Genomic DNA, 57,671 nt, shown 5'->3' with positions numbered 1-57,671 from the left:
CGGATGAAGAATGTCGGAGTGTTATTTCCTACCAAGTCCCAGTTTCCTTCTTTGGTGTAAAATTTAATAGCAAAACCTCTCACATCGCGTTCAGCATCTGCTGCACCTGCTTCACCTGCTACTGTTGAAAAGCGTAAAAATAATGGAGTAACTTCGCCTTTTTGAAAAATTTTAGCTTTGGTATAAGCACTTAAGTCTGCTGTAATTTTTATTTCGCCATAAGCTCCACTTCCCTTAGCATGAACGGTTCTTTCTGGAATTCTTTCTCTATTTTGATGAGCAAGTTTTTCAAGTAAAAGATAATCTTGCATAAGTAAAGGTCCTTTTGCGCCTGCGCTTAATGAATTTTGGTTATCGGCTATAATGTTTCCAAAATCGTTAGTCAATTTTTTCATTGTTTTCTCCTAAATAATAAAATTTATTAATTAGTAAATTATATCTATTAAAAATTAAAATTAACTGAATAATTGCATTTTATTGATAATAAATTTCAAAATAAATTTAGTTTTTTTATATTATAATAATAATTATCAAAATATATTTTAAAAATCACAAAGGAGAATTTATGTCAGTTTTGGTTATTGGTGCAGATGAAATCACTCCTATTAGAGCTGTTTTACATGATTTAGGTGCTAAAAAAATAGAACACTGGGATGCGCGTAATGAAAATAGAGTTAATCGCAAGCCGATTCCTTGTGATACAGAATGTATAGTAATGTTAACAAGCTTTTTAAATCATAATACTATGAAAAAAATCAAAAATGAAGCTAAAAAGCGCAAAATTCCATTAGTTTGTGCAAAAAGAAGTGTAAGTTGTGTGTATTGTGAATATTGTAAAATTTTTAATCTTAATAAAGAATTTTCTTGCTATAAAGGTTAAAGATGTTATTTGGATTTGATGATAAGCGAGAATTTATACCGCAAATTTATCGCTATTTAAACAATCAAGAACTTATGTTGACTTTTTTAACTCAATATAATGCGAGTGTTGATAGCGCTCTAAAAATTCCTCTTTTATATGCAAAAAATACCAAGAGTTTAAAAATGATATTTGGAAATTTTTTACATGATATAATGCATGTTTCATTTGGTAAGATTCAAAATATAAATATCAAGTTTAATACATACGCTTTCTATTTTCAAAAAAGAAAAAGCTTGATTTTTAATACTAAAATATCTAAGAATATCGATCTTTTAAGACTTTTAAGAATTTATCTTTATGGTATTTGTTTTGATGCGCAAATTTTATTTAGCTCTTATGTTTATGATAAGGTTTCTTTTCAAAATAATGGAAAAAATATAGATCAAGATGGTAATCTTATTATAATAGATAAGAAATTTGCAATTTTACCACTTTGCAAAGAGATTAATACGCATAATTTAAAAATTGAAAATGAAATTCATGGATTATTGAATTTAATAAAAGAAAACAATTTTGAAAAATTTTATATTGTTTGTCCACGTAACAAAAATTTCACACATTTTATTGAAATAAAACATTTTTTGTGTGATTTAAACAAAACTATGTTAAAATTAGTTCCGTATAAAATATCAAATCAAATTATAAGGAGAAAATAATGTCAGTAGCAGTAATCTATGGTAGTGCTATGGGAAATACAGAAGGAGCGGCTAATACAATTGCTTCAAAACTTGGAATTAGCGATGTTTTTAATATCTCAGATATTGATGCGGCTAAAATGAATTCTTACGATAAATTAATTTGTGGAACTTCAACTTGGGGAAGTGGTGATTTACAAGATGATTGGGATGGTTTTGATTTTTCAGGGCTTAGTCTTGGTGGAAAAACTGTAGCTGTATTTGGTATGGGTGATAGTGAAAGTTATTCTGACACTTTTTGTGGCGGCATGGGTAAATTAGCTCAAAATTTAAAAGATGCAGGTGCAAATTTGGTAGGAGAAGTTTCAACTGATGGTTATACATTTGAAGCAAGCGATGCGGTTGTAGATGGTAAATTTGTTGGACTTGCTCTTGACAATGATAATCAAGAAGATCAAACTGAATCAAGAATTGATGCTTGGATAGAACAAATCAAACCTTATTTTGCTTAATAATTCTTAAAATCAAGAGTTTTTATACTCTTGATTGTCTTTTCTTAAAAATAAAAAAAACTCACTATTTGATTTATAATTTTATTTTCTAAAGATAATTGACAGCGTTCTTTATTTCCAAGATAATCTGTTCTAGCAAGAAGACTTGTTTTTTGAGAATTGTGATTTTTAGAGTTGATTTGTAAATTAACTTGCATAGTATAGTAGTTTTCTACCATCCATTCTCCATCACTTTCCAAAGGATCAAAATCATAAAAAAATCTTGCTGAAGTTGTGATTTTTTGGGCATAAGAATGCTTTTTCATATCTATAAGATTGATTAAAATTTCATAATCTGCATTCTCTTTTACTTCTTTTAAGCCTAAATTTTTAAGTTTTAAAGCCAAATCTCTATCCAAAGTAGTTCGAAGTTGACTAGGATTTTGAAAGGAAATTTTAAAACTTTGTTGTTTTTGTGATCTGATAAAAATGCCTTCATTACTTGTTTGAATAAAGCTTTGCATGAAAGTTGCATTGGTGCAAGCACTCATAAAGAGTACTATAAAAAAGCTTACAATTAAAGTAATTTTAGACATTAGATTTATTTAATAATAGTTGGAGTAGCACTAAGACCTAATGAGCGATATTTTTCATATAAAGAAAAAACTTCTTTTAATTCTGCATCGCTTACTTTTGGATAATTTTTGATATTTGCATCATAGTATTTGTTTAAAATTGCGATTTTTTCTTTATCATTTTTTGCTTTTTTTGCTTCCTTGTAGATTAGAGCGGATTTTTCAAAAGCAGATTTTCCATGTACTGGAGTTAAAATATAATTAACTTGATAGTTTTTAAGTTCATCATCAATTTGAGCTAAATGTTCTCTACAATAAGGGCATTCAGGATCTGAAAAAACATAAATTGCAGGTTTATTTTTATCTCCCAAAGCTATTACCATGGTTTCTTTTTGTGCTACAGCTTTAGCATTTTTTGTAAAATTTTCTCTTGCTTCTTGAAATTTTTTCATTTCATATTCTTGAGCATAAGAAATTCCCGTTTTCAAGTCGATAAGATCAGGGGTAATAAGACTATCTTTTGTAAAAAGAATGTTTTCTTGTTTTTGTCCATTTAATTCAACGCTTACAATAACACTTTCAAAACCCGTATTACCAACCTTTTGACGATTTGATACACTAACGGTAGCATTTGGAAATTGTGCTTTAATGCTTTTTGAATAAAAATCACTAATTTCTGAATTACTTGCAGCAAACAAAGATGCTGAACAGGCAAGAATTAAACTTAATTTTTTCATAGTTTATAAATCCTTTAAATAAATTATGTTTAATTCTATAATGATTTTCTAAATGTTTGTTAAAAATCTTTTTTCAGCTTCTTTGCTTACTTGAGGAAATTTGTCTAAGTATTCTAAATAAGCAATAGCATATTTTCTTGAAAGATTAAAATATTCTTTCATACTTTGCACATCAAGACTTTGATTTTTTAATAAATTTAAACATTCTTGCATAAGTTTTTCAAGAGCTTGTTTTTCTATAAAAAGATTATGTGAAAGTCTTACAACCAAGCCTTTTTGGGTAAGTTTTTTGAGTATATTATCTCCGCTTTTTCTATCAAGTTCTAAAAAATCATAAAGATTATAAGGAGCTTCGGGTTTAATGCCTTGTTTTTTTAAAATTTCATATAATTGATTATTATTTTTTTCTTGAAGTTTTTCAAAATCTATGCCTTTTTTAAAATAAATTCCATTTTGAAAATCCAATAAATTTGACATTTCTTTAAGTCCGAGTTCGCAAAAATTTTCACTTGCCCAAGTAATCCTTAAAGTTAAAGAATATGCTGAAAGCATGGCATAAGGATTTTTTTCAAGTATGAATTTGATGAAATTTTTAATTTCTTCTAGACTTTGTAAATGATATACATTAAGATTTTTTTCATCGACAAATACTTGATTTAATTCTTTTGCTAATTTCAATGCTTTTTGATGGGAAAGTTTAAATCTTTGATAGCTTGAAAGCAAACCAAAGCCGTATTTGTGTGCGTCTTTTAAGAAAGAAAAAGCCGCTTTAAAATCTTTATTTTTCAAAAACATTAAAAATTTATTTTTTTGTTCTTTTTTTAAAGGTTCGCTTAAAGGATTTAAAACCTTACCACCGCCTATAACACGATTGTTTTGTAATAAAATAAAAGCCTCATCAAAACTTAAAAATACATTTTTATCAAAACTAAAATGCACAAAAAATTCATCATTTTCTAGTTTTTTTAATATATTTATTTTGCATTCTATTTGTCTTGAACCCACGCAAAAAATCATTTTGCTATTTTGTAAATTTTTTGCTTTAACTAAAGCATCGCATTCTTTAAAGGCTTTAAAATAACCTTTTTTACTTAGTAAATAACCTTTTTTCAACTCTTTATAATCACAATTTAAACTTAAAGCCACACGGTTACAAGCTTTGATTTGCTCTAAATTAGTATCGTGGTTTTGTATATTTTTAACAATGAGTTCTTTTTGAGTGTCTAAGCAGATGATTTTTTCATTTAAAGTGATACTTCCTTCATTAAGACTGCCTGTAACGACAGTTCCTATGCCTTTTAGAGAAAAAACTCTATCGATATAATAATGAAAAATCAGTTCTTCATCGTTTTCTTTGTTTTCTATGGTATAAAGATAATTTTTTAATTCTTCTATGCCCTGATTATTTTTTATACTGGTGTGAAATACTTTTAAAATGGGATAATCTAAATTTTTTAACTCTTCTAAAATTTCTACACTTTTTTGCTCTATATTTTCACAAAGATCGCATTTGCTAAGCACTAAAATGATATTTTTAATATCAAGAATTTTTAAAATTTCTAAATGTTCTAAACTTTGTTCTTTTAAACCTTCGTTAATATCTACGACAAATAAACAAACACTAAAGCCAAAAGCTCCACTTACCATAGTTTTAACCAAATCTTTATGTCCTGGAACATCGATAAAAGAAATGTTTTTATCTTTTAATTTAAGATTTGAAAAACTTAAATTAATGGTGATTTGTCTTTCTTGTTCTTCTTTTAAACTATCGCCTTCAAAACCATTTAAAGCTTTAATGAGTGAAGTTTTTCCATGATCAATATGTCCTGCAGTTCCTATAATAACAGATTTCATAAGTTTTCCATTTGATTGATTGTAAGAATAAGTTTTTGAAGTTCATTTTCTCGTATAGTTCTAAAATCAAGAACAAATTCATCATTTTCAATGCGTCCTATAATATTTTCTTTTCTAAATCGAGTTTGTAGTTTTAAAGCATCTCCTTGAAAAGTTAGTATATAAGTATCTAAACTTTTATCAGGCATAGAACCTCCTCCTACTAAACTTTTGCTTTTTTTAAGCTGGGTTTGAAAAATTAATTCTTTTTGCACTCTTAAAGCTTTTTTCTCTATAAAGGATAAGTCATCATTTAAAAGTTTTAAGGTAATAATTTTTTCATAATCTTTTTGTAAATAAGCTTTTAAGCTTTCGTTTAAAAAAGATAGGGTTAATTTATCCACTCTTAGCATTCTTAAAAGTTGATTTTGTTTAAGTTTTTCTATGAGTTCTTTTTTTCCAAGTATAATGCCCGCTTGTACGCTGCCAAAAAGTTTATCTCCGCTAAAACTTAAAATATCACATTCTTGCACGAGTTTTCTGATTTTAGGTTCATTCTTAATCAGCTTTTCATTTAAATTTTCACACCAGCCAGAACCTAGATCATAATAACTCAAAAGCTCTTTTTCTTTTGCTAGTTCATGTAGATCTTTTATATTTACTTCACTGTGAAAACCCATAAGAGCGAAATTAGACTTGTGGGTTTTTAAAATTAGAGCGGTATTTTCATTGATAGCTTGTTTATAGTCTTTTAAGTGTGTTTTATTACTAGTTCCAACTTCGCAAAGCTTTACACCTGCAGCTTTTATCACTTCAGGCACACGAAAACTTCCGCCAATTTCTACAAGTTCTCCTCTTGAGCTTATGACTTCTTTATCATAACAAAGAGAATTAAGCACTAAAAAAACTGCCGCAGCGTTGTTATTGACCACTAAAGCATCTTCACATTCAAAAAGCATTTTAAGTTTTTCTAGTACCAAAGCATAGCGAGAGCCTCTTTTTCCATTTTCTAAATCAAACTCTACATTAGAATAATTACAAATGATATCTTTACACGCTTCATAAAGTTCTTCATGGATTACACTTCTACCAAGGTTTGTGTGTATAACCACTCCGCTTGCATTAATCACACTTTGTAAATCTTTGCGGTAAAAAGTTTTGATTTCTTTTTTGATTTCTAAAAGTAGTTTATCTTTAGAAATTTCATCTTGGAAAAAATTTTCTTTTAGTTTTGCGACAACTTTTTTACAAAAAAATGCTTTGATATAAAAAGGATAGGATTTTAAACTCTCATCTTCAATAAGAGTGTTAATTTGTGGAAAAGTTCTAAATTTGTTCATCTTAAGCCTTAAGAAAATATTTGGTTATTTTAACATAGAATTTATAAAATGATGTTTTAAAGAGATTAAGGAAGACAATGCAAGATTTTGTTTATATAAAAAATGATGTTTTAATCCCTTTGCCTGATGCTATTGAAATTTTAGATCAGGCAAATGATAAAGAAGCATTAATTTGCAATGATAAAAATCAAAAAGCACAAATTTATGCCCCTGAGATTAATTTTTATCTTAAAAATTCTCAAGATGAAATTTTAGAGCAAAGTAAAAATGTTTTAACGCTTTATGAAGCAAGAGCTAGCGTTTATGATTTGGGGCTTGATTTAGAACAAAGCAAAGAAGTGCAAAATCGTTTGATTGTCGCAGATGGTGACGCTCAAACTGTAGAGTTTTTAAAAGAACATGAATTTAAGGTTATTGCTTTAAGCAGTGCAGAAATTTTAGCTGTTTTTGGAAGTGTAGGGGAGCTTTGTGCTGTGGTTAAAAATCAAGGCGAAGAAGTGGAAATAGATTTTGATTTTTTACTTTTTAAAGCTGAGGATTTAAGCGTTGTGCGTAAAGATTTTACAAGACAAAGTGGATGTTATAATCTTTTAAATTTTGAAAATCTTGAAGTATTGTTTGAGTTTTTGCAAAGCAAAAGTCCAAAATATCATTATAAAACTTATATTAGCTATAATGCTAGTGTGTGTCAATACCACGAAAGACGCAGTGAGCATTGTGCAAAATGTGCTGAAATTTGTCCTACTGTGGCGATTTTAAAAGATGATGAAAACAAACATTTGGAATTTTCTCAAGTGGATTGTTTGGGTTGTGGAGGATGTATTAGCGTGTGTCCTAGCGGATCGCTTGATTATGCTCCTATGCCAAGAGAAAGTTTCTTTACCCTTTGTGAGTTTTATAAAGATAAAAAAATTTTAATCATTCCTAAAAAAATGTCTTTAGAAAATTTAAATCTTGCTTTACCAAAAGATGTTTTACCCTTTATGATAGAGGGTGAAAAATGGCTTTCTTCTATGCATTTTTTAACGCTTTTGCAAAATAGTGGAGCAAATTTGGTTTTTTATACGGATTTTGTATCTCGTGGTAGCAACGAGGCTATTGTACTTTTAAATACTTTTTTTGAGAGAAAATTTCAAAAAAAAGCTATTTTTGTTGCTAAAGATGAAAAAGAATTGCAAAATGTTTTAAAAGAGCAAGAATTCATACAAGATTTAAAATATGATTTTCATAATAACACCTTAACTACAAGAGAAAATTTTGCCAAAAGAATGCAGGAAATGATAAAAAATGAAGATTTTGGCAGTATGGAAAGTGGCGAATGGTTGCGTTATGGTAAGGTAGAAATCAATCCTAACACCTGTACGCTTTGTCTTTCTTGTGTGGGTGCCTGTAATGTAGGAGCTTTAATCGCTGATAAACAAGAAAATGCTTTGAAATTTAATGCTTCTCTTTGTACGACTTGTGGGTATTGTGAGTTAAGTTGTGCTGAAAAAGATACTTTAAAATTATTTCGTAGTGGAATGGAGTTTAGAGCTTCTTATTTTGAATATCAAACCATGGCAAAAGATGAGCTTTTTGCCTGTATAGAATGTGGTAAAGAATTTGCGACCAAAAAAGCCGTAGAAAAAATAGCCAATTTAATGAAACCTAAATTTGGTAATGATGAGAATAAAATCAAAACACTTTATTGCTGTGCAGATTGCAAGGCAAAAGTGATGATAAAAGCAATGGGTTTTGCGGGGCAAAATTAGATTTAGATCTTAATTTTGCCTTCTAATTCTTCTTTATTTGTAAGTTTGCTATCAAATTTAACAACAAGATTTTTAGAGTTTTTATAAATATCTACAACCCCTAAATTTTCACTAAAAGTACTGAAATTTAAAGGCGTTTCTAAAGGTAGATAAAGGTTTTTAAAATCAGCTGGATTTTTTAAGAAGAATAATGCTACAAGCCAAATTAGAGCTAAAATTACTAAAATAATAGCTAAAAGATTTAAGGCATCTAGATGCAAAAATATCCCCCCGATAATACCACCTGTAAAACTTCCGCCATATCCAAAAGCATTAAACAATCCTAATGCTGCGCCTTTTTCATGAACTTTACAAAATTTTGATGCACAACTTTGCATAATAGGTTCGTGTAAATTAAAACCTATAAAAAAAATCACAACTGCTGTAATAAAAAAATCCATAGAATTACTAAAAGCAAAGAAAAGATAAGAAAGTATGAAAAAAACAATTCCTAAGAGTAAAATTTGTTTAGCTAAACCTCTTTTTTCGCCTAAACTTCCAGCAAAGCCCATAGCGATAAAACCTGCTACCATAGAAGCGCTATAAACAATCCAAAGTTTATCAGAAGCAAAGCCTAAATGTTTTACTAGGATGATAGGAATACTTAAAAATGCTATACTCATAAGCATTTTTTGCATGAAATTAGTAAGATTCATAAGGGCTAAATTTTTTTGTTTAATAAGATGAAAAAAAGGAGTTTTTTCATTTTCATGAGTGATTTTATTTTCTTTAGGTACAACGGTATAAAGTAAAATTATACATAAAAGAGACAAAGCCGCACTAAGATCAAAAAGGCTAGATAAACCCCATTTTGCACTCATTAAAGGAGAAATTACCATAGAAGCTGCAAAACTAAGTCCTATAAAAGAACCCATTACCGCCATGGCTTTACCACGATTTTCTTCTGTGATAAAATCACTTATCATTGCCGTAGCTACTGCTCCAATAGCTCCTGCACCTTGGAGCATTCTCCCTAAAAGCATGGTGTAAATATTTTCTGCAAAAGAGCAGATTAAAGAGCCTATTATAAAAATAATCAGTCCAATGAGCATGGTTTTTTTACGACCAATTTTATCACTTAAAATCCCAAAAGGCATTTGTAAAATCATTTGGGTTAAGGCGTAAACACCAACTAAAAGTCCCACTAAAAATTCATTAGCACCTTCAAGTTTTAAAGCATAAAGGCTTAAAACTGGCAAAACTATAAAAAGCCCAAAAAATCTTGTTCCAACTATGAAAGATAAGGGTAAGACATTATTTAGCATTATCAATTTCCTATTAAATTTGAAATTTAAATTAGGATAATTTTACTATGAAATGGATTAAGCATTGATTAACATCGTTTTACCATTTTGTATTTAAAAGCTACGCACAAGGATAAATTTTATAAAATCATATTTTTGTTTTTGATATTATTTTGGAGCTTTTGTTATGAAGATTATCCTAGCTACGAGCAATAAACATAAAGTTTTAGAACTTAAAGAAATTTTAAAAGATTTTGAAATTTATGCTTTTGATGAAGTTTTAATGCCTTTTGAGATTGAAGAAAATGGAAAAACTTTTAAAGAAAACGCCTTGATTAAAGCAAGAGCGGTTTTTAATGCTTTGGATGAAAAGCAAAAAAAAGATTTTATCGCTTTAAGTGATGATAGTGGCATTTGTGTAGATGTTTTAGAAGGAAATCCAGGAATTTATTCTGCTCGATTTAGCGGTAAGGGCGATGATAAAAGTAACCGTGATAAACTTGTCAATGAAATGATAAAAAAAGGTTTTAAACAAAGTAAGGCATATTATGTTGCTGCTATTGCTATGGTAGGTTTGATGGGGGAATTTAGTACGCATGGAACCATGCATGGAAAAGTAATAGATACAGAAAAAGGTGAAAATGGTTTTGGTTATGATAGCCTTTTTATTCCAAAGGGTTTTGATAAAACCTTAGCCCAGCTTAGCGTGGATGAGAAGAATAATATCTCTCATCGTTTTAAAGCTTTAGAGCTTGCAAAAATCATTTTAAAGATTTTAAATAAAGGATAAAAATGAAAAATTTTTTAAAATATATAGCTATTATTGTTTTAATATATGCTCTTTATGTTGGTTTGGAAACTTGGTTTTCTTAGAATAAATAGTGATTAAAAAGCTTGGCAACAAGAACAAACTTCCACTTAAAAGCAAAATCATTACAAAAACGGTTAAAATTCCAAAATAAATTGTTGGAATAAAATTGCTACTCATCATAACACTAAAACCTAAAACTATGCTAATGGTAGTATAATAAAGTGCCGAACCTATACTAAGGTGAGAAATCATAATGGCTTCTTCTAGGCTTTTGTTTTTAATTTCTTCTCTAAAACGATAAATATAATGTATAGCATCATCAACGCCTATGCCTATAGCAATAGCAGCTATAGTAATACTCATCATATCCAAAGGAATACCTAAAAGCCCCATAAGAGCAAAAACCACACTTAAAGGAATAACATTTACCAATATAGCCGCAACTGAAAATTTTAAATCTCTAAAAACAATGATAAAAAGTATAAAAATAGCTAAAATTACAAATATAAGAGTATCAAATTGCGATGAAAAAAGACTTTGGAGCATATTATTATAAAGCACCATTATGCCTGTGATTTGAACTTCTACTCCATCATTTTTTACAAGCTCGTTGAGCTGTTTTTTAAGATCTATTAAAAACTCATTACGTCTTAAATTCGGATCAGAATCAACAATACGCATGCTAAATCTTAACTCGTTATTTTCTATACTTACAAAAGGTGAAAGCAAGTCTTGTTTAAATTTGGCAGGCAAATTTTCATTTAAAAACGCAAGGGCAAAATCATCCAACTCTTTTCCATCGTTAATATTTTTCCCTAGGGTTAAAAGACTATTAAGACTTAAAACCGAACCTACAAATTCTTTGTTTTCTAAAAATTCATGAACTTTTTTTGCAATGCGTGTTTTTTTAGAGTCAAACCAATAAGTTTCTTGTGTGGCTAAATTTTCAAATTCACTTTCAAAACTATCAAGAGTATCGCTTGCATTTTGATCGTTTTTATTATTTGGAAAACGAATGATCACTTCTAAAGGTAAGGTTCCACCTAGATTTTTATCAATAACCAAAAGTCCTTTTTTGATTTCACTACCATCTTTGAAATAATTGACAAAAGAATTTTCAACTCTGAGTTTTGAAATGCCTATTAAAGCTAAGATTATAGCAAGAACTGAAATTTCATAAATCATGCGACGCTTTTTAGGATCAAGAGCGGTTTTGGCGCAAAAGGCTAAAAGATTAAATTTAAACTCTTTTTTATGATAATTTTTTGGTTTTAAAAGAACTAAGATACTTGCTAAAAACAAATAACTAAAGATAAGAGCTAAACCTATACCTATACTCATCATAATGCCAAGTTTTATGATAGGTTCGATATTTGATAGGATTAAAGAAAAAAATCCTATCATCGTTGTAACAATGGCATAAAGGCTAGGATTTGCTTTCGCTAGTAAGGTTTCAAGCACTATGCGCTCAACTTTAGCTTTGGGATGATTTTGGGTGCTTTCGATAAAATGCGTGATCAAATGAACAACTACACTTAAGGTGATAATTAAAACCAAAGCAACGTAATTTGATGAAATAACCGTGATTTGAAAATTTAAAAGCGCAAAAACTCCACTAGCCGCACTTAAGCTTATAAAACAAATAAAAAGAGGTAAAAAAACAAAGCGCCATGAGCGGAAAAAATAATAAAGTGCAAGTCCTAGTAAAAATACAAGAGAAACACCATAAAGCACAAGATCAGATTTTATATAAGCTATCATATCATCAGCGATCATGCTTACGCCACCAAGGTAGAGCGTATCTTTATTTTTTTCATAATTTCGAACTATGCTTTTAATAGTATCTAGACTTTGTTTCGTGATAACTTTTTGCTTGTCTTGATGTTCTTTTATGGCAAGACGAATTTGATCTTTTTCTTTTTCATCGGTAGCAAGATCGCGTTTTTCTATAAGATTATTATAAACTGTATCAGGCTTTAAGTAAATAATAAGCCCTGTTACTTTTCCATCTTTTGAGATGATATTATTTTTATAAAAGGGACTATTTAAAATTTCATTTTGGGCTTTTGTGCGGTTTATATCTTGGCTTTCTATATTTGGGATATTTTTTAAAAGTTCTTTTAAATCCGTATTTTGCGAACTTTGAAGCAAAGGGGCATTGATGATACTAAAAACGCGTTCTACTAAAGGGGCTTTTTCTAATTCTTCATGAAGTTTTTTTAATTTGGCTAAATTTTCATTTGAAAAAGGTTTTTCATCATAGGGTTTGAAGGCTAAAAGTAAAAAATTATCACTTTTATAATGTTTTGAAATTTCTCTAAAAGTTTTTAAATCTGCATCATCTTCTAAAAGTAAACTTTCAGCACTTGCATCTACGCTAAGCTTAAAAGCAAAAAAGCTTAAAAACAGGCATATAAACAAGGTTCCAAAAAAAGTACTTTTTGGACGAGAAATAAAAAACTTTAAAAGCTTTGCAAACATTATTCTATGACAATACTCTCAAGTTTTTGAAGTAGGGCATCAAAGCCTTGGTTGGCTAAAATATCTCCAAATTGTGATCTATAAGTTTGTACTATACTCACACCTAAAACATCTACATCATAAACAAGCCAGTTGTTATTATCATTGTAAAATTTGAAAATGATATTTTTTTCTTCCCCATCTACTACCATAGAAGTGGTTAAAAAATAGCGTTTTTCATTTTTTAACTCACCATTTTTGACCTTTAAAACCTGATCTTTATAAAGACTGAGTTTATCGGTAAAACTTTTTTTAAGACTTGCTTCAAAGGCTGTGGTAAATTTTTCTTGTTCTTTTGGGGTTAATTTAGAATAATTTTTCGAAAGACTGAGTTTTGCCATGAGTTTATAATCTATTATGCTATCAAAAAGTTTAAAAATTCCATCAGCAGCTTGTTTTTTGTCTTCTTTGCTATCTTGTAAAAGTTTTAAGCTTGCATCAATGTTTTTTTGCATAGTACTAGAAATTTCATCTAGCTGTAAGGCAAAAGCATTAAAAAATAAAGCCAAGATTAAAAATATTTTTTTCATTATTTTCCTTTATTTGCTAAGTTCATTGCGTCTTTGCTCGTAAGCATCACGCAAGAATGGATATAAATTAGGCGTGTTGTGATAAATTTCATCAATTTCATCAAGTCTAAAACTAAGTTCATTACCAAATCCATAAGCACTTATAGCTATACTTGCCCAAGTAGGATCAATGTAAGCAGTAAAACTTGCATACCAAGTTGCAGGTAAAGCAAGAGTATCTCTAAGATTACTAGGGCCGAGTATAGGCAAGACAATATGAAAACCGCTTCCTACACCCCAGTGAGCCAAAACGGTTCCTAAGTCCGCGGGATGTTTTTTAAGACCCATTTTTGATGCCACATCCATAAGTCCACCAAAGCCCATAATGGTATTGGCGGTAAATCTTTTAAATTCTTCTCCCGCTTCTTCAAATTTAAACTGTAAAATATTGCCTACAAAACGCAAAGGAGCAAGTAAATTATCAAAGAAATTTCTTACCCCTAATCTTATAAATTCAGGAGTGATAGTGTTATAGCCTTTAAGAACGGGACGCAAACCATAATCATACAAAGCCACATTAAAACTTGTCATAGCTTTGTTATATCCTGAAAGTGGATCGTTTACTTGATAGTTTTGGTATTCTTGTTCGAAATCATCTAAATTTTGTTCTTTAGCAAAAGCAAAAATAGCAAAAAAAATTAAAATAAAAGATATAAATTTTATTCTCAAGCAAAAACTCCTAAAAATTATATAAAGTAAAATTATAGCAAATTTTTAATCAAGGTTTATATCCCAGTAAAAATCCACCCATTCAGTAGCTTCTTTTACTTTAAAATCAGGCTCTAAAAGAGCGGTTTTTTTGTAAAAAATGGTTGTAATTTTAAGTTCTATATGAGGAAATTTTTCAAGCAAAACTTTTTTTATTTCTGCTAAACTTTCTCCACTATCTACTATATCATCAATGAGTAGAATTTTTTTGTGCTTGCTTAAATCAGGAATGTTAAAAATTTCAATAGTATCAAGTTTTTTTGTATCATCGTAATGAATTGAGTTTAAAGCAAAAAGTTGACGCGTTTTTAAAGCCACTGCTAAAGAGTGTCCTAAACTCATCCCCCCTCTTGCTATAGCTAAAAGTGCATCAGGGTTAAAATCTTTTTTAATTTCTTTAGCAAGAATTTTTACATCTTCTTTAAATTCTTCATAGGAGTAAAATATCATTATATATCCTTATTTATTGTAGTGCCATAAGTAAAAAATTACCCAAAGATAATAAACTTAAAACTATAATGCCAAGATTGATTTTATCCCATTCGCGTTTAAAAATTCGTACAAGTAAATAAGAAAGAAAACCAAAAGCAAAACCTGTGGTGATGGAGTAAGTAAAAGGCATCATGATAATAGTAAAAAAGCTTGCTACAGCTATAGCACTATCTTTAAAATCTATATTTTTAACTTCCATAAACATTAAAATTCCAACCATTACAAGTACGGGGTATATTGCGTTTGCAGGAATGGCTTTAAAAAGTGGCAGTAAAAAAAGTGTAAAAGCAAAACAAATAGCTACAACTAAAGCTGTAAGCCCAGTTCTTCCTCCGCTTTCAACCCCTGTAGTGCTTTCAACAAAGGCTGTAACTGTAGAAGTGCCTGTCATAGCTCCTAAGGCTGATCCTGTTGCATCTGCCATTAAGGTTTTGCTTAGTTTTTTTTCTCCATTTTTAGGATCATCAAAAATCTTTCCTCTTTCACCCACACCTGTGATAGTTCCTATGCTATCAAAAAGTTGAGTGATAAAAAAAGTAAGAATTATAGGTATCATAGTAATATTTAAGGCGCTTTTGATATCAAGTTGTAAAAAGATGGCTCCTAAACCATTTTCCATGCTAAAATTTGGCCAAGAAAAGATTTGCACAGGAAAACTTGCATTGTCTAAATGGAAAATCCAAGCAATAATAGAGCTTGCTAATACCCCCAAAATAAAAGCTCCGCGAAGTTTTATAGCCCAAAAAAAGATGATTAAAGCTAGAGTGAAAATTCCAAAAAGCACATGAGGGCTTTTGAAATTTCCTATGCTGACTAAGGTATCTTTATTATGCATTATCACACCCATTTGACTTAAGCCTAAAAATGCAATAAAACAACCTATGCCCGCACAAATTGCAAGGCGTAAATCTTTTGGGATATTGCGGATTACCCAAAGGCGAAAATGCGTAAAAGAAAGTATGAGAAAAATAATACTTGAAATAAAAACAGCTCCTAAGGCACTTTGCCAAGCTATGTTTTGACCTAAACAAACCGCAAAGGTAAAATAAGCATTTAAACCCATTCCTACACTCATAGCTACAGGAGTATTGGCAAAAAAAGCATTAAAAGCACTTGCAACTATGGTAATTAAAGCTGTTGCGGTGATTAAAGCTTCTATAGGCATTCCTGTATTTCCTACTATGCTAGAATTTACGGGGATAATGTAAACCATAGCTAAAAAAGTAGTAAGTCCTGCTATAACTTCGGTTTTAAAACTCGTATTGTTTTCTTTGAGTTTAAAAAAGCTCATTTTTTCTCCTTAGTAGGTTTTTAGCTCATTGTATAAACTATCGCGTTCTACAGGAATAAGATTTGAAGTTTTTATCATATCGATAAAAGTTTTTAAACTTGTGCCTTTGGCGGACTTTGCACCACCTGCGCTTTGTATACTTTCTTTTTCTATAGTGCCGTCTAAATCATTAGCTCCAAATTCTTGTGCTACCATGGCTAAATTTAAAGTCATTGTTGCCCAGTAAGCTTTGATATTTTTGATATTATCAAGCACTAAACGAGAAATGGCAATGGTTTTTAAAATTTCTTCACTATCCATGATTTTATCAGTTTGTATAAAGCTATTATCCCTTTGCCAAACTAGAGGGATAAAAGCATTAAATCCACCAGTTTGATCTTGAAGATCACGCAGTCTTAACATATGATCGATCCTGTGATGTCTTTCTTCTATATGTCCAAAAAGCATGGTAGCATTACTTTGCTTGCTTTTTTCATGCCAAAGTTTATGAATTTTAAGCCAATTTTCACTGCTAACTTTTCCATGACAAATTTTCTTACGCACTTCTTCATCAAAAATTTCAGCTCCACCGCCTGGAATGGAATCAACGCCGTATTCAAGCATTTTTTCTATCACTTCTTCATAACTCATTTTAAAACGACGATGTAAAAAATCAATTTCAGCAGCAGTCATAGCTTTTACATGAAGATTAGGATATTTTTCTTTTATCATTTTAAAAATTTCTAAATACCACTGCCAAGTTGTATCTTTGTTGTGAGCTGAAACGATATGCACTTCTTTGGTTTCTCGTTTTACAGTTTCATCGACGATTTTCATGATTTCTTCATGAGTCATCAAATAAGGATTAGGATTTTTTCGGTGCGCTGAAAAGGCGCAAAATTTACAGGTATCTGCACAGATATTAGTTGGGTTGATATGGCGATTGATATTAAAATAGACTTTTTTTCCATGAAGTTTAGTGCGTTTTTTGTGAGCGTATTTGCCTAAGGTAAAAAGATCTAGATCCCAAAGTGCATTGGCTTCTTCTTGGTTTAATCTTTCTTCATTTTCTAGTTTGGTGATTAAATTTTTCATTTTAATTTTACTCTTTTGCTGTTTTTAAATAAAGCATTATAATTTTTGCTTACTGAAAAAGAGTTTATAGAAAAAGCCAAAATAAAAGATATTTTTGTTAAGATTATTATTAAGATATTAAAATTTTAAAGAGAGTAGAAATTTTGTTAAATAAAGAATTAGAAATTTTTAAAAAAAATCTTAGTTCCTATACCCAAAGTTGTAGAAAATTTTTTCTTAAGCAAGGGGCGTTTAGCTTATATCATTCTAAAAATATGGATAATTTCATAAAAAAAGCTTATGATATAGTTCTTAAAGATTATTTTGATGATTTTTCACCTCCAAGTGATAATATCCCTTTTTGTGTTTTAGCAAGCAAAGCATATGCAAATAATAGTCTTTGTTTTAATGAAAGTATTTCTTTGATTTTTGTTTATAAAGATATTAAGGCTTTTCATTTAAAACCTATGATTAAGGCTTTTATCGAAATTTTAAATGATGCGCATTTGCAAATTGATTCGGTTATCTTAGAATTTAATGGACTTTATAATGCTAGCAATGAGCTTAAGACTTCTATAATACAAACTCGTTTCATATGTGGTTCTAGGATTTTATTTAAAGGGATTAAGATAAAATTTGAGAGTATTATAAAAGAAAATAAAAATGATTTTGCCAAGCTTTTACTAGAAAATTTTAAAGAATTTGACATTCCATTTATAAAGCAAGAATTTAATATCTTAAAAGATTTTGGCGGATTAAATCATTTAAGATCCTTAGAGAGTTTGCTTGTTCTTTTTAAGACTTCTCCAAAAAATTTTGCTTTAAATTTTATAGATGAAAAAAATTTAAGCGAGTTGCGTTTAGCTGGAGATTTTTTACTTTCTTTAAAATCAGCGATGAATTTATTAAGTGCTAAAGATGAGGATGAATTTTTACTTATTAATGTTCATGATTTGAGTGAGTTAATGTATAAAAAAGCTAAAAAACATTTTGGAGCAAATGAGTTGTTGGTTCAAAAGGCTTTGCAAAGTATGCATACTATAGGTTTTTATACGCACTTTTTAGCAAAGCAAATTCAAGATGGATTAAATCATACTCTTAAACAAGAATATAAATTTAAAACTCTTGTGGAAATTTTAGAATACTTATTAAAACTTGAAGATAAACATGTTATTTTCGATCTTAACTTGGTTTTTGCCCTAAGAAGATTAAAATACGGTAAAAAAGATATAGAAAAAGCTTTAATACTTTTTGAGAAAATTTTTTATAAAAGGCATAGTTTTTGTGTTTTAAAACTTTTGCTTGATAGTGGAATTTTAAAAGATTTATGCAAGCCTTTTTGGACAGTTCGTTTTTTAAGCGATGAAGAAGGAAATTATAGTTTTGATGAGCAAGTTTTTCTTATGTTAAGTGAATTTGAAAAATACGAAGATGAGCTTGAGATACTCCAAAAACTTAAAACCGATGAAAAAATGATTTTAAAGCTTGTGATACTTTTAAGCGCTATAGAAAGTGAAAATGAAATTTCTTTAGCAGGCATATATAGAGCGTATTGCTCTAAATTTGATTTAAAGAATGAAATTTTAGAATGGGGTCTTAAGATATTTAAAAACAATAATGCCTTAAAAGATCTTGTAGAAAAAGAAGATATATACAATCCTATTGTTGTAAGTAGCTTGGTTTCTAAGCTAGAAAATTTAGAAAATTTAGAGCTTTTATACACTTTAACTTGGCTAAAGGCTAAGGCTTTAAATTATAATGCTTTTTATTTTAGAGTTCTTGATAAACTTTTAGAAAATGCAAAACAAGGTTTTGAAGATGAAAATCTACTTGAAGAAAGCGCAAGAAGAGTAAAAAAAGAATTAACACTTAAAAGAAGTAAGATTTTTTTAGAGCAAGATGAAATTTTGCAAGATAAAATCATACATATCAAATCAAATCTTTTTATTATAAAAAATACTTTTGAAGATATTGTTATGATTTCTAAATTAGCCAAAGAAAATGATTTTAAATTTTGGTTTAGTAATGAAACAAATCTTAGTTTGCAAATTGTTGCACCACTTCATTTTAATATTGCCATTATTTTAAGTTCTTTAACAAATTTAAATCTTATTTTCATGAATTTTTTTGAACTTTTTGATGATAAAATTTATTTAAGATTTGAATATGATAATATTATCAGCGATGAGCAAAAACTAAAACTTTGCGAGCTTTTAAATTCAAATCTTTCTGGTTTTAATTTGAAAAAAATTAAAAAGCCAATCATTAAAAAAGATGAGTTAAAATTAGACTTAAACTATTCTAAAATGTATGCCAAATTAGGTCTTAATACCAAAGATCAGCAGGGTTTAATGGCGTATTTGATGAATGTTTTTAATGAACTTGAACTTGTTTTATGTGCAGCAAAAATTCAAACCATAAGACAAAGGACGCGTAATATTTTTATTTTTCAAAAGAATGAAAAATTAGAACATAGCGAGCAAAAGTTAGTTAATTTATTAATAAGTGAGTAACAAAATGTGTGGAATCGTAGGCTATATAGGAAATAATGAAAAAAAACAAATTATACTAAATGGACTTAAAGAATTAGAATATCGTGGTTATGATAGTGCGGGTATGGCAGTGATGCAAGAAGGAGAGCTTAGTTTTTTTAAAGCTGTAGGAAAGCTTGAAAATTTGGCGAATAAATGCACGGATTTTGAAAGTCAAGGTTATGGTTTTGCTATAGGTCATACAAGATGGGCAACTCATGGTAAGCCTACTGAAATCAACGCACATCCTCATTTAGGACAGTATTCTTGTGTGATTCACAATGGTATTATAGAAAATTATAAAGAAATCAAAGACAAACTTGAAAAAGAAGGCGTGAGTTTTTTAAGTCAAACCGATACAGAAGTTATTGTCCAGCTTTTTGAATTTTATGCAAGAAATTTGGGAGTTTTTGAAGCTTGGCAAAAAACCATCAAAGAACTTCGCGGTGCTTTTGCTACTTTGTTAGTAACAAAAAAAGATCCCAAACATGTGTATTTTGCAAAAAATGCTGCTCCTTTGATTATCGGTAAAAATGCAAATAAAGAATGGTATTTTTCTTCAGGTGATGCGCCTTTGATAGGAAGTTGTGATGAGGTAATGTATCTTGAAGATTTAAGCTTGGGATACGCGAGTAAAGATGAGCTTGTTGTTTATGAAAATGATGTTTTAAAATCACTTTGTTTTTCTAAGCTTTCAGGCGATAAGGCTTATGCAAAAAAAGATGGCTTTCGCTTTTTTATGGAAAAAGAAATTTATGAACAAAGTCGCGTGATGAGTGAAGTTTTAATGGGGCGTATTCAAGGCGATGAAGTCGTTTTTGATGAGTTAAACAATGAAGATTTAAGTCAAGTAGATGAAATCACGCTTTGTGCTTGTGGAACAAGCTATCATGCTGCAATGGCAAGTGCTTATTTGTTTGAAAGAATTGCTAAAGTTAAAGCTAAAGTAGAAATTGCAAGTGAATTTCGATACCGTGAAGCAATTATAAAAAAAGATTCTTTATTTATTGTTATTTCTCAAAGTGGAGAAACAGCAGACACTTTAGAGGCTTTAAAGATTGCAAAAGAGCAGGGTGCTAAGACTTTTGCAATTTGTAATGTGGATAATTCTAATATAGTGCGTTTAGCACATTTAAGTCTTTTAACTCGTGCAGGTATAGAAAAAGGAGTTGCTTCAACTAAAGCTTTTGCGACTCAAGTTTTAACCCTTTGGATGCTTGCTATTTTTATGGCCCAAAAAAGAAATTTAAATGTTTCTGCTGAAATTAAAGCGCTTTTACATACTCCAAATTGTGTAAATGTAAAACAAGCTTTACATGAAAAAATTCATCGTTTATCCAAGCGTTATTTAGATGGACATGGCTTTTTCTTTATAGGCAGAGATGTGTTTTATCCTTTGGCCTTAGAAGGAGCTTTGAAACTTAAAGAATTATCTTATCTTCATGCTGAGGGTTATCCTGCAGGAGAGATGAAACATGGCCCTATTGCTTTGGCTGATTCTAAGCTTTATACTATAGCTTTAATGCCAAAGCACATGCTTTATGAAAAAACAAAATCAAATGTTGAAGAGCTTATTGCTAGGGATTCTACAGTGCTTAGCATTTCATCTTTAGAATTTGATTTAAGCGATGATTTTATAAAAACCAATGAGCAAGATCATTATATGTGTGAATTTTTTGAAATGATGGTCATTACTCAACTTTTGGCGATGGAAATTTCCATAAGACTTGGCAATGATGTGGATATGCCAAGAAATTTGGCTAAAAGCGTAACAGTCGAATAATCCGTGCAGTTTAAATAAACTGCACATAACTTCAAAATACTACAATAAATATAAATAAATTTTAAATTATAAGCTAACTTTATGCTTATTTTTGTTTAAATAATTCTAATAATATTTCTAGAAAGGAAACACTATGGAATACAGAGTTGAACACGATACTATGGGTGAAGTTAAGGTCCCAAATGATAAATATTGGGGAGCTCAAACTGAAAGAAGTTTTGAAAATTTCAAAATTGGTTGTGAGAAAATGCCAAAGGTTTTAATCTATGCTTTTGCAAATCTTAAAAAATCTTTAGCTTTAGTCAATAACAAACTTGGCAAACTTGATGATGCTAAGAAAAATGCTATAGTTCAAGCTTGCGATGAGATTATCGCAGGTAAATTTGATGATAATTTTCCACTTGCGATTTGGCAAACAGGTTCAGGCACGCAAAGCAATATGAATATGAATGAAGTTATTGCAAATCGTGCTACTGAAATCATGGGCGGGGATTTTCGCAAAGAAAAGCTTGTGCATCCAAATGATCATGTTAATATGAGTCAAAGTTCAAATGATACTTTTCCAACAGCTATGAGTATAGTTGCAGTTGAGCAAGTAGAGAAAAAGCTTATCCCTGCACTTGATGAGCTTATTGCAACTTTTGAAAAAAAAGTAAAAGAATTTGATGGCATTATTAAGATAGGTCGCACGCATTTACAAGATGCTACTCCACTTACTCTAGCACAAGAATTTAGTGGATATCTTTCTATGCTTTTACATTCAAAAGAGCAAATCATCGCTTCTTTACCAACTTTAAGAGAACTTGCCATAGGAGGAACCGCAGTAGGAACAGGGCTTAATGCACATCCAGAATTAAGCCAAAAAGTAAGTGAAGAGCTAACTCAACTTATAGGTACAAAATTTGTTTCAAGTCCAAATAAATTTCATGCTTTAACAAGTCATGATGCGATTAATTTTACTCATGGAGCGATGAAAGGTTTGGCTGCAAATTTAATGAAAATTGCAAATGATATTAGATGGCTAGCTTCAGGTCCAAGATGCGGTCTTGGTGAGCTTATCATCCCTGAAAATGAGCCAGGAAGTTCGATTATGCCAGGTAAGGTAAATCCTACCCAGTGCGAAGCTGTTACTATGGTTGCTGTACAAGTGATGGGAAATGATGCAGCTATCGGATTTGCAGCAAGTCAAGGAAATTTTGAACTTAATGTGTTTAAGCCTGTGATTATTTATAATTTCTTGCAAAGTCTTGATTTGTTGGCTGATTCTATGCATTCATTCAATATCCATTGTGCTGTAGGTATAGAACCAAATCGTGCAAAAATCGATCATAATCTTCATAATTCTTTAATGCTAGTTACCGCTCTAAATCCACACATAGGTTATGAAAACGCTGCTAAAGTAGCCAAAAATGCCCATAAAAAAGGTATTTCTTTAAAAGAAAGCGCAATGGAGCTTGGTTTGGTTAGCGAAGAAGATTTCAATAAATTTGTTGATCCTACTAAAATGATAGGCCCAAAAGCCTAGAACATCAAACTTGCCTTTTTTAAGGCAAGTTAAATTAAATTCTTATCTTTTAAAATCACATACATTCTTAAAGTTGATACAAAAAAGGTTAAAATCGCAGGACCTAATATAATACCCCAAAAACCAAAGGTAGAAATTCCTGCTATCATAGCCAAGAAAATTAAAAGTTCATTGATTTTAGTAGGGGTTTTTACAAGTTTTTTGTTGATCCATTTGATGATTAAAGGTTTGATTAAAGTATCTGCTATAAAAGAAATTACAATTACAGAATAAATAAAAATAACAAGAGCTGAGTTAAGATTGTTTGAGGCAAATTCATAAAGACTTACAGGCATATAAATTAAAGCACCTCCTATAGCAGGTATGAGAGAACTTACAGCAAAAATTACTCCCATTAAAATTCCATCATAACCATAAAATATTGTGATTAAACCAAAAAGTGCACCTTGAAATATTGCTACAATTACCATAGAGTAAAGCACAACAGCCATAACATTACCCACTTCGCTTAAAACATCATCGAGTTCTTTTTTATCAATAGGAATGATGGATTTAAGATAGATAACAAGTTCTGTTCCATATAGATTTGCAAAGAAATAAAACACACAAATTAAAACCATATCTATAAGAAATTTAGCTCCTGATTTTGTAAAACTTGAAGCATAACTTAGAATTTGTTTAGAAATACTATTTAAATCTATAGAAGCTAAAAATTCTTTAATTTTAGGTTCTAAAAAATTAAAGCTTTCAGGCAAGGTGAATTGATAGTTTTTGACATAATCAAGTGTTTGTGTAACTAAATTAATATCAAAATTCTTTAAAGCTTTGGCAAGTTCTATCATAGCATAAACAAAAGGTGCAAAGAAAAGCAAAACCATACAAGCTGTTGTAAGAATGGAAGCTAAAAATTTATGTCCTTTAGTAAGATTTAAAAATTTTGCATTGATGTTTGAGGTAGCTACCGCCATTAAACTAGCTATGATAATTACAAGTAAAAAACCTTTAAAAAGGTAAAGTAAAAGAAATAAAATAACTAAAATAAAGCTTATAAGAAAGAATTTTCCATTTTGCAAAATTTACTCCTCAAATAAAGTTTTTTCATAGTTTAATTTTAAAGCACTATAGCTTTTCGTGCTTGCTATACGCCCTTTTGCAGTGCGTTCTATATAGCCATTAGCTAGTAAATAAGGCTCGATTACATCTTCTATGGTATTTTCATCTTCACTTAAAGCCGCAGCAATGCTTGCAAGTCCGATAGGTTTTTGTTTGGCGGCGGTTAAAAGTTCAAGATATCTTAAATCCATCGCATCAAAACCAAGCTCATTAACTCCTAAAGAATTTAAGGCCTCATTAGCTCTTTTTTCTGTGATAATCTCTTCATCATTAACATCGGCAAAATCTCTAACTCTTTTTAAAAGCCTTAGAGCTATTCTAGGAGTTGAACGACTTCTTTTAGCGATCTCAAGTGCGGCTTTTTCTTCGCAAGTTTTATTAAGTTTTAAAGCTGCTTTTTGCAAGATTAGGGCAAGTTCGCTATCTTTGTAAAATTCTAATCTAAATTGCATACCAAAACGATCACGTAAAGGATTGCTAAGCATACCTGCACGCGTTGTAGCCCCTATAAGAGTAAATTTTGGTAAATCGATTTTTATGGTTTGAGCAGCTGGACCACTACCTATGATAATATCAAGGCGGTAATCCTCCATTGCAGGGTAAAGCACTTCTTCGATAGCAGGACTTAAGCGATGAATTTCATCGATAAAAAGTATATCTCCTTCGCTAAGATTGGTTAAAATAGCGGCTAAATCTCCGCTTTTTTCTATCATAGGAGCGGCGGTTGTTTTGATATTTGCACCCATTTCATAGGAGATGATATTAGCTAGTGTTGTTTTTCCAAGTCCTGCAGGACCACTAAAAAGTATATGATCTAAACATTCATTGCGTTTTTTGGCTGCAGCTATAAAGATATTTAAATTTTTTTTAATGCTTTCTTGACCTATATAACCATCAAAATTTGAAGGACGCAACGAAGTTTCGTAAGTTTCATCAAAGGAGTATTTTTCTATTTCTACTATTCTATCCATATCTTTGCTTATATTTTGGAAAAATTAAAATAAGATTTTAGCTAAAATTTGCTAGAATTTACATTAAACTTTAATGATTATGGTTTAAAAATGGGAATTTTAACAAAATTAGAATTAGATTATGAAATTGACGATATAGAAAAATTTTTACAATTTTTTAGAACCATGTGCGATAGGTTTGAACCTTTAATCATCAAGCTTGGAAGCGATAGCGTGCGTTATAAAGAAGCCATAAAAGAGCTTGAAACTTTAGCACACAATACCGCTTGGGCAGCAAGACGCTTAAATCTTGAAGAAGTGACTGATTTTTGTGTATTTTGTGAAGAGATGATGGCGCAAGCAAATCGCTTTAATGGGCCTGCTAGTGATGAATTTACGGATTGGATGCTTTTGATGAGTGATCAGTTTGAAAAATATTGTCGTTCATATGAAAATGATGATTCTGTTTTAGCGGTTTTTAATCCTTTAATTGTTAATGTTCCAAATATTATTTCTAAATAAGGGAGCGACTTGGCTTCGACAGGAGTAAGTCTGCTTAGATGGCATGTCGCTTTGGGCAAAGCGTAAAAAGCCCAAATAAAATTAAACGCAAACAACGTTAAATTCGCTCCTGCTTACGCTAAAGCTGCGTAAGTTCAGTTGAGCCTGAAATTTAAGTCATACTATCTAGCTTAATTTTCGGTCATCTTTGATAGTGTAGCCTTGCGTTTGACAAGCGTTGAGGTGAAATAAAGTCTTAGCCTTGCTTTTGAGTTTTGGAAGATGAGCGAAGTAGGGTGAAGTAGTCATCTTTGCTAAACATGTAGAGGTCTTTGTGGGATTATTTTTGGACAGGGGTTCGATTCCCCTCGCTTCCACCATCACGCTAATTTTAAGTAAATCATAAGTTTATTTCAAATTTTTAGAATTTTTTATATGAAGTTAAGAATGATTTATTACCCTTAAAATTTTGATATATTGGGTTTTATAATTTTTCATTAAAAATTTATAGTTTTATTTTTAAGCTTATTTTTAGGGGGGGGGTATAATTATTCCTTCAGTTTAAATTTATTGAAGGAGAAACTTATGAAGAAAAATGCTTCGAGCAAGATATTGCTAAGCTTAGGTGTAGCAACTTTGCTTTATTCGAGTGCTTTTGCACAAGAAATCAATCTTACAGGGTCTTCAGATATAGGAAAATATTTTGAAGAAAATGGTAACGATATCAATCTTAAAAATCCTGATCAGTACAAAGGGCAAGATTTGAATATCAAAATGGGTGTTTGGGATTTACCAAACGATGATTATGATAGCGCTGATTATCGATTGAACATTGATATCGGTAAAAACAATACTTTAAGCTTTACACACAATAATGGCCAAAATCCTGCTTATGTAACAAATCTAAACGCTACTGCTAAAGAGGTTAAAACAACAGATATAGTTTTACAAGCTTTTGCACCTTCGGTGATTAATGGAAATTTAACTATGACTAGCTCAGGAGCTGGAACCATTACCGAGGATGAAAAAAAAGGTTCAGGTATAATTCTTTATAATGGAGCAGTTGAAGGAAAAAGTGCTAATGGTAGCTTAACTATAAATGGAAATTTTACTGCCGATAAAACCCTTTTTGCTACTTATGGAAATTTTGTTAAGGTAAATGGAACTGCAAATCTTACAAATTCAAATTTTGGACTTATCAAACGCTCTTATACAGACTTAGAAGCAAATAATGTAGTAATGGTTCAAGCTAAAGATTTCAATGAAGATATTTTAAAAGCAAAGAACAACGCAGGTGCATTACTTGTAAAATTTTTAAATGATTATGTTTCAACTGATCTTCATGGCAAAGATGTTGCAGAAACAGGAGCTGTTATAGATATTAGCGATGAAGAGAAATATGGCGATGGAGAAAAAGGCTTTGTAGATTATAAACTTAGCGTTCAAAACTGCGGTGGCAATAAATGCTTAGTGATCAATGGAGGTGCTACTGCAGCGGCTAAAAATTTAACTAATCAAATCACAGTAGATATAGATGCTATAGATAAATTGCTTAAAAATGAATTTGATCCTAGTCAAGAAGAAGAATGGACAAAAGTTAAAGAAGCCCTTGAAAAACAAAAAGAAGAGCTTAAAAAACTTCAACAAGAAGCTATGCAAAACGGCGGTAAAATCGATGATGAAAAATACGTTGATTTAGTAAATAAAAACTTAAATTTAAATCTTAGTGCTAATGATAAAGCTTCTATCCTAGCTCTTCGTTCTATCACAGAACAATTAGGAAGTATAGGGGCAGATTTAGCAAGTAGAGAAGGTGTAAAACTAGCTTTAGATATCAAAAAAGACACAGACAATACAGGTAAATCTGTATCTAATCTAAATTCAGCTTCTAGTGCAGTGAATACCACTATGAATATTTCTAATGATGTTTCTATAGGTTCTCGTGTAGCAATGCTAAACAATCCTTTTGGAACTTATGCTTCTAAAATGAATGGTCTTAAATTTGCTGCTTTAGATAGTGATATGAGACCAAGCTATGTAAATGAATATACCAATAGTGTTTGGGCTAATGCTTTTGGTGGTGCTAACATTATCGATGGAGATAGTGGTGCAATGTATGGTGCTACTATAGGTGTAGATAAACAAGCTAATGATGATGTTTTATGGGGTGCTTATTTTACTTATGCAAACGCTAAAATCAAAGACAATAATTTAGAACAAAAAAGTGATAACTTCCAATTAGGTATGTATTCTACTATCAATGTAGCTCCACAATGGGAACTTAATCTTAAAGCTTATGCTCAAGTTTCTCCAACTAAACAAGACAATGTTCAAATAGATGGTGCATATAACTCAGATTATACAAGTAAATTCTTAGGACTTAGTGCTAATGCAGGTCGTGTGTTTGACTTTAGTGATAATACTTTATTTATTAAACCTTTTGCGGGAGTAAATTATTATTTCAGTTATACTCCATCTCATACAGAAAATGGTGCTATTGCTAAAGATATTGATTCTATGAAAAACAATTCTGTAAGTATTGAAGTGGGTGCTGAATTTAGAAAATATATGAATGAAAACTCTTATATTTTTGTAACTCCAAAAATAGAACAATTTGTTATCAATAGTGGTGATGATTACACAGCTAACCTAGCTGTAAATAATGCTTTCTTTACTAGTGTAGAAGCTAACAACAAGAAAAAAACATACGGACAAATTATCGTAGGGGGTAATGTAGATTTTACAAATCAACTCAGTATGAATCTTGGCTTTGGTGCTAAACAAATACTAGCAGGTAAAGTAGATAATAAAAATGAAACTTACTTAAGTGGTCAAGTAGGACTTAAGTATAAATTTTAATCTTAAAAATCATTTCTAAATCTTTTTATAGTTTAGAAATGATTGTTTATTTCTATGGGAAATCTCCTAGGGCTTTATCTTAAAGCCCTTTTTTATAACAAACAAGTAAATAAGTCTTTAGAGTAAAAAACTCTAAAAACTTTTAGTTTTCTTTGAAAAGTTTGGAAGCTAAGTGCGTTGCACGACTTTGATCTGTATCTTTTTTAAGTGTTTTATAAATTTTACTTACATATTCTTCTAAGGTTTGTTGAGAATCTATGATTTTTTCAGAAGAAGGAATTTTTTCATATTCTCCATTATTTTTAAGCTCATAAGCTAAAACATTATCGCTAAGTTGCAAGCGTAAAAATTGAGCTAATTTAGCTTTACTTCTTTCATCATATATAGGAGTCATAAGTTCTAAGCGACGCTCTAAATTTCTTGGCATCCAATCTGCACTCGATATAAAATAATTTGGCTCACTATGTTTAAAATAAAATACTCTAGCATGTTCTAAGTATTTTCCTATGATGCTTCTAACGCGTATGTTTTTGCTGTATTCTTCATCAGGTTTTAAGCAACAAATTCCGCGTATGATAAGATCAATTTGCACTCCTTCCATACTTGCTTCATAAAGCGCTTGTATGATATCACTATCCACAAGAGAATTCATTTTAGCTACAATCACACCTTCATTTTTCTTGCTTGTTTCAATGCGTATCATTTCTAAAACTTTTTCTTTGATTTGATTTGGGCTCATTGAAAGAGTTTGAAGGCGACGATTTTTACTAAAGCCCGATAAGATGTGAAAAAAGCTTGTCGTATCTCTTGCAAATTCTGCTTTGCTTGTAAAATAACTCACATCAGTATAGATTTTAGCACTGCTTGCATTATAATTTCCTGTGCTTAAATGCATATAAAATTTAAGTTTATCTCCTTGTTTGCGTATGACTTGAGAAACCTTAGCGTGGACTTTAAAACCTGTAATGCCATAAATAACATGAGCTCCGGCATTTTCTAAAGCTTTCGCCCAATGAAGATTATTTTCTTCATCAAAGCGTGCTTTTAATTCTACCATCACAGTTACTTGTTTTCCATCACTTGCAGCATCAATTAAAGCTTGAACTATATTGGAATTTTTTTCCACTCTATAAAGTGTCATTCTTATGGAAATTACTTCAGGATCTTTGCTTGCTTCTTTGATAAATTTATAAACTGGATCAAAACTTTCAAAAGGTTGTATGATGAGTATATCTTCTTTTTCTACAGCATCAAAAATAGATAAATTCTCATCAAAAGGTGGTAAAGTTTTAGGCGTGTAAAGTGGGCTTAAAAGATGCGTAAAGGTTTTATTTCCTGCGATTTGCCAAAGGCTAGGGAGATTGAGTAAAATAGAATATTCATAAACATCTTTATGAAAAATTTTCATGTGAGTATTAAGGAATTCTACGATTTGCTCATCTGCATCTTTTTGAATTTGCAATCTTACAAAAGCTCCTTTTCTGCGAAGTTTTAAGCCTTGTTCTAAAATCATCATAAAATCATCAGCTTCTTCCTCTTCTATTACCATATCTGCATTTCTAGTCACTCTAAATGCTGCTGAAGCTAAGAGTTTATAGCCTGGAAAAATTTCTTCTGCGTGTTGATGGACTATACTTTCTATAGGAACATAAATATTTGCACTTACTTCATAAAAACGAGGTAAAACTCTTGGAATTCTAATCATTCCAAATTTTACAAGTTCAGGATGCGCTTTATCGCAAATTTTAACCGCTAGTGAAAAAGATAAGTTGTTTAAATGCGGAAAAGGGTGAGTAGCATCAACAGCTATTGGAACAATAACAGGAAAAATATTGGAGAAAAAATACTCATCACATTTTTGTTTTAAATTTTCATCTAAATTCTCATAATGTTTTATGAAAAGATTTTCTTTTTCTAATTCACTTGTGATTTCATTAAAATAACGCTCCAAAAGTTCTTTTTCTTGGTGTAAGTATTTGCGTATGGCTTTTAATTGTTGTAACGGGGTCATTTCATCGCTACTGCTTGCATTAACTCCAGCTGAAAAAAGTTGTTTTAAGCCTGCGACGCGTATCATATAAAATTCATCTAAATTAGTGCAATATATAGCTATAAATTTTAATTTTTCTAACAAGGGTAAATTTTTAGAACATTGGTCTAAAACACGAGAATTAAAGCGAAGCCAAGAAAGTTCGCGATTGATAAACATATCAGGACTTGTTTGCATTAATTTTTCCTTTTTTAGTTGTATTTTATCATTTATTTTGAAATTATTGAATAAAAGTTTTAAATTTTTTAGGTTAATTAAGAGTAAATATATCTTTAAAATTATATTAAATTCATCTATGTTAAAATCACAAAATTTATTTCTGGAAAATTCTGTGACATTGTTGTTTCATTGAAGATTTTAAGAAATGATAATTTTAAGGAGGAAAATTTTGAAGAAAACTTCGAATCTTTTTACTATTTTTCTTGTTTTGCTTTTTGTTTTCTTTGCGGTTGGGTTTTATACTTTTTATAACGCTAAGGGCACATCTTATTTAAGCAATGCAAGTGAATCTTGTAATAACTGCCATATTATGAATGAAGTTTATAACGAATACATGGCAGGACCACACTCTCAAAAAGTCAAAGGCGAACCAAGAGCAACTTGTGTGGATTGTCATTTGCCACATAATTTTGTAGCTAAGTGGATAGCTAAAGCGCAAAGTGGTTTAGGACATGCTTATGCTTTTACTTTTAAACTTGATGAGTTGCCTACAAATTTGAGTGCGACTGAAAAAAGCAGAAAAATGGTGCAAGAAAACTGCATACGCTGTCATGCAGATTTTGCTCAAACAGCTATCAATGCTACAACAAATCCACATGCAGACAAGTCATTAAATTGTGCTTCTTGTCATAAAGATGTTGGACATAAACACGGAATTTAATAAGGAGAAGATGAATGAAAAAAAATATTTTACGCTTGGGTATTGTTGTTTTGGTTTTACTTATAGCGGGAGTTTTATGGCTAAATAATGATATCAATCAAAAAAAAGAAGATGAAGCAAATAAAAATGCCATTGCAGCAAATGCTGATTTTTCTTTGCTTAGTGATGATGATCCAAATTTTGAAAAATGGGGTAAGGTTTTTCCAGAGCAGCTAAAAATGTATTTAACAGTTGAAAAAGAAGAGCCTCAAGCTACTGAATTTGGTGGTAATTTAGCTTATTCAAAATTAATTCGCTTTCCTCAATTAACCATACTTTGGGCAGGATATCCTTTTAGTCTTGATTTCAATGAAGAAAGAGGGCATTTTTGGGTTCAAGTAGATCAAATGAAAACAGCAAGAAACAACAAAGATTTTCTTAATGCTCACGGCCTTGCTGCTTTTAAAGGCCAGCCCGCAGCTTGTATGAATTGTCATAGTGGATGGACTCCATGGCTTATAAAAAATGTTGCTAAAGGGGATTTTACTGCTTTTAACTCTACAAATTATTGGACCATGATTAAAAATATCCCAGCCGTTGATGGTATAGTGGAAAATTCACCTGAACATGCAGGTCCACATGGTGGTAAAAGAATGGGTGTAACTTGTGCAGATTGTCACAATCCAAATGATATGAGTTTAAGACTTACTCGTCCAGCAGCTATTAATGCTTTAGTTTCTAGAGGATATGAAAAAGATCCAGTGCAAGGCGTAAAAGCTACAAGAGAAGAAATGAGAACTTTAGTTTGCTCTCAATGCCATGTTGAATACTATTTTAAACCAACTGGGGAAAAAGTAAAGGTAATGGGTGAAACTATTGTAGATGATAGTTCTAAAAAATGGTGGAATGGAACTCAGAAAAATTATGATGAGTATGAGTTTTGGAGAGATGGTAATAAAGCTAAAGAGATTGAAACCGATGGTATAGTTTTAACTTTTCCTTGGAGTGAGTGGAAAAAAGGACAACCATTTAGAATTGAAATGTTAGATGATTATTATGATAAAGTTCGTGGAGTATTTGGAGCTGATTTTACTCATAAATTAACAGGAGCGCAAATTATTAAAATTCAACATCCAGAAAGCGAACTTTATAGTGGCGGTGTGCATGCTGCAAATGGGGTAAGTTGCGTGGATTGTCATATGCCTTATGTTAGAGAAGGAGCTAAAAAGGTTACTCAACACAATATCACCTCTCCTTTAAGAGATATTAACTCTGCTTGCAAGTCTTGTCATAAACAAAGTGAAGATTATTTAAAAGCTCAAGTGCTTGACATACAAAATAGCGTTGCACATGATCAAAGAACGGCAGAGTACGCAATTGTTAGTTTGATTATGGATACTAAAAAACTACGTGATGAATTAGGTAATATGGAAAAATTCCAAAGCGATGGAAAAGCTGATGTGAAAAAAATTAGCGAAGAGTTAAAAGAAGTTTTAGAACTTCATCGTAAAGCTCAAATGAGAGCAGATTTTGTTAACGCTGAAAATTCAACTGGTTTCCATAATCCTCGTGAAGCTTCAAGAATGTTATTGCAAGCTGTTGATATGGCAAGAATGGGACAAACTAAACTTGTAGAAATCGCCGCAGCAAATGGAATTAAAGATTTTAAAACTTCAAATTTAGGTTTTGAAGATATTCAAAAATTTAATCCAGGAGAGCTTTATTATAAAGTAGATGTTAATAATCATAAAGCTGGAGAGCGTTATTATGCGGATGAAAAAGATGTTAATGGCAATCCTCCAAAAGAACTTTTAGAGCATGATAAAGAGCTTGCTCCTTATAATTATCAAGTGATTGATAAAAAATAATTCTTAAGCCCTATAATCATAGGGCTTTTTCTTTTTTTATTTTAAAAAATATAAACTTTTTATTTAAAATTCACTTTTGCTTCACTTTGTTTTGTCAAAATATCACAAATTTTGATAATCAAAAAGGAGTTAAAATGATCAATAAAAATAAATTGTTTAGACAGGTTCATATTTATCTTAGTTTGTTCTTCTTGCCTTGTGCTTTGCTTTTTGCTTTAACGGGTATAGCGTATATTTTTGGTATTAATCAAGATGTGGGCTTAAAAGTTGAGCAGTATCAATTGTCAAAAGTTATAGAAAGTGGTAAAGAAAGAGAAGCTTTAATAGAGTATTTAAAAACAAATGGTTTAAAAGTGCCATCTAATACAGATATCATTAAAAGCAAAGATAAAGGTATAACAATAGGTGGAACTCATTATAGTGCTAATATAACTCAAAATTCTACTAATGAATACAATATTACCTTAAAAACAAGATCTTTACTTGGAGATATGATTATGCTTCATAAAGATAAGGGTGCTTGGTATTTTTCTGTGCTTAGCGTAGGCTTTGGTATTACTTTATTTATGCTTTATATTTCAGGGCTTATGATTACTTTGTTTGCAAATAAAAAAGATAGAAGTAAACAATTTGCAGTTCTTGGAGTAGGGGTTGTTGTAACTTTGCTTTTGGCTTATCTTAGCCTTTGATTTTTCCTAGCTTTTTAAGCTAGGTATTATTTATTTTTTTGTATAATCACACTTTACTTTATTGGACAGATGGGTGAGCGGCTGAAACCACACCCCTGCTAAGGGTGCAGATCTTAACGGGTCTCGAGGGTTCAAATCCCTCTCTGTCCGCCACTAAAACTTTCTTGAAAATCCCAAGTATTTATATATCAATATTATATATTTGAAAAAAAGAATAATCTAGAACTATAACGCCCAAATTTTCATATAAAATATTAAAATTTATATAAAAATCTTTTATAAATTTTCAATCTACCTAAAAGGCTAAATTGATTTTTATAGGAACGAACGCTGTTCCACTATCCACTAGAGTTTGCACTGCATTGTGGAATACTTTTCTTGCTATGCCTATTGCTCCATTAACATCAGCATTCAATATTTTATTTGTGCTTGATTTAAATAAACCTCTTTTTATTCTTTTACCTAAATACTTTTCTTGATGTTTCATTTTTTCATTAGCTAAATGGTCGCATTTACTCGTATAGTTTTCTTCTGTTAAAACGAAATTAATACCATATGTTTCACATTTATAAGCTAATTTAGAAATAAAGTTTTCATAAGGTATTGAAGTAAAAGATTGATTATTTTTAGCACCTAAATTAATTTCTTTTTTCCATTCTTTATTTTTACCAATAATTAATGTTTCAATAGAATGTTTAACACAATACTTAACTAAAAAATTACTTGCTTTATGCAAAAAATCATTTAATTTGTTTTCACGAAAGTTTAATAATTTTAGTAGTTGCTTTGTGATAAATCTATTATTACTCTTTTTTGCTATTGCTTGTAAATATGCTTTTTTCTTATTGTAATATTGATTTATACTTTTAATACCTTTGCCATTGATAATTAAAGGCTGTTTGCTTTGAGTATCTATTGTAGTTACAAAGTTATTTAAACCTAAATCACAAGATAAAAAGCTGTTTTTTACATAATTAATAGCTAGTTGATTAGTTTCATACACTATTTCAACTATAAAACAAGTTGCTTTGGGAATAATCCTAACTTGTTTTAGACTTGAAATATTAGTATCTATTTTAGTAATGATAGATTTTATATTTACACTTTTAGGAAATACGATTTTATTAAAGTTTTTATATTGTTTTATTTTTGCTTGTTGGTTTGTAAATATAGCTATATGATGACCTTTTTCTCCTTTTCTTTTGTATTTAGGTAGTTTGGGATTACTTGTAAATTTGTTCTTATCTTTTTGATAAGACTTTAAACATTTAAAAAAGCTTTTCCAATCTTTATATAATAATTTAATTGTTTGTTGGGCTGTTTGACTAGGTAATTCTTTATAATCAAATTGTTTTTCACTAGCTAATTTTTTACTTAAATCATACTCTTTTATTTGTGGTTTTTTAGTTATAAAATCTTGTCTAAGCAAGTAATTAACATAGTTATATAAGTTTTTAGTCTTATTTGTAAGCAATAAAAGTGAATTGTAATTTTTATTGTAGGGCTTAATTATATGTCTTTCAACTCTTTGTAATGTTTTCATCTGCCTTGCTTTCATTTAATAATTTATTGGCTAATCTTCTCTTTGAATACATTTTCATAGAAAAAGAGTGTATTGTTTGCATAATATCTTCAAATAATTCTTGCTCTAGTGCTTTGTTTTCGCAAGAGTTAATAATTTCTATTCTAGCACCATTATCGTTAAAAAGTTTTTCCACTAAATCATAAGATAGTCTTGCTAGTCTATCTTTATAAGCTATATAAACAACACTAATTCTTTTTTGCATAACATCGTCTAAAAGCTCCATAAAACCTTTTCTGTCTAAAGTCATTCCACTTTTAATATCTTCATAGACCTTATCTACTTTTATTCCTTTTGCATTTAAAAAAGCGATTGTGTTTTCTATTTGATTTTTTAAATCTTGTTTTTGTTTGTGGGTGCTTACTCTTGCATATATAACATTTAGTTTTTCATCTTTAATATTTGCTAATCTATAAACATCTTCTCTGTTATATAGGTATAAAGAATTTGGCATTTGCGTAACTCTTATTTTTCCACTTTTAACATATTTATAAAGAGTTACACGACTTATTTTTAAAAGCTTTAAAACTTCTTTTGCTTTCAAATATTTTCCTTAATTGTAATTATATAAAATTATATAAATTATATAATTATTTAGTTAATAAATAAATATTATTCTAAAATTGGAAAATAATCCATTAGAAAATAAGATATTTTGGAATTATTTAAGAAATTAGATGAAAAAGAATGCTAATATGGAAGTAAGAATTCTAAAAAAATAAAATATAAAATCAATCCCAAAGATTACTTTTATATATGCCTAAAATCACAATTTCATTTTTACTTTTATCGATAAGATAAGGGATAATATAACCTTTAAAAATCAAATCTCTTATATTTTCATTATCAAAAGACAAAGATTTTCTATTTTTATAAGGCATAAAAGAAAGATTTTTACAAATTGAATTAATATCATTAAGAAATTCTTTAGCATAAAAAGAACTATCTAATTTTATAAAATTAACAATATGCCTAAGCTCATTTTTAAATTTAGGAGTTGGAACAATTTTCATTTATTCTAAATCTTTTCTAATATCATTAAAAGTTTCATCAAAATCTAAAGTCTTTAATTTATCTTGCTTGTAAAGTTCTATATCCTTTTTATAACCATCAATTCTTATTTTATGTTCTAAATAACTTAAAGCAAGTTCTAAAACTTCTTTTTCACTTAAATTGTTATCTTTACAATAATTAGTTAAAAAATGCTGTGTTTCTTTTGAAAATTCTAAGTTCATTTGTTACTCCTTTTTAAAGATTTATTATAACATAAAAACATTTTTTATTTAAAAAAAGGTTCAAATCCCTCTCTGTCCGCCACTAAAACTTTCTTGAAAATCCCAAATATTTTATTAAGTATTAAAGCAAGAGACTAGCCCTTGCGAAGTTATATTATTTTACAGCGTTTTTGATTTCTAAAATCATAGTTTTTAAAGACTCTAGTCCATTTCCACTTGCTAAATACCAGTATTCTGGATCAAGATAGATAATTTTTTTGTTTTGTGCTGCTTTGGTTTTAGCGACAAGTGCATTATCGAGTATGCCTTGAGCGCGTTCTTTGTTGCCTACGATGACATTTCTATCAACAACAAAAATATAATCAGGATTTTTTTCTAATATAAATTCAGAATTGATACTTTTTCCGTGTGTGCCTACTTTTATATTCTCATCTACTGCATTAATCCCTAAAACATCGTGAATAATCCCAAAGCGAGATTGAGGACCAAAGGCTGAAATTTTGTTAGAATTTGTAAGAATGATAAGAGCTTTTTTATCTTCATCAACTATACTTTTGGCTTTTTCAATTTCATTTTTAATATCTGAAATTTTTTCTAAAGCTTCTTTTTCTAAACCATAAAGTTTTGCAACGCTTAAGACATTGTTTTCAAAAGAGCTTAAAAAATTTGCATTATCAAGACCTACAAATAAAGTTGGAGCTATTTCTTTTAATTTGTCATAAAATTTACTTTGGCGTCCGGAAATGATGATAAGATCAGGTTTTAAAGCATTAATGGCTTCAAAATCAACTTGTTGTACTCCACCTACACTAGGTTTGTTTTTAAATTGTTGTAGGTATTTTGGTAAATTTTTAGCAGGAACGCCAACGACTTTATCATTTAATTTTAAAGCATCAAAAGTATCTAAAATTCCAAGATCTAAGATCACTACCTTAGAAGGATTTTTAGGGATTTTATTTTCTCCTAGACTATCCTTCACTAAAAAACTATCACCCTCATCGCTCATACTAATAGGCAAAACTTTCACCGTAGCAGTGTTGGTTTTTGTTGTAGAACTTGCGTTGTTTTCATTTGAGTTTGAATTACAAGCTGTTAAGATTAGACTTAAAAAAAATGCAAAAAATGCAAAAACTAAAGATTTTTTCATATTTTCTCCTTTTTAAAAATAAATACAAATTTTCTTACCATCAATTTGACTTACGGGTATATCCATATCATAAATTTGTTTTAAATTTTCTTGATTGATGATTTCATCTTTTGAGCCTTGTTTTAAAAGCTTCCCATCTTTTAAGGCTATGATTTCATCAGAATAAATCGAAGCAAAATTAATATCATGTAATACAACAGCTATACTTTTGTTAAAGTCTTTGACTAAATTTTTCATTAGTTGCATGATTTGTACGCTATGCTTCATATCAAGATTGTTCAAAGGTTCATCAAACATTATAAATTCAGTATCCTGAGCGATGATCATGGCTATAAAAGCTCTTTGCTTTTGTCCCCCGCTTAATGTATCTAAAAATTCATTTCTTAAGTTGTTAAGTTCCATGTATTCTAAAGCTTCATTGATTTTGATTTTATCGTTTGTATTAAGTCTTCCTTGAGAATGCGGAAAACGCCCAAAAGCGACTAATTCTTCAACTTTTAATCTTAAATTGATATTGTTTTGTTGTTTGAGAATGGAAATTTTTTGTGCTAAGATTTGCTCTTTATAATTTTTTAAATTCATTCCATCGATATAAATTTCTCCACTACTAGGTTTTATCAAACGACTTGCTAGAGCTAAAAGAGTGGATTTTCCAGCGCCATTGGCTCCTATTATAGAAGTGATTTTGCCTTTATGAAAATCAAGGCTAAGATCTGAAATAATGACTTTATTATCATAAAATTTGGTGATATTTTTTAGTTTAATCATAATTTATTACCCTTTAATACAAGATAGATAAAATATATCCCAGCTAAGAAATTAATAACCACGCTTATAGTGGCATTATAATCAAAAACTCTAGAGACAAAAAACACCCCTCCAAGCAAAGCCAAAATACTAATAAGTATACAAGCGCTTAGCAAAATACTATGCTTTGTAGTTTTAAATAGCTCATAAGTGATATTTACTACTAAAAGTCCTAAAAAGGTTATAGGACCTACAAGTGCGGTGCTAATAGAAGTTAAAATAGCTATGATAATCATCAATTGTTTTGAAATTTTTTGATAATTTATCCCTAAATTTATCGCTAAATCTTTGCCTAAATTTAAAGGATCTAAAAATTTCATATAGCGAAAAATCCATATAAAACTTAAAAAGCTAATAATATAAGCAAGAATTAAAACATCAAAAGCAATATTATCAAAACTAGCAAACATTCTTCCTTGTATTACCATAAATTCATCAGGGTCGATTAGCACTTCAAAAAAAGAGCTTAAAGTGCTAAAAAGTGTTCCAAAAACTAAACCTAAAAGCATGATAAGATAAATACTTCTATCGCTACTAAATAAAATTTTATAAAGTCCTAGTGAAAAAACCACCATACAAACTAGAGTGATTAAAAAATTGATATCGTTTTTATAAACACTTAAATTAGCCGCACCAAAAGAAAAGATAAGAGCACTTTGAAGCAACATATATAAAGAATCTAATCCTATGATAGCAGGGGTTAGAATTTTGTTATTGCATAAAGTTTGAAAAATCACTGTTGAAACAGCGATACAAATAGCTACTATGATAATAGCTGCAATTTGTAAAAAACGACTTTTTAAAGCATACTCATCAAAGCCATTTAAACCCACAAGTATAAAAATCCCTATCATACCAAGTGTTAAAAAGCTTAAAATCAGCATTTTTTTACGCATAAACTTTCCTTTTTAGCAAAAGAAAGATAAAGATTAAAGATCCTAAAACACCTGTAGTGATGCTTAAAGGCATTTCAAAAGGAAAGATGACAAGTCTTGAAATGATATCGCAAACAAGTAAAAACAAAGCTCCACAAAGTGCTATATAGATAAGATTTTTTCTAAGATTATCACCTAGATAAAGAGCTACTAAATTTGGGATAATTAGCCCTAAAAAAGGGATAATCCCAACGCTTACAATCACTAAACTAGTGATAATGCTTACAATCATCAAGCCTAAAAATAATATCCCATTATAAGAAATTCCAAGATTTAAAGCTATATCGTCACCCATGCCAACTATGGTAATTTTATGAGCTAAAAAATAAGCAAGTATAAAAAGTGGTAAAGAAATGTAGAGCAATTCATAATTTCCCTGCATAACATTTGCCATACTGCCTTGTAGCCAACCTTGGATATTTTGTATATAATTTAAAGCATAGGCAAAAAAAGTGGTTATAGCACTAATAATACCTCCAAACATCAAGCCTATCAAAGGTACAAAAATCACATCTTTGAGTTTGATTTTTCTTAAAATTTGGATAAATATAAAAGAACCCAAAAGTGCAAATACAGAAGCAATGATAGTTTGAGTAAAAAAAGACGCTCCAGCAAAAAATATTAAAGAAATAAGTATGCCAAATTTAGCACAATCCATAGTTCCTGCTGTAGTTGGGGAAACGAATTTATTTTGCGTGAGTTGTTGCATGATAAGCCCGCATATACTAAGACTCATTCCTGTGAGTAAAATTGCTATAAGTCTAGGAATTCTTGTGAGAGTTATGATTTCTAGTTGAGTGGAGTTAAGATTAAGAATATCTTTTACATTGATACTGATAACTCCTATAAATAAACTTATCATTCCAAAGAATAAAAGTAAAGCTATAAGCACTTTTAAACTCAATATATGCTTAAAAAACAAATCTTTCCTTATAGTAATAATAATTATCAAAAATGAAATTGTAATGAAATTTGTTTTAAGAAATGATAAAACTACAAAGGATATTTTAGTAAGAAATCAAAAATCCAGTGGAAAGTCTTTGCAAGTGTTTGTTATAGTCTATAAGGCTTTCTCCATAGCCATTAAAGTATTGTAAATACCAATAAATTCCGTTATTAAAAATATCATATCATAGATCAACTTGTATAGCGCCTTTGTTATTGTGGAATTTAAGATTATTTCTTAGCATAAGATTGATAAAATAATCATCACCTAAATACGCTAAATTCACATCAAAATTTCCCATATAATGCAAGATGGCAGGATTATCATCATCTTTTTTGTTTTCAGGAATTCTATACCAAAGGCGTGGAACAAATAAAAATTTATTATATAAAATAGCAGTAGATACATAAATTCTATTCCATGAGCGAGATTGTAAATTCTCATCTCCCTTGCCATTGCTTTCATGCAATATACCTACGCGTAGATTGTTAAAAAATTCATAATCTTTAAGATATAAAGGAAGATCTATAAAAAATTCTGGTTGATAGTTGGTTTCTCTAAAAGGAGAAGAATGCTCATAAATTTGCCACCAAGAAGTTTGAGTATAGGCTATATAATATTTTTCATCTAGTCCTAGTAAATTTTCAAAAAGTCTTTTTTTAACACTAAGTTGGAATTTCGCCTCACTCTTATTATTATTTACTCCTAAAGAATTAAAACTATAAGCAAAAGGTAAAAAATAATTCATCTTATAAGAGCTAATGCCAAGGGGATTAAAGCTTTCATTTTCACCAAGATAATTAGCCAAAGCTAAGCGAGAAAAGTCTTGTTTTTCTTCTTTTTTTATAGTGATAGAATTTTGCGTTTGTGTTGCTTGACTTGAGTTATTTTGTTCTTGAGAAATCAAAACAGATGAATTTTTTAAAGCGAGTTTTTTGTAAATTTCCATAGCTTTTTTATAATCGCCTTGTTTTTCATACTCTAAAGCTTGTTGTAAATCACTAGCCCATATAAAAACACATAAGCTTAAAAATAAAGCAATTTTTCTCATTTTAACTTGCTTTTAAATTTTTCATATTCTTCATAAAAATTAAGATTTAAAAAAGCATCTTCATCTTCAAATTCTACAAATTTGGTTTTAATCTCAGAAAATAAAAGTCCTATTTTTTGTTCATTTTTTTCTAAGAAATTTTTACAAGTTTGAGCTAAAGAGCTGTGATAAAAGCCACATAAGGGATGTTTATGCAAAGGGGTTTTTGCTATGATTATTTTATAGTTTTGTTCTAAAAAAGGAAGCATTTTTAAAAGTTCATTTTCACCTACTTTAGGACTATCTACACTTAAAACAAAAACAAATTCATTTTTAAAATTTGAAAGTATAGAGTAAAGCGCAAGCATAGGAGAGTAAACTTCAAATTCTAAAGAATCTTTTATCAAGCTAAAATGGTTTTCAAATTTGTCTTCTTTCGCACTCACATAGACATTTTTAAAAATTTTAGAAAATTTATCTACTTGAAATTGAGTTAAATTTTGATTTTTAAGAATCAATTTGCTTTTATCTTGTCCCATACGGCTAGATTTACCACCACATAAAATCACGCAATTTAGCTCATTAAGCTGCACAAATTTCCTTTTTAATGTAATTCTACCACAAAATTCGCCAAAATATTTTATAATTTCTTTTATGAAATACACAGAACTTTTACAATTACAAACTTTTTTTTCTCGGTTTAAAAAAATCGATTTTATCAAGCGTATCAATGACAATATTTTGGAATTAAGCTTTGATAGAGAAAGATTTATTTTTGATCTTACTCGTGCAATGAGTGCGATTTATACAGCTAAATTTAATGCAAAAAATTATAATGCACCTTTTGATTTTATGCTTAAAAAGTATTTTAGCAATGCTTTTATAAAGGAAGTTAAAGTCCTTGAAGGCAATCGTATTTTATGTTTTAGTGTAAAAGCTAATAAGGCTTATAAAAGCTATGAGAGCAAAATTTATTTTGAATTTACGGGTAAAAATACCAATGTTATTCTTACAGATGAAAAAGATTTGATCATAGAGGCTTTAAGACACATTGATAAAAGTTATCGTGTTGTAAAACCTAATGTGATTTTAGAGTCTTTAAAGCCTTATAAAATGGATGAAAATTTTGAGGAAATTAAAGACTTTGCAGATTATTTTTCTCGCAAATTTACAAGCATTTATGAGAGTAAAATCAAACAAATAAAAAATTTAAAACTTGCACAAGTGGATAAAAAAATACAAAATTTACAAGAACTTTTTTCTAGTTTAGATGAAGAAAATTCTTTACTCTTAAAAGCTTTAGAATACAGAAAAAGGGCTGATGTATTGTTTGCAAATTTGAGTGTTTTAAAAGATTATGAAAGGGAATTTAAGCTTGATGATTTTGAAGGCAAAGAGCTTGAATTTAAGCTTGAATTTAATCCTAAGCAAAGTGCTAATTTATATTATAAAAATGCTAAAAAATTAGAACAAAAAGCTAAAAATTTAAATATACAAAGACAAAATTTAAAAGAAAAGTTAGATTTTACCTTGAGTTTGAAAGAATTATTGCTTCAAGCTAAGAGTGAGATAGAGCTTGAAATTTTACTACCTAAAAAAAATAGCAAAAAAAATCAAGATCATAAACAAGAAGATCTTGTGGCAAATTTTTATTTTAACGAGTTTAAAATTTGCGTGGGTAAAAATGAAAAAGGCAATGAATTTTTACTTAAAAATGCTAAAAAAGATGATTTGTGGCTTCATGTAAGGGATATTCCTAGCGCACATACTTTGATTGTATCAAACAAGCAAAAAATCAGCCTCGATGTGATAGAATTTGCTGCAAGGCTTTGTGTAAGCTTTTCTAAGTTAAAGAAAGGTTCGTATTGGGTCGATTATACCTTAAAAAATTTTGTCAAGGTTCAGCAAAAGGCGTTTGTAAATTATACAAATTTTAAAAGTATTAATATCACAAAGGATTAAAATGCCAGTTAGCCCTTTAGGAAATATCAATTATATAAATCAGAATATGGCTTATCCAGCTACACAAGCAAGCAATGAGCTTGCAAAAGAAGGTTTTGCAGCTACGCTAAATATGGCTGAATTTAATGAAAAAGAAAAAACTTTAAACAAGCTTGAAAAAGTTAATGAGACTCATGAAATCAAAGAAGAGATCAAAGAAAAAGCCGAACAAGAAGAAAAAAAGAAAAAACACAATCAAGAAGCTAAAACCAGCGATGATGAGAAAAATGAAGAAGATGAGTCTAAAGATCCAAATTTTAAAGACGCACAAAGCATTCATCGCTTAGATATTAGTATATAAGGAAAAATATGTTTAATACAACTAGAATTATTTCAGCTCTTGTGATGATAGGGGCTATTATTATTATCGCGTTGATTGATCAATTTTTTATCAATTTTATCGTTTTTGCGGTTTTATTGTATTTATCTTTTAGTGAAGCAAAAAAACTTTTTGCTTTAGAAAATATTTCTATTATCCCTTTGGCTATAGCTTTTATTTTGGGAAGTTTATCGCATAAAGCTTTGCTTTTTGGGATTTTAGCTTTGTTATTAGTCGTTGGATCTTTGGTTTATAAAAAGGCTTCCTTAAAACCAGCTCTTATTTATATTTATCCTAGTTTGCCTATTTTAGCACTTTGGCAAGTGTATTTAGATCAGGGTATGTTTGCGCTTTTTTGGCTTATCATTATCGTTGCAGCTTGTGATAGTGGGGCGTATTTTATCGGAAAACTTATGGGTAAAACTCCTTTTTCTCCAACAAGTCCAAACAAAACCTTAGAAGGTGTTATAGGTGGCTTGATTTGTGCGAGTGTTATTGGAACTATTTTGGGAGTTTTTGTTTATAGTTTTTGGCTTTCTTTACTTTGTTCGTTTTTTGTAGCGATTTTTGCAGTGATTGGAGATTTGCTTGAGAGTTATTTTAAAAGAGAAGCAGGTGTAAAAGATAGTGGAGATCTTATCCCTGGTCATGGAGGTGTGCTTGATAGGATTGATGCAGTGATCATTGCTGCTTTTGTGATGGTTGCTTTTTTATGATACTTTTTGGAAGCACGGGCAGCATAGGAGTAAACGCTCTTAAACTTGCTGCTTTAAAAAACATTCGTATTTCTGCTTTAGCTTGCGGGGATAACATCGCTCTTTTAAATGAACAAATCGCAAGGTTTAAACCCAAATTTGTTGCCATAAAAGATTCAAAAAATAAGCATTTAGTTAAACACAATAGAGTTTTTATAGGGCAAGAAGGTTTAGAGCAAATTTTAACAGAATGTCAAGACAAACTTTTACTCAATGCCATTGTAGGTTTTGCAGGACTTAAAAGCACTTTAAAGGCTAAAGAGCTTGGCAAAAACATAGCTTTAGCTAACAAAGAAAGTCTTGTAGTAGCTGGGAGTTTTTTGAAAGGGGCTAAATTTTTACCCGTTGATAGTGAGCATGCAGCTTTAAAATTTTTACTCGAAGGTAAAAAAAATATAGCAAAACTTTATATCACAGCAAGCGGCGGAGCTTTTTATAAGTATAAAATCAAAGATTTAAATCAAGTCAGTCTCAAAGATGCTTTAAAACATCCTAATTGGAACATGGGAGCAAAGATCACTATAGATAGTGCGACTATGGCAAATAAGCTTTTTGAGATTATAGAGGCTTATCATTTATATGATTTTAAAGAAATTGATGCTTTAATAGAACCAAGATCTTTAGTGCATGCAATGTGTGAATTTAAAAATGGAGCTAGCACGGCGTATTTTTCAAAAGCAGATATGAAACTAGCTATTTCAGATGCTATATTTGAAAAACAAGATACGCCTATTTTAGAGGCTATTGATTTTAGCAAAATACCTGCTTTAAAATTTCATCCAATCAGCACAAAAAAATATCCTATTTTTAAGCTTAAAAATACATTTTTAAAAGAGCCAAATTTAGGTGTTATCATCAATGCTGCTAATGAAGTTGGTGTTTATAATTTTTTAGAAAATAAAAGTGGATTTTTAGATATCACTAAATGCATTTTTAAAGCCCTTGATCATTTTGGAGTACCTAAAATTTCAAGTATAGAAGAGGTTTTTGAGTATGATTTTAAAACAAGAGAGTATTTAAGGAGTTAAAATGAAAATTTTTTTAACAATTTTATTTTTTATAACAAGCATTTTTGCTTTAGATCTAGACTTTAGCGTAGGAGAAAATGGAAAAAGTCTAGATGATAATAATACAGTTTTAATTTTTGGTGGAATTCAAGGTGATGAGCCTGGTGGATTTCATGCGGCAAGTTTGCTTTTGAGTGATTATAATATCACCAAGGGTAAGATTATAGTGGCTCCAAATTTAGCTTTTGATAGTATTATCAAGCGTTCGCGTGGGAATAATGGGGATTTAAACCGTAAATTTGCAAGCATTAGCCCAAAAGATCCTGATTATAAAACCGTGCAACGCATTAAAGAGCTTATTTTACTTCCTGAAGTTAGTATGGTGATCAATCTTCACGATGGTTGGGGTTTTTATAAACCTACTTATATCGATGCGATGCAAAATCCTAAGCGTTGGGGAAATTCAAGCGTGATTGACACAAGTGAAATCAATGCAAGCAAATACCCTGATCTTGAAAATATCGCCACTCAAACCGTAAATAGTGTCAATTCTTCACTTGCTGATCCAAAGCATGCTTATCATCTTAAAAACACCAAAACCCAAGAGCTTGGCGATATGGAAATGCTTAAAGCTTTGACTTATTTTGTGATTTCAAATCACAAAGCCGCTTTTGCAAATGAAGCGAGTAAAAATCTGCCTGTAAATTTAAGAGCTTATTATCATCTTTTGGCAATTGAAAATTATTTAAAAACTGCAGGAATTGAATTTAGCAGAGATTTCGAACTCACTCCGCAAGGAGTTGATAAAGCCATAAACCGAGAGCTTGAAGTAAAACTTTTTGATGATAGAATTTTACTTTCTTTAAAAAATCCAAGAAAGGTTATCAACTATGTGCCTTTTCCGGTAAATAAAGAGTTAAATTATAACACAAGCAATGAACTTACGGCTGTTATCGCAGAAGGAAATTCTTTTTATATCCAATATGGCAATCGTTTTCAAACAAGATTATATCCTGAATATTTAGAATTTAGCGATGCTTTTAATGAAGTAACTTTTCAAGTTGATGGCAATGAAACCACCGTTCCTTTTGGAACCAAGGTAAAAGTAAAAGAGAATTTTCTTATCCCAAAGATAACTAATGTGCGCGTAAATATCATAGGCTTTGATCATGGAAAAGATGAAAGTGGTATTTTAGTTCATAAAAAAAATATGCAAACACAATACTCTTTAGACATGGCAGGTAAAATTTATAGAGTGGAATTTTATGAGTTAAGAGGTGCAAATTTGCAACAACTTTTAGAGGCAAATATCAATAGCAAGTTGATCAAAAACGCTAAAAATTTGGATTTAAATACTCTTAAAATGGCAAGATCAAAAGATAAATTCTTAGGTTCTATTTTAGTGGAATTTGAATGAAAAATCTTATCCTAGCTATAGAAAGTTCTTGTGATGATAGTTCTATAGCTATCATTGATAAAAACACCTTAGAATGTAAATTTCATAAAAAAATTTCCCAAGAATTAGATCATAGTATCTATGGGGGAGTGGTACCTGAACTTGCTGCAAGACTTCATAGCGAGGCTTTACCAAAGATACTTAAGCAATGCAAAGAGCATTTTAAAAATCTTTGTGCCATAGCTGTGACAAATGAACCTGGACTTAGTGTTTCTTTGCTCAGTGGAATTTCTATGGCAAAAACCTTAGCAAGTGCGCTAAATTTACCCTTAATCCCTATAAATCATCTTAAAGGTCATATTTATAGTCTTTTTTTGGAAGAAAAAATTTCTTTAGATATGGGAATTTTGCTTGTTAGTGGTGGGCATACCATGGTGCTTTATCTTAAAGATGATGCAAGCTTAGAGCTTTTAGCAAGTACAAATGATGATAGCTTTGGAGAAAGTTTTGATAAAGTGGCTAAAATGATGAATTTAGGTTACCCTGGTGGGGTCATCATAGAAAATTTAGCAAAAAATGCCAAACTTAAAAATATCTCTTTTAACACACCTTTAAAGCATTCTAAAGAACTCGCTTTCAGTTTTTCAGGGCTTAAAAATGCAGTGCGTTTGGAAATTTTAAAACATGAAAATTTAAATGAAGACACAAAAGCAGAAATAGCTTATGCCTTTGAAAATACAGCTTGTGATCATATCATGGATAAATTAGAAAAAATTTTTAATCTTTATAAATTTAAAAATTTTGGCGTTGTAGGTGGAGCTAGTGCAAATCTTAACTTGCGTTCGCGTTTGCAAAATTTATGTCAAAAATATAATGCAAATTTAAAACTAGCTCCTTTAAAATTCTGCTCTGATAATGCTTTGATGATAGCAAGAGCCGCAGTTGATGCTTATGAAAAAAAGGAATTTGTAAGTGTAGAAGAAGATATTTTAAGCCCTAAAAATAAAAATTTTTCAAGGATATAGATGAAAAAAGCTTTTACTATATTAGAACTTGTTTTTGTGATCGTTATTTTGGGAATTTTAGCCGCTATTGCTTTGCCAAAAATGAGTTCAAGTAAGGATGAAGCTGAAGTTAGCAAGTCTTTAAACAACCTTAAAACTTTGATCAATGATATAAGCATTTATACTTTAAAAAATGATCATTTAAGCTCTATAAAAACGATGAGTAATGTAAGCGGGGTTGAAAATGTTGATCTTAGTAATTTTAACGGTATAAAAGAAGTAAATTTTCGCATAGGCGATGATAAAGAATGCTTAAAACTTGTTTTTATAAATAAAGCTGATTTTATACTCATGGGAATTTCAAGCAATGAAGCAAGTAAAAATGCTATCATCAACGCAGCTAATCAAAGCCATGAAGATTTAGAAAATATAGACTTTACAAGCTCTTCTAGTAATAAAGCTTGTGTGATTTTAAGTAAGAATGAAAATTTTAAAAACCTAGCGAGTAAAACTTATCTTTTAATAGGGGGAATGTAATGATAGTGAGTAAAACTTATGAGATCGACTCTTGTGATGATGTAGAACTTGGTATAAAAAGAGAATCAAAGCTTGAATTTAAGCTTTGTTTTGATGATGAAAAAGAAATAAAAGCTTTAGTGTTTATCATCCCTGGGCTTGGTGGAGATGCGGATGAAAATTACCGTGAACACTTGGCTGAATTTGTGGCTGGTGAGTATAATGCAGCTGTAGCTAGTGTGAATTATCATTGTATAGGAAATCGCCCGCAAACTGGATCAAGCTTTTTTATGGATGATATAGACAAACTTATTTTAAAAACAAGTTGTGAAGCTTTAAATATACAAGTTAATTTAGATAAGTTAAATTCTTTAGAAGAATTAAGCTCAATACTCAAAGAAGTTGATCACATCTTAGAAGAACAAAAAAACCAAAAATTAATTAATCCAAATTTTAAATTAAGCATTCATCTAAGTTTGCAACCAACAAAAAACGAATATCAAAATTTTGGGATCATGCAAGCTCAAGATCTTTTAAATGTCGCACTTTATCTTAAAAAACATGCTCCTTTTGATACTATGGGGGGGGTATACCAGTTATTATGATAGGTAGTTCTCATGGTGGGTATTTGGCACATTTAGCAGCTAAGATTGCGCCTTGGCTTATAGATGGAGTTATAGATAACTCAAGTTATGCTAAATTTCTTTGGCGTCTTGTAGGATTTGGAAAAGAAATTGATTTTATGAGATATTATTGTTTTGGAACGGCTAATTTTTTTAAACATATTTTTACTTATTGCTCTGATAAAACTTTTTGGACAAGTAATTCAAGTTCAAATAAGTTTTTTTCAATACCAAGGAGAATGATAAGATATATCTTAGAACCAAAGCATCTTGAAATTCAAGCAAATTATCCAAAACCATGCTATATAAGTTATCATTCTTTTTATGATAAAGAAATAGCTCCACCTGATGAAAAATTAGAACTTTACAAATATTTAGAACAATTTGGGTTTGATGCAGAGCTTTATATGATAAAAAATCCAGATCAAGTTGATGGTAGATTTATCAAAAGTTTAGAACATGGCATGGGAATGTCTATAAAAACTTTAATTTCCAAAGAACTTCCTTTAATGTTAGAAAAAATAAAACAAAATCTAAAAAAAGATTATAAAGAAAAATGTATCTCTTATCCTTGTGAGGATTTGTTGTATCAATTTAGCGAAAAAGATGACAAAATATCACTAAAAATAGATAAATTTTAAGGAAACCCAATGACCATACTAGAAAAAAACATACAAGCTTTATTAAGTGGGGTAAATGAACCCTTAGGAAATAAACTTTTAAATTTCATACAAAATAAAACTTGTTTTCGTTTTAATATAGATGAAAATTTGAATATCTATGATAAAACTCATAATGTTTTCATGTATGAAAACTTAGAAGAAGAAATAAATTTTTTCTATCAAAGTATTTTAGAAAAAACTCCTAGATATCCTTTTGTATGTATTTATGGTATAGGCAATGCTTTACTGATTAAAAATTTAGCTAAACACTATAAACATCTTTTTGTATTTGAAAGTGAAATAGAACTTTTTATTCTAGCTTTAAGTACGATAGATTTGAGTGAAGAGCTTTGTAGTGGAAAAATTTATCTTGTGGATATCGAAGAAGAAAGAGTGGATATTCAACTACTTATACTTTTTGATATGAAAGATATGTTTGAGTACTTAAGTTTATATGAAATGTTTGTGAATAATGTTTATTATAAAAAGTTTTATGAAGATATTTGGCATAAAGCAGATGAACTTTGTGAGAAAAATATTAAAGTTGTGATAAGAAATTTAAATTCTAGTTTATGTATCGGTTTTGAGTGTTATTCTCATCTTTTACAAAACATCCCTTTTATGCTTGAAAGCATTCCTTTTCAAAGAATCTTAAGTGAAAGAAAAAACAAATTTGAAAATGCTATAGTAGTTTCTGCAGGACCTTCTCTTGCTAAACAACTTCCTTTACTTAAAGCTTATCAAGAAAAAGCAGTGATCTTTTGTGCTGATGGGGCTTTGAGTATGCTTGAGAAAAAAGGCATAGTGCCTGATTATGTGACGAATTTAGATTTTACTGATCTAGCAATGAAATTTTTTCAAAATAAAGAAAATAAAACTTCTTTAAATGTGCTTTCATGTGCTACTCATCCTAATGTCGTGCATAGTTTAAAGGCTGAAAATTGTATGATTGTTTTAAGAAATAAAGCCATTTATCAACGCTTTAACCTTAATGACTTTGGTTATATTGATACAGGTACTCATGTAAGTCATTTTTCTTATACTTTAGCTTTAGCTTTAGGATTTAAAAATATTATTATGATAGGGCAAGATTTAGCCTTTGATGAAGAAGGAAATTCACACTCAAAAGGTTTTGATTTTGGAGAGAAATTTAGCGGTGAAGAAAATATAGATAAACTTAAAGTCCCTGCCTATGGAGGCAAAGGAGAAGTTTTAACCCATATAACTTGGAATGATTATCGTATAAAACTTGAATATCTTTTTGCTTGCAATGATCAAAAGGCTAAATTTTACAATGCTACTGAAGGTGGAGCAAGGATTAATTTCACTGAAGAACTTTCTTTTAAAGAATGTTGTGAAAAACTCCTTACAAAAGAAAAACCTAAATTTGAATTTCCAAAAAGTTTAACTAAAAATAGAAGTGATAAACTCCTAGTTAAATTCAAAGAAAAAATACAAAAAGATCAAGATAATGCTAAAAGATTTTTAGACGATGCCTTAGCTTTAAAACAAATTTTAGAAAATATACTCAGTAAAGATTTTCTTTTGCCTTTAGAATTTTTAGAAAAAGTCTATCAAAATATAGAAAATTTTAATCACTCTTTAGATGAAGATGAGTTTATACAGGATGAAGTTTTAAGAGGAGCTTTTGCTTATCGTGGAAAAATGATTGCTGATGTATTAAAACTTCATATACAAGATAAAACGCATTTCATCACAGCTTATATCAAAGCTTATGATGAATGGTTGCTTTATTTTATAGAAAAGTTAGGGCAAAAATACAAGTCTTTGTCAAAAGTATGAAATTTTATTACTAAAGTATAAAATATTTTTTTGATTGCACGATATAGCATTTAACAAGTTCATGGATGGGCTTGAAATTTTTTAAAAGGATTTAAAATGGGATTTCGTATTAACACCAATGTTGCAGCTTTAAATGCTAAAGCAAACGCTGATTTAAATAGTAAAAGTTTGGATGCTTCTTTAAGCAGACTTAGTTCAGGTCTTAGAATCAACTCCGCAGCAGATGATGCTTCAGGGATGGCGATAGCAGATAGTTTAAGATCTCAAGCTAATACTTTAGGTCAAGCTATATCTAATGGTAATGATGCTTTAGGTATTTTACAAACTGCTGATAAGGCTATGGATGAGCAACTTAAAATCTTAGATACAATCAAAACTAAGGCAACTCAAGCGGCTCAAGATGGACAAAGTTTAAAAACAAGAACCATGCTTCAAGCAGATATCAACCGTTTAATGGAAGAACTTGATAATATAGCAAATACTACTTCATTTAACGGTAAACAACTTTTAAGTGGAAATTTTATCAATCAAGAATTTCAAATCGGTGCAAGTTCAAATCAAACTGTAAAAGCTACCATAGGAGCAACTCAATCTTCTAAGATAGGTTTAACACGCTTTGAAACAGGAGGAAGAATTTCATCTAGTGGCGAAGTGCAATTTACTCTTAAAAACTACAACGGTATAGATGATTTTCAGTTTCAAAAAGTTGTGATTTCAACTTCAGTTGGAACAGGACTTGGAGCTTTAGCAGATGAGATCAATAAAAATGCTGATAAAACAGGTGTTAGAGCTACTTTTACAGTAGAGACTCGAGGTATGGCTGCAGTTAGGGCTGGAACTACTTCAGATACTTTTGCTATCAATGGAGTAAAAATTGGTAAAGTAGCCTATGAAGATGGTGATGCTAATGGAGCTTTAGTTTCTGCAATCAATTCAGTTAAAGATACTACAGGAGTTGAAGCTTCGATCGATGCTAATGGACAGCTTTTACTTACCTCAAGAGAAGGAAGAGGAATTAAAATCGAAGGAAGCATCGGTGGTGGAGCTTTTATCAATAAAGACATGATGGAAAATTATGGTCGTTTATCTTTGGTTAAAAACGATGGTAAGGATATTTCAATCAGCGGAACAGGCCTTTCTTTTACAGGTTTTGGAGCAAGTAATTTTATTTCTCAAGTTTCTGTTTCTTTAAGAGAATCAAAAGGACAGCTTGATGCTAATACTGCCGATGCTATGGGATTTGGTTCTGTTAACAAAGGATTGGTTTTAGCTGCTTCTTCTATTGCTGATTATATGAGTGCTGAGGGCAGTGGGTTTTCTGCAGGTTCGGGTTATTCTGTAGGTAGTGGCAAAAATTATTCTGCTACACTTACTGCTAATGCAATAGCGATTTCTTCTGTTTCAACTATTTCTAAAATATATAATGTTTCTACAGGTTCAGGTTTTTCTAGTCAAAGCGGACTTTCTCAGTTTGCAACTATGAAAACTTCAGCAGGTAACTCTCTTGGAGCTAAAGATGAAACAGCAGGTGTAACTACACTTAAAGGTGCTATGGCTGTGATGGATATAGCTGAAACAGCTATAACAAATCTTGATCAAATCAGAGCCGACATTGGTTCAGTGCAAAATCAAGTTACATCAACTATAAACAACATTACTGTTACTCAAGTAAACGTTAAAGCAGCAGAATCACAAATTCGTGATGTGGACTTTGCAGCTGAGAGTGCAAACTACTCTAAAGCAAATATCTTGGCTCAAAGTGGCTCTTATGCCATGGCACAGGCTAATTCTGTTCAACAAAATGTTTTAAGATTACTACAGTAGTTTACAAAAGCTGCAATATATACAAATCCAAGCCTAGTTTAAACTAGGCTTTTTTATTTTAAACTCTAAAATTTTTTAATCAAACTAAACTTGGAACACTTTTTGCTTTAATCTTTTCAATGCAATATTTTGAAAGGATTTAAAATGGGTTTTAGGATAAACACCAACATCGGTGCATTAAACGCACATGCAAATTCAGTTGTTAATGCTAGAGAGCTGGATAAGTCTTTAAGCAGACTTAGTTCAGGTCTTAGAATTAACTCCGCAGCAGATGATGCTTCAGGGATGGCGATAGCAGATTCTTTGCGTTCACAAGCAGCCACTTTAGGTCAAGCTATCAACAATGGTAACGATGCTATAGGTATTTTACAAACTGCTGATAAGGCTATGGATGAGCAACTTAAAATCTTAGATACAATCAAAACTAAGGCAACTCAAGCGGCTCAAGATGGACAAAGTTTAAAAACAAGAACCATGCTTCAAGCAGATATCAACCGTTTAATGGAAGAACTTGACAATATCGCAAATACTACTTCATTTAACGGTAAGCAACTTTTAAGTGGAAATTTTATCAATCAAGAATTTCAAATCGGCGCAAGTTCAAATCAAACTGTAAAAGCTACCATAGGAGCAACTCAATCTTCTAAGATAGGTTTAACACGCTTTGAAACAGGAGGAAGAATTTCATCTAGTGGCGAAGTGCAATTTACTCTTAAAAACTACAACGGTATAGATGATTTTCAGTTTCAAAAAGTTGTGATTTCAACTTCAGTTGGAACAGGACTTGGAGCTTTAGCAGATGAGATCAATAAAAATGCTGATAAAACAGGTGTTAGAGCTACTTTTACAGTAGAGACTCGAGGTATGGCTGCAGTTAGGGCTGGAACTACTTCAGATACTTTTGCTATCAATGGAGTAAAAATTGGTAAAGTAGCCTATGAAGATGGTGATGCTAATGGAGCTTTAGTTTCTGCAATCAATTCAGTTAAAGATACTACAGGAGTTGAAGCTTCGATCGATGCTAATGGACAGCTTTTACTTACCTCAAGAGAAGGAAGAGGAATTAAAATCGAAGGAAGCATCGGTGGTGGAGCTTTTATCAATAAAGACATGATGGAAAATTATGGTCGTTTATCTTTGGTTAAAAACGATGGTAAGGATATTTCAATCAGCGGAACAGGCCTTTCTTTTACAGGTTTTGGAGCAAGTAATTTTATTTCTCAAGTTTCTGTTTCTTTAAGAGAATCAAAAGGACAGCTTGATGCTAATACTGCCGATGCTATGGGATTTGGTTCTGTTAACAAAGGATTGGTTTTAGCTGCTTCTTCTATTGCTGATTATATGAGTGCTGAGGGCAGTGGGTTTTCTGCAGGTTCGGGTTATTCTGTAGGTAGTGGCAAAAATTATTCTGCTACACTTACTGCTAATGCAATAGCGATTTCTTCTGTTTCAACTATTTCTAAAATATATAATGTTTCTACAGGTTCAGGTTTTTCTAGTCAAAGCGGACTTTCTCAGTTTGCAACTATGAAAACTTCAGCAGGTAACTCTCTTGGAGCTAAAGATGAAACAGCAGGTGTAACTACACTTAAAGGTGCTATGGCTGTGATGGATATAGCTGAAACAGCCACAACAAATCTTGATCAAATCAGAGCCGACATTGGTTCAGTGCAAAATCAGCTTCAAGTTACTATAAACAACATTACTGTTACTCAAGTAAACGTTAAAGCAGCTGAATCAACCATAAGAGATGTAGACTTTGCAGCTGAAAGTGCAAATTTTTCTAAATATAACATCCTTGCGCAATCAGGTTCTTATGCTATGAGTCAGGCTAATGCAGTGCAGCAAAATGTTTTAAAACTTCTTCAATAATTTCTTAGATGCTTTTATGCATCTAAGCTTTTAAAGTGCTTTTTTCTTTTCTAAAAAGTCTAGCAAAGGTAAAATAGCGATTTTAAGTCTTTTATCTTGAGCTTCTAAAAGTTCTATGATATTTTCCATCAAAGATTCATGCGCATAAATCCAAGCAAAAAGTTTATTTTGTTTATCGGAGTCATCTTTGATATCTTTAAGATATAAAGGCGTTAATATACTTTGTTCGTGATGTAAAGTAGGGCCTAAAATTTCTTGCAAAAAGAGATATTTTTTATTTGAAAGTTTTTCTTTGATTTTGTCTATATTTTGATTTATTTGTTCAAGAGAGAGTTTGTTCTTTCCATGGGTAAGATTGTGAATTTGTTTTTGAACTTTTTTACACTCTTTTTTAAAATTCAAGGATAAATTCATATTTTTTTTGATTTTTTGATAGATTTTTAATCCGAGTTTTACTTGTTCTTTAGTATTTAAAACTTGTAATTTTTTAAATTTTTTATCTTTTTTATTTTTGAGTAAATCTTCGCAAAGTTCTTTAAAAGGTTTTTCTATAGCGCTTTCTATCCTAGCACCTCCTTCAGTGCAATTATAAGTTTTACTTTTGCTAAAAGCAATGAAATTTTCAAAAATTTGTCTAAAAAGTGTCCAAATTTCAGAACTTTGAACTTTTCCATTTCCTCCATAAGCTGTAGTGCTAAATCTATCTAAATCTCTTTCATAGTCTCCATTGTGTAAATTAGCATGGATGAAACCTTGAGAGTGTGTTTGCCCATCTTTGGCATAAGCCAAATCCTGACCTATGAGAATGATGTTTTTATGTCCTAAATTTTCAGCCAGTTCATAAGCCATATGAGATACACTCATACCCGCGTTAATATATCCATAATCGTCTAGCTCCAAGTATCTAGCAAAAGGCTGGCCTTTTATGATTAAAATGTATTTTCTTTGATTTTTTTCAAGATAAGAAATGGTTTTTTTATGCACCAAAGAAGCTACTAGAAAAATGATGTCTTTATCAAAATCTTTAAAATTATTATTAAAACATTCAGCTACTATTTCATCGCGTTCCAACATACAAACATAATCAGGTTTTATACCATGTTTAGCTAAAATAGGATAAGAAGAATCCGCACAAAAAATCGTAGCTTTACTAGCATACTTTTTTAACAAAGGAAGTTGTTTAGTAAGAGATGGTCCTGTAGAAACAATGATAGCTGTATCACTTATACCCTTTCTTTTAGAAAGTAATTCTTTATAACTAGGATGGGTAATCATTTGAGGAAGATTATAAACAAATTGTTCTATGCCTTGCATGGCATCTTTAGGATCATTACCATGCATAAGATTGTGATTTTTGATGGTTTGCATATTGAGTTTATTAAGTTTTAAAATATCTTCTTTATAGTGTTCATAAAAATCATTAGCAATGTGTAGACTATAAGAACGATAAAACAAATCCCCTATCAAACGAAAAACTTTATCCATTTTAGGAAGATTAATATCATCATGATGTAAAATAATGAGTCGCCCTAAGCTTAAATCTTTGCTAAAATCTATGAAATTTAAAGCTAAAAAGATAAGTTCTAATTCTTTTTCAAAGATGATTATTCTTTTAAGTGCTTGATTTTGAAGTAGAATTTTATATAAAATTCCATTTCCAAAACCATAAAAAAAAAGCACAGGATAGCGTGCAAAATCTTTAAAATATTCTAAATTTTTTTCAAGTTCTTTGATGGGATCTTGATACATTTTTTTTAAATTTCTTTTTTTTATGATATTAATATCAAGATTATCTTTTCCTTGAGTGAAAGTAAATTCTCTAAGCTCTTTTAGATCCTCAAGTTTTTTGCGTAAGTTATTATACTCAAAACCGCTTAAAGCTTTTAAATTTTTGTTAAAATTATTTTCTTCTTTCACCTTCTCACCCTTTCCATCCATTTATCTAATTTTCTTTCTTTAAGTTTTTCTTCTAAAGGAAGTATATTTTTAATCAAAGCATTTTCTTGTGCTTTAATATGCCCATAAACTAATTCCATAAATTCTAAATGTTCTTTTATCCAAAGAATACTTTTATTAAAAGCATCTTCTTTGGTTTTAGGATTTAAAACATAAATTCTAGCAAGATTAAGTTCAAATTGTATTAGTAAAGTGCTTAAAATTTCATATAAATCTTGCATTTGTTTGATATTTTCTAATTTATTTTTAAATTCATCTATTTTTCTAATAGCCAAGTTTAAATCATTTTCTTTTTTGTTTAAATTTAAATATATATTTTGTATATTGTTAAAATCATTGCTGAGTATTTTACTAAAATCTCTACAATGTTTAATACTTTGATAAACTTTATAATAAGCCTTAAGTAAAAACTCATTTTGTTTATTTAAACTTAAAGGTTCTAATTTTTCAAAAGGTTTATTTAAATCTTTATCAAGTAAATTCTCACAAGCCCATAAAAAAGGTTTTTCTAT

Annotated in this window: 48 protein-coding genes, 1 tRNA gene, 1 other RNA gene and 3 pseudogenes (1 of these 53 running past the window's edge); 26 read left to right on the top strand and 27 right to left on the bottom strand. The window is 30.1% G+C overall.

Annotated features, from left to right (window positions below; genetic code table 11):
* A protein-coding gene (locus SR62_RS06770; protein WP_002892899.1) for a catalase crosses the window boundary here: on the bottom strand, window positions 1–395 show its 5' portion. Its footprint begins 1,030 nt before the window's first position; the window shows 395 of its 1,425 coding nt (coding positions 1–395); it begins with the start codon at window positions 393–395; the stop codon falls past the left edge of the window.
* A 170-nt stretch (window positions 396–565) separates the two neighbouring features.
* Between SR62_RS06770 and SR62_RS06765 the strand changes: the two genes are divergently transcribed.
* The 3 genes from SR62_RS06765 to fldA are packed head-to-tail and all read left to right on the top strand — an operon-like array spanning window position 566 to window position 2,069.
* Window positions 566–880: a DUF2325 domain-containing protein gene (locus SR62_RS06765; protein WP_002855637.1), complete on the top strand. Its 315-nt coding sequence runs from the start codon at window positions 566–568 to the stop codon at window positions 878–880.
* A 2-nt stretch (window positions 881–882) separates the two neighbouring features.
* The gene (locus SR62_RS06760; protein WP_002892901.1) at window positions 883–1,578 is read left to right on the top strand and encodes a hypothetical protein; all 696 of its coding nucleotides are present in this window, start codon (window positions 883–885) and stop codon (window positions 1,576–1,578) included.
* Window positions 1,578–2,069: a flavodoxin FldA gene (fldA, locus tag SR62_RS06755; RefSeq protein ID WP_002859666.1), complete on the top strand. Its 492-nt coding sequence runs from the start codon at window positions 1,578–1,580 to the stop codon at window positions 2,067–2,069. The genes SR62_RS06760 and fldA overlap by 1 nt, the downstream gene beginning before the upstream one ends.
* Before the next feature lie 44 nt (window positions 2,070–2,113).
* Here fldA and SR62_RS06750 read toward each other — a convergent pair whose 3' ends face one another.
* The 4 genes from SR62_RS06750 to selA are packed head-to-tail and all read right to left on the bottom strand — an operon-like array spanning window position 2,114 to window position 6,533.
* Window positions 2,114–2,644 (bottom strand): hypothetical protein, encoded by a 531-nt coding sequence (locus SR62_RS06750; protein ID WP_032604013.1) that lies wholly within the window; start codon window positions 2,642–2,644, stop codon window positions 2,114–2,116.
* 5 nt (window positions 2,645–2,649) lie between these two features.
* A complete protein-coding gene (locus tag SR62_RS06745) occupies window positions 2,650–3,360 on the bottom strand; it encodes a thioredoxin fold domain-containing protein (RefSeq protein WP_002855861.1) in 711 nt (236 codons plus the stop codon).
* Between the two features lie 48 nt (window positions 3,361–3,408).
* Window positions 3,409–5,214, bottom strand: coding sequence for a selenocysteine-specific translation elongation factor (selB, locus tag SR62_RS06740; protein WP_002892903.1), 1,806 nt, complete (start codon window positions 5,212–5,214; stop codon window positions 3,409–3,411).
* Entirely contained in the window at window positions 5,211–6,533 is a 1,323-nt protein-coding gene (gene selA / locus SR62_RS06735; RefSeq protein ID WP_002892905.1) for an L-seryl-tRNA(Sec) selenium transferase, read from the bottom strand. The genes selB and selA overlap by 4 nt, the downstream gene beginning before the upstream one ends.
* Window positions 6,534–6,610: 77 nt before the next feature.
* Here selA and SR62_RS06730 point away from each other — a divergent pair, with 77 nt between their 5' ends.
* Window positions 6,611–8,284, top strand: a complete 1,674-nt coding sequence (locus SR62_RS06730; protein ID WP_002892906.1) for a 4Fe-4S dicluster domain-containing protein — start codon at window positions 6,611–6,613, stop codon at window positions 8,282–8,284.
* 2 nt (window positions 8,285–8,286) lie between these two features.
* Here the strand turns inward: SR62_RS06730 and SR62_RS06725 are convergent, their stop codons facing one another.
* On the bottom strand, window positions 8,287–9,588 hold the full coding sequence (locus SR62_RS06725) for an MFS transporter (protein WP_002892908.1): 1,302 nt from the start codon (window positions 9,586–9,588) through the stop codon (window positions 8,287–8,289).
* 166 nt (window positions 9,589–9,754) lie between these two features.
* Between SR62_RS06725 and rdgB the strand changes: the two genes are divergently transcribed.
* Complete coding sequence (rdgB, locus tag SR62_RS06720) at window positions 9,755–10,357, top strand: RdgB/HAM1 family non-canonical purine NTP pyrophosphatase (RefSeq protein WP_002853680.1); 603 nt, start codon at window positions 9,755–9,757, stop codon at window positions 10,355–10,357.
* 30 nt (window positions 10,358–10,387) lie between these two features.
* On the opposite strand, the gene SR62_RS06715 is transcribed toward rdgB, so the two are convergent.
* From SR62_RS06715 to mqnE, 6 genes are read right to left on the bottom strand one after another with little or no spacing between them, the layout of a single operon-like run.
* On the bottom strand, window positions 10,388–12,859 hold the full coding sequence (locus SR62_RS06715; protein WP_002858465.1) for an efflux RND transporter permease subunit: 2,472 nt from the start codon (window positions 12,857–12,859) through the stop codon (window positions 10,388–10,390).
* Window positions 12,859–13,428, bottom strand: a complete 570-nt coding sequence (locus SR62_RS06710) for an ABC transporter substrate-binding protein (protein ID WP_002892910.1) — start codon at window positions 13,426–13,428, stop codon at window positions 12,859–12,861. Before SR62_RS06710 ends, SR62_RS06715 begins: the two co-directional genes overlap by 1 nt.
* Before the next feature lie 9 nt (window positions 13,429–13,437).
* Window positions 13,438–14,136: a VacJ family lipoprotein gene (locus tag SR62_RS06705; protein ID WP_002859657.1), complete on the bottom strand. Its 699-nt coding sequence runs from the start codon at window positions 14,134–14,136 to the stop codon at window positions 13,438–13,440.
* Between the two features lie 45 nt (window positions 14,137–14,181).
* Complete coding sequence (locus SR62_RS06700) at window positions 14,182–14,625, bottom strand: phosphoribosyltransferase (protein WP_002892911.1); 444 nt, start codon at window positions 14,623–14,625, stop codon at window positions 14,182–14,184.
* 13 nt (window positions 14,626–14,638) lie between these two features.
* Window positions 14,639–15,958, bottom strand: a complete 1,320-nt coding sequence (locus SR62_RS06695) for an NCS2 family permease (protein WP_002856518.1) — start codon at window positions 15,956–15,958, stop codon at window positions 14,639–14,641.
* A gap of 9 nt (window positions 15,959–15,967) precedes the next feature.
* The gene (gene mqnE, locus SR62_RS06690; protein ID WP_002892913.1) at window positions 15,968–17,032 is read right to left on the bottom strand and encodes an aminofutalosine synthase MqnE; all 1,065 of its coding nucleotides are present in this window, start codon (window positions 17,030–17,032) and stop codon (window positions 15,968–15,970) included.
* Window positions 17,033–17,175: 143 nt separating this feature from the next.
* Between mqnE and SR62_RS06685 the strand changes: the two genes are divergently transcribed.
* The 3 genes from SR62_RS06685 to fumC all read left to right on the top strand — a co-directional run bounded on the left by SR62_RS06685 (window position 17,176) and on the right by fumC (window position 22,850).
* The gene (locus tag SR62_RS06685) at window positions 17,176–19,524 is read left to right on the top strand and encodes a nucleotidyltransferase (protein ID WP_002892914.1); all 2,349 of its coding nucleotides are present in this window, start codon (window positions 17,176–17,178) and stop codon (window positions 19,522–19,524) included.
* A gap of 4 nt (window positions 19,525–19,528) precedes the next feature.
* Window positions 19,529–21,325, top strand: a complete 1,797-nt coding sequence (glmS, locus tag SR62_RS06680; protein ID WP_147502317.1) for a glutamine--fructose-6-phosphate transaminase (isomerizing) — start codon at window positions 19,529–19,531, stop codon at window positions 21,323–21,325.
* A 133-nt stretch (window positions 21,326–21,458) separates the two neighbouring features.
* Complete coding sequence (fumC, locus tag SR62_RS06675) at window positions 21,459–22,850, top strand: class II fumarate hydratase (protein ID WP_002854099.1); 1,392 nt, start codon at window positions 21,459–21,461, stop codon at window positions 22,848–22,850.
* A gap of 29 nt (window positions 22,851–22,879) precedes the next feature.
* On the opposite strand, the gene SR62_RS06670 is transcribed toward fumC, so the two are convergent.
* Together SR62_RS06670 and ruvB are read right to left on the bottom strand one after the other, a co-directional pair.
* Complete coding sequence (locus tag SR62_RS06670) at window positions 22,880–23,923, bottom strand: AI-2E family transporter (protein WP_002892916.1); 1,044 nt, start codon at window positions 23,921–23,923, stop codon at window positions 22,880–22,882.
* Window positions 23,924–23,926: 3 nt separating this feature from the next.
* Window positions 23,927–24,934: a Holliday junction branch migration DNA helicase RuvB gene (gene ruvB / locus SR62_RS06665; RefSeq protein WP_002882690.1), complete on the bottom strand. Its 1,008-nt coding sequence runs from the start codon at window positions 24,932–24,934 to the stop codon at window positions 23,927–23,929.
* Between the two features lie 90 nt (window positions 24,935–25,024).
* Here ruvB and SR62_RS06660 point away from each other — a divergent pair, with 90 nt between their 5' ends.
* From SR62_RS06660 to SR62_RS06650, 3 genes are all read left to right on the top strand, one after another.
* On the top strand, window positions 25,025–25,435 hold the full coding sequence (locus tag SR62_RS06660) for a hypothetical protein (protein ID WP_002783915.1): 411 nt from the start codon (window positions 25,025–25,027) through the stop codon (window positions 25,433–25,435).
* Window positions 25,436–25,794, top strand: a transfer-messenger RNA (tmRNA) gene (gene ssrA, locus SR62_RS06655).
* A 205-nt stretch (window positions 25,795–25,999) separates the two neighbouring features.
* Complete coding sequence (locus tag SR62_RS06650; RefSeq protein ID WP_002892919.1) at window positions 26,000–28,273, top strand: autotransporter outer membrane beta-barrel domain-containing protein; 2,274 nt, start codon at window positions 26,000–26,002, stop codon at window positions 28,271–28,273.
* A gap of 142 nt (window positions 28,274–28,415) precedes the next feature.
* On the opposite strand, the gene SR62_RS06645 is transcribed toward SR62_RS06650, so the two are convergent.
* Complete coding sequence (locus SR62_RS06645; protein ID WP_002860421.1) at window positions 28,416–30,500, bottom strand: RNA degradosome polyphosphate kinase; 2,085 nt, start codon at window positions 30,498–30,500, stop codon at window positions 28,416–28,418.
* Window positions 30,501–30,687: 187 nt separating this feature from the next.
* Between SR62_RS06645 and nrfH the strand changes: the two genes are divergently transcribed.
* The 4 genes from nrfH (at window position 30,688) to SR62_RS06625 (ending at window position 33,892) form a co-directional block, all read left to right on the top strand.
* Complete coding sequence (gene nrfH / locus SR62_RS06640) at window positions 30,688–31,203, top strand: cytochrome c nitrite reductase small subunit (RefSeq protein WP_010891930.1); 516 nt, start codon at window positions 30,688–30,690, stop codon at window positions 31,201–31,203.
* 14 nt (window positions 31,204–31,217) lie between these two features.
* A complete protein-coding gene (locus SR62_RS06635) occupies window positions 31,218–33,050 on the top strand; it encodes an ammonia-forming cytochrome c nitrite reductase subunit c552 (RefSeq protein WP_002892920.1) in 1,833 nt (610 codons plus the stop codon).
* A 134-nt stretch (window positions 33,051–33,184) separates the two neighbouring features.
* Window positions 33,185–33,739 (top strand): membrane protein, encoded by a 555-nt coding sequence (locus tag SR62_RS06630; protein WP_002892921.1) that lies wholly within the window; start codon window positions 33,185–33,187, stop codon window positions 33,737–33,739.
* A gap of 63 nt (window positions 33,740–33,802) precedes the next feature.
* Window positions 33,803–33,892: transfer RNA gene (locus SR62_RS06625), tRNA-Ser, on the top strand.
* Window positions 33,893–34,034: 142 nt separating this feature from the next.
* On the opposite strand, the gene SR62_RS06620 is transcribed toward SR62_RS06625, so the two are convergent.
* The 10 genes and pseudogenes from SR62_RS06620 to SR62_RS06575 all read right to left on the bottom strand — a co-directional run bounded on the left by SR62_RS06620 (window position 34,035) and on the right by SR62_RS06575 (window position 42,014).
* A complete protein-coding gene (locus SR62_RS06620) occupies window positions 34,035–35,282 on the bottom strand; it encodes an RNA-guided endonuclease InsQ/TnpB family protein (RefSeq protein ID WP_002893465.1) in 1,248 nt (415 codons plus the stop codon).
* Window positions 35,260–35,865: an IS607 family transposase gene (locus SR62_RS06615; RefSeq protein WP_002893464.1), complete on the bottom strand. Its 606-nt coding sequence runs from the start codon at window positions 35,863–35,865 to the stop codon at window positions 35,260–35,262. The genes SR62_RS06620 and SR62_RS06615 overlap by 23 nt, the downstream gene beginning before the upstream one ends.
* Window positions 35,866–36,052: 187 nt before the next feature.
* Window positions 36,053–36,334 carry a type II toxin-antitoxin system RelE/ParE family toxin gene (locus SR62_RS06610; protein ID WP_002866775.1) on the bottom strand — a complete coding sequence of 94 codons (282 nt, stop codon included), beginning with the start codon at window positions 36,332–36,334 and terminating at the stop codon, window positions 36,053–36,055.
* Window positions 36,335–36,556 (bottom strand): hypothetical protein, encoded by a 222-nt coding sequence (locus tag SR62_RS06605; RefSeq protein WP_002853781.1) that lies wholly within the window; start codon window positions 36,554–36,556, stop codon window positions 36,335–36,337.
* A 154-nt stretch (window positions 36,557–36,710) separates the two neighbouring features.
* The gene (gene ceuB / locus SR62_RS06600; RefSeq protein WP_002892995.1) at window positions 36,711–37,703 is read right to left on the bottom strand and encodes an enterochelin ABC transporter substrate-binding protein CeuB; all 993 of its coding nucleotides are present in this window, start codon (window positions 37,701–37,703) and stop codon (window positions 36,711–36,713) included.
* Between the two features lie 12 nt (window positions 37,704–37,715).
* Window positions 37,716–38,471: an ABC transporter ATP-binding protein gene (locus SR62_RS06595; RefSeq protein WP_002873631.1), complete on the bottom strand. Its 756-nt coding sequence runs from the start codon at window positions 38,469–38,471 to the stop codon at window positions 37,716–37,718.
* The gene (locus SR62_RS06590; RefSeq protein ID WP_147502316.1) at window positions 38,468–39,406 is read right to left on the bottom strand and encodes an iron chelate uptake ABC transporter family permease subunit; all 939 of its coding nucleotides are present in this window, start codon (window positions 39,404–39,406) and stop codon (window positions 38,468–38,470) included. Before SR62_RS06590 ends, SR62_RS06595 begins: the two co-directional genes overlap by 4 nt.
* Window positions 39,399–40,367, bottom strand: a complete 969-nt coding sequence (locus tag SR62_RS06585) for an ABC transporter permease (RefSeq protein WP_002909661.1) — start codon at window positions 40,365–40,367, stop codon at window positions 39,399–39,401. The genes SR62_RS06590 and SR62_RS06585 overlap by 8 nt, the downstream gene beginning before the upstream one ends.
* An 85-nt stretch (window positions 40,368–40,452) precedes the next feature.
* A pseudogene (locus tag SR62_RS06580) lies at window positions 40,453–41,442 on the bottom strand (phospholipase A).
* Window positions 41,439–42,014 (bottom strand): molybdenum cofactor guanylyltransferase, encoded by a 576-nt coding sequence (locus SR62_RS06575; RefSeq protein ID WP_002867312.1) that lies wholly within the window; start codon window positions 42,012–42,014, stop codon window positions 41,439–41,441. Before SR62_RS06575 ends, SR62_RS06580 begins: the two are co-directional and overlap by 4 nt.
* 61 nt (window positions 42,015–42,075) lie before the next feature.
* Between SR62_RS06575 and SR62_RS06570 the strand changes: the two genes are divergently transcribed.
* The 11 genes and pseudogenes from SR62_RS06570 (at window position 42,076) to SR62_RS06520 (ending at window position 55,203) form a co-directional block, all read left to right on the top strand.
* Window positions 42,076–43,383 (top strand): NFACT RNA binding domain-containing protein, encoded by a 1,308-nt coding sequence (locus tag SR62_RS06570; protein ID WP_002864240.1) that lies wholly within the window; start codon window positions 42,076–42,078, stop codon window positions 43,381–43,383.
* Window position 43,384: 1 nt separating this feature from the next.
* Window positions 43,385–43,723 (top strand): hypothetical protein, encoded by a 339-nt coding sequence (locus SR62_RS06565; protein WP_002852397.1) that lies wholly within the window; start codon window positions 43,385–43,387, stop codon window positions 43,721–43,723.
* 8 nt (window positions 43,724–43,731) lie between these two features.
* Window positions 43,732–44,457, top strand: coding sequence for a phosphatidate cytidylyltransferase (locus tag SR62_RS06560; protein ID WP_002869324.1), 726 nt, complete (start codon window positions 43,732–43,734; stop codon window positions 44,455–44,457).
* Entirely contained in the window at window positions 44,454–45,524 is a 1,071-nt protein-coding gene (dxr, locus tag SR62_RS06555; RefSeq protein WP_002869325.1) for a 1-deoxy-D-xylulose-5-phosphate reductoisomerase, read from the top strand. Before SR62_RS06560 ends, dxr begins: the two co-directional genes overlap by 4 nt.
* Window position 45,525: 1 nt before the next feature.
* A complete protein-coding gene (locus SR62_RS06550) occupies window positions 45,526–46,920 on the top strand; it encodes a M99 family carboxypeptidase catalytic domain-containing protein (protein ID WP_044259041.1) in 1,395 nt (464 codons plus the stop codon).
* Entirely contained in the window at window positions 46,917–47,924 is a 1,008-nt protein-coding gene (tsaD, locus tag SR62_RS06545; protein ID WP_002860794.1) for a tRNA (adenosine(37)-N6)-threonylcarbamoyltransferase complex transferase subunit TsaD, read from the top strand. The genes SR62_RS06550 and tsaD overlap by 4 nt, the downstream gene beginning before the upstream one ends.
* Window positions 47,925–48,440, top strand: a complete 516-nt coding sequence (locus tag SR62_RS06540; RefSeq protein WP_041160206.1) for a type II secretion system protein — start codon at window positions 47,925–47,927, stop codon at window positions 48,438–48,440. It abuts the gene before it with no gap.
* A pseudogene (locus SR62_RS06535) lies at window positions 48,440–49,683 on the top strand (DUF2920 family protein). The gene SR62_RS06540 and the pseudogene SR62_RS06535 overlap by 1 nt, the downstream one beginning before the upstream one ends.
* Window positions 49,684–49,692: 9 nt before the next feature.
* The gene (locus tag SR62_RS06530) at window positions 49,693–51,507 is read left to right on the top strand and encodes a motility associated factor glycosyltransferase family protein (RefSeq protein ID WP_147502315.1); all 1,815 of its coding nucleotides are present in this window, start codon (window positions 49,693–49,695) and stop codon (window positions 51,505–51,507) included.
* 96 nt (window positions 51,508–51,603) lie between these two features.
* Complete coding sequence (locus tag SR62_RS06525; protein WP_071306811.1) at window positions 51,604–53,331, top strand: flagellin; 1,728 nt, start codon at window positions 51,604–51,606, stop codon at window positions 53,329–53,331.
* A gap of 144 nt (window positions 53,332–53,475) precedes the next feature.
* The gene (locus SR62_RS06520) at window positions 53,476–55,203 is read left to right on the top strand and encodes a flagellin A (RefSeq protein ID WP_147502314.1); all 1,728 of its coding nucleotides are present in this window, start codon (window positions 53,476–53,478) and stop codon (window positions 55,201–55,203) included.
* Between the two features lie 30 nt (window positions 55,204–55,233).
* Here the strand turns inward: SR62_RS06520 and SR62_RS06515 are convergent, their stop codons facing one another.
* Window positions 55,234–57,120: a motility associated factor glycosyltransferase family protein gene (locus SR62_RS06515; RefSeq protein ID WP_079460595.1), complete on the bottom strand. Its 1,887-nt coding sequence runs from the start codon at window positions 57,118–57,120 to the stop codon at window positions 55,234–55,236.
* Window positions 57,117–57,671, bottom strand: a pseudogene (locus tag SR62_RS06510) (motility associated factor glycosyltransferase family protein); the annotation flags it as partial. The gene SR62_RS06515 and the pseudogene SR62_RS06510, both read right to left, overlap by 4 nt.

Source organism: Campylobacter sp. 2014D-0258, assembly GCF_008000495.1.
GTDB lineage: Bacteria > Campylobacterota > Campylobacteria > Campylobacterales > Campylobacteraceae > Campylobacter_D > Campylobacter_D jejuni.
Note: the sequence above shows the minus strand (reverse complement) of the source record. Positions and strands in the feature narration are given on the sequence as shown.

Excerpts from the sequence above, each read along its gene's own strand:
- glmS (WP_147502317.1), top strand. The coding sequence starts at position 19,529 with ATGTGTGGAATCGTAGGCTATATAGGAAATAATGAAAAAAAACAAATT.
- SR62_RS06520 (WP_147502314.1), top strand. The coding sequence starts at position 53,476 with ATGGGTTTTAGGATAAACACCAACATCGGTGCATTAAACGCACATGCA.
- SR62_RS06595 (WP_002873631.1), bottom strand. The coding sequence starts at position 38,471 with ATGATTAAACTAAAAAATATCACCAAATTTTATGATAATAAAGTCATT.
- SR62_RS06570 (WP_002864240.1), top strand. The coding sequence starts at position 42,076 with ATGAAATACACAGAACTTTTACAATTACAAACTTTTTTTTCTCGGTTT.
- ruvB (WP_002882690.1), bottom strand. The coding sequence starts at position 24,934 with ATGGATAGAATAGTAGAAATAGAAAAATACTCCTTTGATGAAACTTAC.
- SR62_RS06530 (WP_147502315.1), top strand. The coding sequence starts at position 49,693 with ATGACCATACTAGAAAAAAACATACAAGCTTTATTAAGTGGGGTAAAT.
- SR62_RS06540 (WP_041160206.1), top strand. The coding sequence starts at position 47,925 with ATGAAAAAAGCTTTTACTATATTAGAACTTGTTTTTGTGATCGTTATT.
- SR62_RS06710 (WP_002892910.1), bottom strand. The coding sequence starts at position 13,428 with ATGAAAAAAATATTTTTAATCTTGGCTTTATTTTTTAATGCTTTTGCC.
- SR62_RS06565 (WP_002852397.1), top strand. The coding sequence starts at position 43,385 with ATGCCAGTTAGCCCTTTAGGAAATATCAATTATATAAATCAGAATATG.
- tsaD (WP_002860794.1), top strand. The coding sequence starts at position 46,917 with ATGAAAAATCTTATCCTAGCTATAGAAAGTTCTTGTGATGATAGTTCT.
- SR62_RS06760 (WP_002892901.1), top strand. The coding sequence starts at position 883 with ATGTTATTTGGATTTGATGATAAGCGAGAATTTATACCGCAAATTTAT.
- SR62_RS06765 (WP_002855637.1), top strand. The coding sequence starts at position 566 with ATGTCAGTTTTGGTTATTGGTGCAGATGAAATCACTCCTATTAGAGCT.
- mqnE (WP_002892913.1), bottom strand. The coding sequence starts at position 17,032 with ATGAAAAATTTAATCACCAAACTAGAAAATGAAGAAAGATTAAACCAA.
- fldA (WP_002859666.1), top strand. The coding sequence starts at position 1,578 with ATGTCAGTAGCAGTAATCTATGGTAGTGCTATGGGAAATACAGAAGGA.
- SR62_RS06650 (WP_002892919.1), top strand. The coding sequence starts at position 26,000 with ATGAAGAAAAATGCTTCGAGCAAGATATTGCTAAGCTTAGGTGTAGCA.
- SR62_RS06635 (WP_002892920.1), top strand. The coding sequence starts at position 31,218 with ATGAAAAAAAATATTTTACGCTTGGGTATTGTTGTTTTGGTTTTACTT.
- SR62_RS06745 (WP_002855861.1), bottom strand. The coding sequence starts at position 3,360 with ATGAAAAAATTAAGTTTAATTCTTGCCTGTTCAGCATCTTTGTTTGCT.
- SR62_RS06660 (WP_002783915.1), top strand. The coding sequence starts at position 25,025 with ATGGGAATTTTAACAAAATTAGAATTAGATTATGAAATTGACGATATA.
- rdgB (WP_002853680.1), top strand. The coding sequence starts at position 9,755 with ATGAAGATTATCCTAGCTACGAGCAATAAACATAAAGTTTTAGAACTT.
- SR62_RS06700 (WP_002892911.1), bottom strand. The coding sequence starts at position 14,625 with ATGATATTTTACTCCTATGAAGAATTTAAAGAAGATGTAAAAATTCTT.
- fumC (WP_002854099.1), top strand. The coding sequence starts at position 21,459 with ATGGAATACAGAGTTGAACACGATACTATGGGTGAAGTTAAGGTCCCA.
- SR62_RS06715 (WP_002858465.1), bottom strand. The coding sequence starts at position 12,859 with ATGTTTGCAAAGCTTTTAAAGTTTTTTATTTCTCGTCCAAAAAGTACT.
- ceuB (WP_002892995.1), bottom strand. The coding sequence starts at position 37,703 with ATGAAAAAATCTTTAGTTTTTGCATTTTTTGCATTTTTTTTAAGTCTA.
- SR62_RS06645 (WP_002860421.1), bottom strand. The coding sequence starts at position 30,500 with ATGCAAACAAGTCCTGATATGTTTATCAATCGCGAACTTTCTTGGCTT.
- SR62_RS06560 (WP_002869324.1), top strand. The coding sequence starts at position 43,732 with ATGTTTAATACAACTAGAATTATTTCAGCTCTTGTGATGATAGGGGCT.
- SR62_RS06730 (WP_002892906.1), top strand. The coding sequence starts at position 6,611 with ATGCAAGATTTTGTTTATATAAAAAATGATGTTTTAATCCCTTTGCCT.
- SR62_RS06725 (WP_002892908.1), bottom strand. The coding sequence starts at position 9,588 with ATGCTAAATAATGTCTTACCCTTATCTTTCATAGTTGGAACAAGATTT.
- SR62_RS06630 (WP_002892921.1), top strand. The coding sequence starts at position 33,185 with ATGATCAATAAAAATAAATTGTTTAGACAGGTTCATATTTATCTTAGT.
- selB (WP_002892903.1), bottom strand. The coding sequence starts at position 5,214 with ATGAAATCTGTTATTATAGGAACTGCAGGACATATTGATCATGGAAAA.
- selA (WP_002892905.1), bottom strand. The coding sequence starts at position 6,533 with ATGAACAAATTTAGAACTTTTCCACAAATTAACACTCTTATTGAAGAT.
- SR62_RS06610 (WP_002866775.1), bottom strand. The coding sequence starts at position 36,334 with ATGAAAATTGTTCCAACTCCTAAATTTAAAAATGAGCTTAGGCATATT.
- SR62_RS06695 (WP_002856518.1), bottom strand. The coding sequence starts at position 15,958 with ATGAGCTTTTTTAAACTCAAAGAAAACAATACGAGTTTTAAAACCGAA.
- SR62_RS06750 (WP_032604013.1), bottom strand. The coding sequence starts at position 2,644 with ATGTCTAAAATTACTTTAATTGTAAGCTTTTTTATAGTACTCTTTATG.
- SR62_RS06620 (WP_002893465.1), bottom strand. The coding sequence starts at position 35,282 with ATGAAAACATTACAAAGAGTTGAAAGACATATAATTAAGCCCTACAAT.
- SR62_RS06550 (WP_044259041.1), top strand. The coding sequence starts at position 45,526 with ATGAAAATTTTTTTAACAATTTTATTTTTTATAACAAGCATTTTTGCT.
- dxr (WP_002869325.1), top strand. The coding sequence starts at position 44,454 with ATGATACTTTTTGGAAGCACGGGCAGCATAGGAGTAAACGCTCTTAAA.
- SR62_RS06590 (WP_147502316.1), bottom strand. The coding sequence starts at position 39,406 with ATGCGTAAAAAAATGCTGATTTTAAGCTTTTTAACACTTGGTATGATA.
- SR62_RS06525 (WP_071306811.1), top strand. The coding sequence starts at position 51,604 with ATGGGATTTCGTATTAACACCAATGTTGCAGCTTTAAATGCTAAAGCA.
- nrfH (WP_010891930.1), top strand. The coding sequence starts at position 30,688 with ATGATAATTTTAAGGAGGAAAATTTTGAAGAAAACTTCGAATCTTTTT.
- SR62_RS06605 (WP_002853781.1), bottom strand. The coding sequence starts at position 36,556 with ATGAACTTAGAATTTTCAAAAGAAACACAGCATTTTTTAACTAATTAT.